This is a genomic window from Arthrobacter sp. SLBN-122 (assembly GCF_006715165.1).
Classification (GTDB): domain Bacteria; phylum Actinomycetota; class Actinomycetes; order Actinomycetales; family Micrococcaceae; genus Arthrobacter.
Genome location: NZ_VFMS01000001.1, coordinates 3,935,799 through 3,992,913 on the forward strand (window position 1 = coordinate 3,935,799; position 57,115 = coordinate 3,992,913).

A 57,115-nucleotide genomic window follows, 5' to 3' on the forward strand; every position below is an offset into this window, starting at 1 on the left:
GCGTCAAACAGCGACATCCCGGCGCCGGGAAGCGAGGCGCCGATGACGCCGAAAGTACGGGCATGACAATTCGTTGCGCCCCGGGTCGGCGCGTTTCAGGCGGCTTGTATGAGTTGAATCGCTGATGGTTTGGTGAGGTAACGATCCAGACGAGAGGCCACTTTCCATGTCAGTCACTTCAGATCTTGCTCCCCGCCGGCTTCGGGATATTTTGGGAACATTTGCCAGCGGCCTGACCGTCATCACCGGCTCCACCCCGGACGGTCCCGCCGGCTTTACCTGCCAGTCCTTCGCGTCCCTGTCACTGGAGCCGGCGCTGGTCACGTTCAGCCCTGCCCGGACGTCAACCACCTGGCCCGCGCTGCGAAGGGCAGGCTCCTTCACCGTGAACATCCTCCGGGCGGAACACCAGCACTTGGCGGGGCAGTTCGCCCGTTCAGGGACGGATAAGTTCGCCGGCGTCAGCCACGCGTCCTCGCCGCTGGGTAACCCCTTGCTGGACGACGCGCTCGCCTGGATCGACTGCGAGCTCCATGCAGAGTACGACGGCGGCGACCACACCATCGTGGTGGGGGCGGTACGGCACCTCGATGCCCGGAACGACGCCGAGCCGCTGGTGTTTTTCAAGGGCCGGTATGCCGGTCTCAGCCCGGCGGAACGCCTGCTCGAAGCGGCGGGCTGAAGCGGGAGAAGAGAAGCCGGTCATTTCCCGCGTAAGCGGGGATGACCGGCTTCAGCGTGTATCCAGGCGGAGGACTCAGTAGGAAATGAACGCCACGAGTTCGCCCACCCGGTCCTCGGGGTAGTTCCGGGCAATGTCGGCCTGGCTGATCACGCCAACCAGCTTGTGGCCGTCAATCACGGGAAGCCTGCGCACCTGGTGGTCCTGCATGGTGCGGATCGCTTCCTCAATCGAGTCGTCGGCTCCAATGGTGACCGGCTTGCCTTCGGCCAGGTCGCCCGCCTTGGCACTGCGCGGGTCGCCGCCTTCGGCCAGGCACTTCACCACGATGTCGCGGTCGGTCAGCATTCCCTTGAGGCGGTCGTCCTCGCCGCAAATGGGGAGGGAACCAACGTCAAGTTCCTTCATTTTGCGGGCGGCTGCTTCCAGGCTCTCCTTCTCACCCACGCACTCCACGCCGCCAGTCATGATTTCGCGCGCCTTTGCCATGTTCGTCTCCTTCATTCCTGCTGGTGTGCCGTATCTGCGGCCGGATCGGATGGCCCTTCGGGTGTCATTCCGGAGGCGGATGGCTCCGGAGAGCTGCCGATGAAAAAATGCTAAGCCTACTTATTATCAGTGTCCAGACTCCCAGACCGGCGTGCTGCGCTGTCTTTGCCGAATTCGCGGCACTCTTGCCTTGCGCCCATCAAGTAGTAAGCTTGCTGAGCATTACTAGTAAGCTTGCTGATTAAATGAGATTGGAGCAGGAGCTATGGGCGCAATTTTCGGGACGGCCCTGTCACTGATGCTGACCGTTGGGGGTGCGGCGGTGGCGGCCGACCGGGGCGCCGGAACCGCACAGCATTATCTTGCCGGCCACGTCCTCCTCGGCGTGGGTATCGGCCTGCTGATCGCCACCGTCCTGCGAACCGGCCTTCGGCTTCTCCTGGCGCGGCCCGCCTCGCCTGTGCGACCTGCTCCAGTGGCGCCCCCGGAAGCCGGGTACGCCCCTGTGACCGTCCTACCCGTCCGGACCGCTCCCGCTGCCCCGCTGCGGGGCCGGCATGCCGCTTAAGGTGATGCCAAGCAGCGAGCCAGTGGCGCTTGCGGTGCCCGGAGCGGTGAAGCCCGTACCGGAGGCCCGCCGCGGAGCCCGTGCGCTGATCGTCCTGTGCTGCGCCGTTGTTGCCGCCGCGCTGGTTGCCGGCGCGGCCGGGATTCGTTCCGGCGATGCCGACGAAAACGTCCTGCGGGGTTTCCAGATCCGGGTGTTAAGCATCAGCCAGGCCGCTGCCGAGAACAGGATGGACGGCGCGCTGGCCGCCCTGCAAGCCCTCGAGAAGGACCTGGGGGATGCGGCAGCGAATGGACGGCTCTCGGCTTCGCGCTATCGCAGCATCGAGAACGCACTGTCGGCCGTCCGGACTGATCTCGCCACACAGGTGGCGGCAGCCGCCCCGGCGGCACCCCCTGCCACGGCGCCGGACGCCGTCGCGCCCGCCCCTGCCCTCGCCGGCACCGGTCAGGAGCAGGCCGCTCCCGTGGAAGCGGCCGTCCCGGCCGTCGCGCCGGCGCCGGTCGGGCCCGCGCCCGAAGAGTCAGCGCCCGAAGCTCCGGGCCAGGAGCGGTCGGAGGCTGCGAAGGAAGCCAAGGGCAAGGGCAAAGGTCCGGGCAAGCCCTGACCTTTGCGACAGACGGCGTCCCGGTCAGGGCAGAATGGAGGGATGGTTTCTCCTGCCGTGCGGCCCGGTGACGGCGCCTTCGATCTTGGCGCCATTGGTGCCGGGCTTGCCTTCGAAGGATCCCTTTCCGTACTGCGGGACGCGCTGGATAGCGCTGGTTCACCCGGCGCCGCCGTGGTGCAGGCCCCGCCGGGGACGGGTAAAACCACGCTCGTGCCGCCGCTGCTGGCAAACCTTTACGGCAGGCGGGGCCGGGTGGTGGTCACCCAGCCGCGGCGGGTCGCCGCCCGCGCCGCCGCGCGCCGCCTCTCGGCACTCGACGGCAGCCGGCCGGCCGGGCGCGTGGGCTACACGGTTCGCGGCGAACGCCAGGCCGGCCCGGACACCCTGATCGAATTTGTCACCCCGGGTATCCTGCTGCGCCGCCTGCTGGCCGACCCGGCGCTGGATGGCACTTCCGCCGTCGTCCTGGACGAGGTGCACGAGCGCGGCCTGGAAACGGACCTCCTGCTCGGCATGCTCGCAGAGGTCCGTGCACTGCGCGGCGACCTCGCCGTCGTCGCCATGTCCGCAACCCTGGACGCACCCCGGTTCGCCGCCCTGCTGGGGGACGCCGACGGCGGCGCGGCAGCACCCGTCGTCGACTGCCCCTCCGTGAACCATCCACTGGTTGTGCAATGGCTCCCGGCACCCGCCCCGCGGCTGGACGCGAGGGGAGTGGCGCGCACCTTCCTGGACCACCTCGCCGCGGCAGCCGCGGACGCCCATGTCCATGCTGTTGCCGCCGACAGATTCGTGGACGCGCTCGTATTCCTTCCGGGTGCCAGGGAGGTTTCCCAGGTTGCAGCGGCACTGCGCAGCCGGCTGGGCAGCCAGGTGGACGTGCTGGAGCTTCACGGCCAGGTGGGCCCGGCGGAGCAGGACAGGGCAGTGTCGGGGCGAGGTCCCGGGGATCTTCCGCGGATCATCGTCTCCACGGATCTTGCCGAATCCTCCCTCACGGTGCCCGGCGTCCGGCTGGTCATCGATTCCGGCCTGGCCCGGGAACCGCGCCGGGACGCCGGCCGGGGCATGAGCGGACTGGTTACCGTCTCCTGTTCACGGGCATCCGCCGACCAGCGGGCAGGGCGTGCCGCCCGGCAGGGTCCGGGAACCGTGGTGCGCTGCTACTCCCAGCAGGCCTATGGAGCGGCTCCCGCCCACGTGACGCCGGAAATCAGCGTGGCAGACCTGACCGGCGCCGCCCTGGTCCTTGCCTGCTGGGGCACGCCCGGCGGAAACGGGATCGCCTTGCCGGACCCGCCGCCGCGCCAGGCCATGGACGACGCCGTGGAGGTGCTCCGGGAGCTGGGCGCCGTCTCCGATGAAGGCATGGTGACGGCTGCGGGCCGGGCCCTTGCCCGCATCCCCGCCGATCCACGGCTTGCCCGGGCCTTGCTCGACGGCGGCACCTCCATCGGCCCCCAATTTGCTGCCGGCGTGGTGGCCGCACTCTCCGGGGACCACCGCGCGCCCGGAGCGGACCTGCCCCGCCTGCTGGCCCAACTCCGTGCCGACACAGGCCCGGCGGGAAGGCGATGGGCGGAGGAATCCAGGCGGCTGGCCGCAGTGGCACGGCGGCAGCAGGACGGCACGGCAGTGGTTCCCGCCATTCCCGCCGCTGGAAGCGAAGCTGTTGGGGCCGTCGTCGCGCTCGCCTTTCCTGACCGCGTGGCCCGCCGGGTGCCCGGCAGCGACGGCGCTGGCCAATACCTGCTGACCTCCGGCACCAGGGCAGGCCTGCCGGCCGGCAGCACCCTGTCAGGCCACGAGTGGATCGCCGTTGCCGACGTGACCCGCGCCGAAGGCAGGGACGCGGCCGGTACTGGCGCAGTCATCCGCGCCGCCGCCCCCATTTCCCTTGGCATTGCTGAAACGGCGGCATCGCATCTGCTGGCCGACACCGTGGACGCGGAATTTACCGGAGGCAGGCTCAGCGCGCGCAGGACCAGGCGGCTGGGATCGATCGTGCTTTCCACAACACCGGTGCGGCCCACCGCGGAACAGGGCAGGAGGGCGGTGGCGGCCGCGCTGCAGTCCGGCGGGCTTGCAGCCCTGTCATGGTCGACGGCGGCGGCATCCTTCCGGCGCCGCCTCGCCTTCCTGCACCGGGAGTTGGGAGCGCCTTGGCCTGATGTGTCGGACGGGGCGCTGCTGGACCGGATCGAAGAGTGGCTGGGACCCGAACTGGGGGACCTTGCCGCCGGGAAACCGGTCACCTCGGTTGACCTGTCGGACCCTTTGCACCGGCTGCTGCCCTGGCCCGAGGCTGCGCGGCTGGACGAGCTTGCGCCGGAGAACCTTGAGGTCCCCAGCGGTTCCCGGGCCAGGATCGACTATCCGGAACCAGGAGACGACGCCGCAGCGCCCGTGGTGGCGGTGAAACTGCAGGAGTGCTTCGGGCTGGCTGAGTCCCCAAGACTGGTGGGCGGCCGTGTTCCGGTCCTGTTCCACCTGCTGTCCCCGGCGCGCCGACCCCTCGCCGTGACGGATGACCTGACCTCGTTCTGGTCCGGCCCGTACCTGCAGGTGCGCGCGGAGATGCGGGGCCGCTATCCCAAGCATCCGTGGCCGGAGGACCCGTGGTCGGCCCCCGCCACGGCACGCACCAAGCAGCGCAGGTAGGCGTACTTCCCGCGCCTGGACCCGGGCGTGAAAAGTCCGATACACAGCCGAAACCTCCTGTCGACGTGCTGAAACATCGCTGACCTAGGCTCAGTCCAAGGCGGACGACGCAGTCCGCAGCCACCTATGGAAGGACGCACGCCATGTTTCTCTTGAACAGCCTCAACCTCCTGCTGGACGGCCGCCGCAGCGACGCCGGTGCTTTCCGCAACAGCGACACGGGCTCATTTCCCGAAGGCAAGCTCACCTCGGCCGCCTGGGAAGGCTGGTGGCACGAGGACGCCGCTTAGCCCCGCAGCCGCTACTGCTGTTCGGGAATCCAGAACGGCGCTTCCACACCGGCGCCGGTCAGGTTGTCGCAACGGACCAGTTGGGTACCGATCCGCTCCAGCGGGCACGACAAAAAGCTCGGCCCGGGGGCCTCGTTCAGCGATCCCGCCGGACCCGGGGTGCCGAGTGCCACCAGGAAAAGCAGTGCAGCAACGCCGTCAAAGCGTCGGAGTGAATGAAGTGTGGCAGCCATGGTCCTGCCCCTCTGTTCGTTGATTGACTGACACTAAGACTCTCCACCGTCCTCCGGCCGCCCACATCCGGAACGGACCCTCAGAAAGGCGCCCTCGATTCCTCATTTTGTGACCGACCGCCCCTGTACCGTTGGCCTGCTGTGGTGGGAAGCTGTGATGGTGGCCAGTGACCAACACACTGGTGGGCCCGCCCTGGTGGGGCGCGATCAGGAACTTGCGGCGCTCACGGACATGGTGGACGCCGTTCGGACTGGTGCCGCCCGGACCACCATCATTTCCGGCGATGCGGGCGTCGGCAAGACCGCCCTGGTACAAGCTGCGTGCGCTGCCGCTCAGCCTGACGTCGTGATCCTCAGAGGCGCTGCCTTGCCCCTGGGTGCTTTGACGGTCCCCTACCTTGGCCTGCGCTCCGCACTGCGCTCCGCCCCCTCCTATGCGACCAGTCTCCCGCTGTCCCGCGCGATGGATGGGGGCAGGGCAGGGAACGTACCCTTGCTAGTTGACGATTGGCTGACCTCGGTCAGCGCCGCCGCGCCGGTCGTCCTGGTAATTGATGACCTGCATTGGGTGGACCAGGACACGCTGAACGTCCTGATGTACTTGGCCGCCGGACCGCCCGGCCGGCGCCTGGGAGTCATCTGCACGCTGCGCGCGGGTGAACTCGGGGAAAGCAACCCCCTGCAGACGTGGTTGGCCGATGTCCGGCGGCTGCCACAGGTCCGGACACTGACTCTGGGCCCATTGGACAGGCCCGCGACAGAGTCCCAGCTGGCAGGCATCGTGGGGGCACCGCCGCCACAGTCGCTCGTGACAGATGTGTATGCCCGGACCGCGGGGAATCCCTACTTCACTGCACTGCTGGTGGACGGGCTCCGAGCCGGTTCGACTGGTCTTCCCCCAGGCTTGCCGGGCGACCTCAAACAGGCAGTCCTTAGGTCCTGGCGCGGCCTGCCGCCTGATGTACGTGACTTGACCCGCCTTCTGGCTGTGGCCGGCCGGGCAGTGACAGAACACGAACTGGCCGCCGTGGCAACCACTGAACTGTTGCCGGACAGCAAGACGGTCGCGCTGCTACTGAAGGCCGCCTCCGACGCGGGCATCCTCGACCTTCTCCCGAACGGCAGCTATTGGTTCCACCACCCCTTGATTGCCGAGGTGCTGGAGCAAGACTTGTCCGCGGATGAACGGCAAACCCGGCACGCGTCCTTCGCTGCAATGTACGAACTGCAGGCCAGCGGGCACCCGGACCCCCAATTACCCGCCGTCATCGCGGATCATTACCATTTGGCAGCCAACAGCAGCGCCGCCTACCGCTGGGCTTTGGCAGCCGCAGACCCACTGACCGGTTCCGGCTCTGCCGCAGAGAGGCTCCGCATGCTGCAACGGGCGGCGACGCTTCGCCCGCGGATGCCCGGTGAGCACAGGCCCCAGCGGGAGCTTTGGGAGCGGATCCGGGCGGTCGCCTTCGCCTCAGGTGCTTTCGCGCCCGAACTTGAGGCGGTGGATGCGCTGCTGGCTGGAATGGACAGGTCGGCTGAACCACTGGCCGCTGCAGAGCTCTTGGTCCGTCGCGCTCACCTGCGCTACTCCACCGGGCAGGAGTTCTACGCCATGGGCGGCATTACCGAAGCGGTCAGGCTGTCGGGGGCCGCGCCGGAGAGCTGGCAGCATTCCTTCGCGTTGGCTGAGTTCTCTTATGCATGCCAGTGGAACAGCCTTCCTGGAGGACCGGCCGCAGCGGCCGGTGCGCTGGAGGCTGCACGCCGGAACGGACACCCCCGGGCCCTGTCCTACGCGCTGACCGCTTCCGCCATGGTGGCTGTCCGCACCGACCGGCCAGGCCGGGCGAAACACCTTGCCCGCCAAGCCGCCGCGGAAGCGCTTAAGGCACGCGATTTCTGGGGTTATGCGCATGCTGCCATCTGGCTGGCGAACGCCCAGGAGGCCTGGACAAGTACCCTCTACGGGGACCTCCTGCACGCAGGCAGGCTGGAGCTGGCTGCGCACGGCGGCCCACACACTTACGTTGCCAAGCTGGCGGCGGACGAAGCCGCCAGCTACCTGGCGGCAGGCAACTGGCGGAGTAGCCAAATGGCGTTGAGGGCCGCGATGAGCCTTGATCCCGGACCCATGGGGGACGTCAGCGGACGGCTTACCGCAGCACGGCTTGCCCTATTGCAGGGCCGCCCCGCTGAAGCAGCAGCCCACCTGGCGCGGGCGGAAGAAGTCAACACGGACAGCAGCGCATTCGTGAACCTCAACTTCGCCGCCGTCCGTGCGGAGGTGGAGTCCGCCGTCGGCCATTACAGGAAGTCCTACGAGTCGGCGCTTGCAGGTGCCACCCGTCCCGGCCCCGCCCCGACCATGTGTGAATGGCTGCTCCCGCTGGCCGCCCGGGCCCTGGCTGACCAAGCCCAGCAGGCCAGAGATGCCAGCCTGCCACCAGACGAATTCGTTGCTGAGGCCGTACAGCTCGAGGAGCGCTTTCCGGCCGGGCTCTTCGAGCCCGGCTCGCGCACCGAGCTGTACCAGCGCCAGACTGTGGCCTTCTCGCTGCTGTATGCCGCCGAACTGGGCAGGGTCCGGCAGGTATCGGACAACGGACTAACCTGGGTCCAGGCGGCCGATGCCTTCAACGCCGGAAACCTGCCCTGGGAGGAAGCCTACTGCTGCCGACGGGCTGTCGAATCGGTGCTGTTCCGCGGGCAGTCCGGGCGGCACCGGGCCGCAGCACTTTTGCGGCGCGGACTCCTGCTGGCGCGTGAACTTGAGGCCCGCCCCGAGCAGGAGGCGTTGGAGCACTTGGCGGTGCACGCACACATCGCCACTGACCCTGAACCTCCGGGTGGCAACAGCCAAGCACACTTGCCCGGGCTTACAGCGCGCGAACAGGTCATCCTTGAATGCGTTGTTGCGGGCAAGACCTACAGCGAAATCGCTGCGGCCCTGGTCATCAGCGAAAAGACCGTTAGCTCGCACATTTCCAACATGCTGAGGAAGACGGGTGCCGGCAACCGTGTGGACCTGGCCCGGTTGGCAAGGGTGAACGCGATCAACACCGGAAAGTGATGAACGCGGCAACCGGGGGCGCCAGGGACGCACCCACCTCATCGGCGGCCCGCTTCTTCCCCGCCACTGCAAACGAGTGGTCACCGCCTTCCACCCACTGCAGCACGGCATTGGACCCGATCCGGGCCACGACGTCCGCCAGGATGCCGGGCGTGGCAAAGGTGTCGCGGGTTCCCTGCAGGAACAACATCGGCGTGGTGATCCCGTACAGGTGCTCATCACGCAGTTTCTCCGGCTTTCCGGGGGCATGCAGGGGGTAGCCCAGATACACCAGGCCGGAGGCCTCCATCCCCTCGGCGACAGCCATGGAGGCCATCCTGCCGCCGAACGACTTGCCCGCCGCCCAGACCGGGCCGCTGTCACCGTTGGCGTCCGCCCGGGCGCGGGCAGTATCCATGGCGGCCCGCCAGGCGCCGATGGCGGCAGGCGGGCGGTCAGGGAACTTCCGCCCTGCCTCACGGTACGGGAAGTTGAAGCGGAGGGTGGCCAGGCCCAGGCCGTTCAGGGCGTCGGTGAATCCACGGAGAAACGGGTGGTCCATCCCTGCACCCGCACCGTGTGCCACCACCACAGTGGCGGTGGGATCTGCGGGGCGGGCATAGGCTGCAGAAAACGTGGTGTCACCAACGGTGATGGTGAGCTGTTGATCGGCTGCGGGCATGGATCCATCATGCCGGAGTGCTGCCCGATCCGCCGGAGCCATGCATGATGTTCCGGTTCCTGCCCGTGGCGGGGTGTACGTTGTCCCCATGGCGAGCGAACAGACCACCATCACGGTTCAAGGTCCCAACGGGCCCCGCGAGATGCGCATTTCCAGTCCCAGCCGGGTTCTCTGGCCGGAACTGGGCCTTACCAAGCTGGACCTGGTCAACTACATCTGCGACGTGGGGGAGGCGTTCATCGCCGCCAACGGGGACCGGCCCCTGGCGCTGCAGCGGTTCTCCGGCACCATCGACGGCGAGCAATTCTTCTCCAAGAACCCGCCCAAGGGCACGCCGGATTTCATCCGCTCCGTCAAAGTGGTGTACCCCAGCGCACGGTCACACCCGCAACTTGTCTTCGACGAGCCGGCGGCAGCCGTTTGGGCCGCGCAGATGAACACGGTGGTGTTCCACCCCTGGCCGTCCCGGGCGGAAAACACTGACAACCCGGACCAGTTGCGCATCGACCTTGACCCGCAGCCGGGAACCGACTTCGATGACGCCGTCCCCGCCGCGCTGGTGCTCAAGGACGTCCTGGCCGAGGCAGGCCTGACCTGCTTCATCAAGACCTCCGGAAACCGCGGACTCCATGTCTACGCACCCATCGAAGCAACCCGCGAGTTCCTCGACGTACGGCATGCCGTCATCGCCGCTGCAAGGGAAGTGGAGCGTCGCACCCCGGACAAGGTGACCACAGCCTGGTGGAAGGAAGAACGCGGCCGGCGGGTGTTCCTGGACTTCAACCAGGCCAACCGGGACCGCACCATCGCCGGCGCCTACAGCCCCCGCGCCCTGCCACACGCTCCCGTCTCCTGCCCCATCACCTGGGAGGAGCTGGAGAACGCTGATCCGAAGAACTTCACCATCCTTACGGTGCCCGAACGCTTGAAGACGGTGGGGGATCCCTGGGCGGATTTCAGTGCCCGCCCGGGCACCATCGACACCCTGCTGGAGTGGTGGGACCGCGACTGCAAAGCCGGCCTGGGGGAAATGCCCTTCCCGCCGGACTACCCCAAGATGCCAGGCGAGCCGCCCCGGGTCCAGCCCAGCCGCGCCCGCAAGCAGGACTGACCCCAACAGGACTGAGCCAAGCAGGACTCACCAAGGCGCTCCCAAAACGGGGCACTTTGGCGCGGACACGCCGGTCGCCGTCGTGATTCCCGACGGCGCCCGGACGCAAAGTGCCCCTTGACGGCCACCCGCGGCCTGGAAGCGGCGGGGCCCGGAGCTACTCGAAGCGGGACGGATCGCCCATGCCACGCCTGACAACCTCGGCCACCCCGCTGGAGAAATCGACCACGGTGGTGGGCTCGGCGCCGCAGTCCCCGGCGTCGATCACGGCGTCCACCTGGTGGTCCAGCCGCTCCTTGATCTCCCAGCCAACGGTCAGCGGCTCTTCCTCATCCGGCAGCAGCAGCGTGCTCGACAGCAGCGGCTCGCCCAGTTCGGCCAGCAGCGCCTGGACAACGCGATTGTCAGGAATCCGCACCCCGACAGTCTTCTTCTTTGGGTGGAGCAGGCGTTTGGGAACCTCCCTGGTGGCAGGCAGGATGAAGGTGTAGCTGCCTGGAGTCACGGACTTGATGCTGCGGAAGACATCATTGCCGATGCTCACGAACTGCCCCAGCTGCGCGAAATCCCGGCAGACAAGGGTGAAGTGGTGCTTGTCGTCCAGGTGCCGGATGCTCCTGATCCTGTCCAGGGCGTCCCGGTTGCCCATCTGCGCCCCCAGCGCATAGCAGGAATCCGTGGGGTAGGCGATCAGCCCACCATCCCGGATGATGTTCACCGCCTGCGAGATGGCACGCGGCTGGGGGTCCTGGGGATGAACGTCAAAGAATCTGGCCATGCCCCCGAGCCTACGTTCCCGCGCGCCCCGCCGCACCATATACCCCCCCGTCAGGCATCCTGGAATACGGGGTGAACAGGGGAGACTTCCCCTACCGGGTTGCCGCAGGATGGGGCAGGATGTTGTCTGCCCACGTTCCGGCCGGCGCAGTTCCGGCCCCTGTGAAGGAGAGCTCCCCATGCCAACAATCCTCAACCCCTACATCAGTTTCAGGGACAATGCCCGTGAGGCGATGAACTTCTACCAGTCAGTGTTCGGCGGCGAGCTGACACTCAGCACGTTTGGCGACTTCCAGGCCAGCGAGGATCCGGCGGAGGCGGAAAAGATCATGCACGGCATGCTGACCACCACCCAGGGCCTGGTGATCATGGGCGCTGACACCCCCAACAGCATGGAGTACCACCCGGGTTCCGCGATTTCCATCTCCGTCAGCGGCGACGACGAGGTGGAACTGCGCGGCTACTACCAGAAGCTCAGCGGTGACGGGGGAGCGGTGACTGTTCCCATGGAACAGTCACCGTGGGGTGACGTCTTTGGCATGTGCACGGACCGGTACGGAATCGCATGGCTGGTCAACGTCAACGCAGCCCAGCCCGCGCCGGCACCGTAAGCGGGGAGGGGCCTGAGGGCGGCCGGGAGGGCCTCCCGGCCGCACGACCGGATCTGCGCTTTGCCTTGAGGCCGGGCCCCAGGGCTGGGAGGATTAATGCGTGAGGCCCCTCATGGAGTTCCTGTCCGACAAATGGTGGATGGTGTTTCCACTGATGGCGCTGGCCGGCCGCTGGGCGGGCGGCTGGCGGCGCGGCGCCGGGCGCCGGTACCGGCGCAGGGCCGAACTGTACAACCTCCGGAACCAGGCACGTGAAGCCGAAAGGGCGTCCGTGGCCGAGGTGCAGTCGCTGATGGACACCCACGACGACACCAACCGGCGATGGCTTGAATATGAGCTCGACGTGGGCAAGCTCATCGATTTTCCAATGATGACGGACGTTCGGGAACCGCTCACGGTGGCCTTCCTGCGCGCCAAGCGGGAAGCCGACGGCCAGCGGCCCCCATCCGCCGAACACCTGACATCACTGTCCGGCCTTGACGCCTACCGGCAGGCAGTGAACAACTTCGCGGTGGCCCTGGACGTGGCCGAACGTGAAGCCAAGCGGGTCAGGGACAGCAAGTTCAGCGGACCCGAACGCGAACGGCTGGCCACAGCACGGAAACTGCTGATGATCGCGGAGAACCGTGCCGCAACCCCGGCCGAACGGCAGGCAGCCTACAAGCGGGCACGCCGCGAACTGGACGGGCTCATCGTCCTGCCGGACGTCACCGTGGCGGCCCTTGAGGAAAAGATCGCCCCGCAACTGCATGCCGGCTCCAGGCCGCCGCAGTTCCACCAGGGCTGAAGTTCTTTTAGGTGCAGCGTGGGGCGAACACTTTACCTGGATGTCGACGGCGTGGTCTGTCCATTCGGCCCGGACGGAACCACCGGCTGGGGGTCAACCTGGCAACACGCCGACGCTGGACTGCTGCCCGTAACGTTCGCCGCCGAACTCGTGGCCGGGCTCAACTCCCTTGCCCTGAGGCCCGGGCTGCGTTGTGTCTGGCTTACCAGCTGGGAGGAGCTGGCGCCCCAATACCTTTGCGCCGCCGTCGGACTTAACGGCAGCGGCTGGCCTTATCTTGCCGCGGACGGGGCAGCGGGCGGGACCGGCCGCTGGTGGAAGCTCCGGGCCATCCAGGAGGACGTCGAGGAAACCGGGCCCGACGCCGTCGCATGGGTGGACGACCAGCTGGGCTTCGAGGCTGAGGCGCAGTCATGGGCACGCTTCCTGGGCAGGCGCATCCTTACGGTGTCACCGCATCCCCGGCAGGGAATCGCGCCCGCGGAACTGGACCTGCTCCGCTCTTTCCTGTCCCGGTCCGTGTTTTGACCTCATGCCCGGGACGCGTACGATCGATAAGGTTTCCCGCCGGTTGTGCCACCGCCGCAAGTCATTCCACGCAAACAGCTGGTGAACTATGCTGTGCAAGGCAGCCTGGTAAGAGAAACTGCTGAACGTCGACTCTGCAGATTGGGCAACAGGTGGATATCACCTTCATGGTGGCGCTGGTCATCGCACTGGCACTATTTTTCGACTTCACGAACGGCTTCCACGACACCGCGAACGCCATGGCAACGCCCATCGCGACGGGTGCCATCAAACCGAAAACCGCGGTGGCCCTGGCAGCCGTCCTGAACCTGGTGGGTGCCTTCCTTTCCACGGAGGTGGCCAAGACGGTATCCGGCGGCATCATCCGTGAAGGGTCCGGCGGCGTCCAAATCACCCCGGACATCATCTTCGCCGGGCTGATGGGAGCCGTCCTGTGGAACATGGTCACGTGGCTGAAGGGGTTGCCATCCAGCTCGTCCCACGCGCTGTTCGGCGGATTGATCGGCGCCGCAATCGTCGGTGCGGGATTCAGCTCCGTTAATCTTGAGACGCTGCTGCAGAAGGTCATTCTGCCGGCCATCTTCGCGCCGGTGATTGCAGGCCTTGCCGCATACGTGTGCACACGCCTTGCCTACGCCCTCACCTCACGCCACGACCCGGAGACTGGCAGCAAGCTCACCCAGAAGCGCGGCGGTTTCCGCACCGGGCAGATCTTCACGTCCAGTCTGGTGGCACTGGCGCATGGAACCAATGACGCCCAGAAGACCATGGGCATCATCACGCTGGTCCTGATAGCCGCCGGAACCCAGACGCCCGGATCCGGTCCGCAGCTCTGGGTCATCACCGCCTGCGCCCTGGCCATCGCCATCGGTACCTACGCCGGCGGCTGGCGGATCATCCGCACCATGGGTTCCGGCCTGACCGAAGTCAAGCCGGCCCAGGGTTTCGCGGCCGAGTCCAGCACAGCCTCAGCCATCCTCGCCTCGTCCCACCTGGGCTTCGCCCTGTCCACCACGCAGGTGGCGTCGGGTTCCGTCATCGGTTCCGGGATGGGACGCCGCGGAACCACCGTCCGCTGGAACATGGTGGGCAAGATCGCCCTGGGCTGGCTCTTTACCCTTCCTGCCGCCGGGATCGTCGGTGCCCTGACCGCCCTGCTGGTCAAGACCGGCGTCGTGGGCGTCCTCATTGCCGCCATCGCCGGCACCGGCGCAGTGCTCTTCATGTTCTTCTACTCACGCAAGTCCTCCGTGAGCCACCAGAATGCCGTCGAGGTAGAGGAAGCCGGCCAGGCCGTCCGGTTCGCCAAGAAGAAGGCCATGGCCCGCGCCCGGGCCGAAGCCAAGGCAAAAGCCAAGGCCGACGCCAAAGCCAACAACCCCAAGGAGAATCGGCGATGAAGTGGTTGGAACTCCTGGCCGTTGCCGGCGCCACCCTGGTAGCTTCCGCAACAGTGGTAACCCTCTACTCGCTCGGCGTCCGGCTGACGGCCATCGCTGCTGACGCGGAACAGACCTCTCCCGGCCTGAAGCGCTCCTTCGCCTACGTCTGCTTCGGCTTGTGCGGCCTGGCTGTCATGGTGGGCCTGTACCTGATCATTCCGTACTTCTCCAAGTAGCGCTCCGGGCTGCCTGGCCGGGCAGGTGCGGGGCTGTTGGCTGGGATACACCCCTTGGCTGGGCCGGGGTGCTTGTCTAGGCTGGGGCCATGCCGCGCATCCAATACTTTGTGGCCGCGTCCCTGGACGGCTTCATCGCCACCTCCACCGACGACCTCGGCTGGCTCCTGCAGTTCGACGGATTCGAGGGCGGTGCCGAGAGTTACAACGGGTTCATGGCCGGTGTGGGCTGCATCGTCATGGGCGGGGAAACCTACGCCTGGCTCATGGAACATGAGCCCGGCAAGTGGCCCTACACCGGGACTCCCAGCTACGTCTTCACCCACCACGAATACCGCGCCCCGGACGGGGCGGACATCACGTTCGTCCGCGGCGACATCCAGGAATTCGTCACGGACTTCCGCCGGTCTGCCCGGGACCGGAACATCTGGGTGGTGGGCGGCGGCAACCTTGCGGCACAATTCGCGGACGCCGGGCTGCTGGACGACATCATCCTCTCCGTCATCCCGGTAGTGCTGGGCAGCGGGAAGCGGCTGCTTCCGATGAAAGGCCCGACGCCGCCGCTTGAGCTGGCGGCCTCCAGCACCCTGGGCATGGGGATCGTCGAGCTGCGCTACGTGATGCCCGGAAGGACAAGCCCGCAGCCCTGACGCCCGCTGCCTCAGCCGGCGTTGTCCCTGAGCATGTTGGTGATCCGTGCCGTTGACAGGCGCCGTCCCTGGCCGTCGGTCATGACAATCTCATGGGTGGCCAGCGTGCGCCCCAGATGGATCGCCGTGCAGGTGCCCGTGACCAGGCCCTTTGCGATGGACCGGTGATGGGTCGCGTTGACCTCAATGCCTACGGCGTGCCGGCCCGGGCCCGCATGCATTCCCGCAGCGAACGAGCCCAACGTCTCCGCCAGCACCACATGCGCCCCGCCATGCAGGATTCCTGCCACCTGCGTGTTCCCCTCCACGGGCATGGTGGCAACGGTGCGTTCCGGGCTCATCTCCAGGAAATGGATGCCCATCTTGACCACCAGGGCGCCGACGCCAAACCTTCCCAGCCAGCCGTGCATGTGGTCGGGAATTCCGGCGGCTGCGAGCTCTTCAGCGAAAGCACCCGGCGTGAAATTGTCTGTCATGGCAACTAGGCTGGCACCTGTGAGTGAAACAACCAAACCGGCCCCTTTCCCGACTTCGGCCATCGAAGAGGAGGCTGCCGCGCAGCTTTCGTCCTCCACGCCCCGGCCTGCCGCAAAGGCTGCCGCCCCCGCTGCCGGCGGGTCTGTTTCAGCCACGGAAGCACCCGTCATTCCCATCACCGGCCAGCCGCGGCTGCTGGTCCTCGACGGCCACTCCATGGCGTTCCGCGCCTTCTTCGCCCTGCCGGCGGACAAGTTCTCCACCTCCAACGGCCAGCACACCAACGCCATCCATGGCTTCACCTCCATGCTGATCAACCTCATCAAGGAGCAGCAGCCCACCCACGTCGCTGTTGCGTTCGATGTCTCGGACGAATCCACCCACCGGAAGACCGAGTACAGCGAGTACAAGGGCGGCCGGAACGAAACGCCCCGCGAGATGAGCGGCCAGATCGACCTCATTGCCCAGGTCATGGAGGCCTGGGGCATCAAGACCATCAAGATGCCCGGCTACGAGGCCGATGACATCCTGGCCACCCTTGCCGCCATGGGTGAGAAGGCCGGATTCGAGGTCCTGCTGGTCTCCGGCGACCGGGACGCCTTCCAGCTGATCACCGACAACGTCTTCGTGCTCTACCCCCGGAAGGGCGTCAGCGACATCCCCCGGATGGATGCTGCCGCCATTGAAGCGAAGTACTTCGTCAGCCCGTCCCGCTACTCCGACCTTGCCGCCCTGGTGGGGGAGACCGCGGACAACCTTCCGGGCGTGCCGGGCGTCGGGCCCAAGACCGCGGCCAAATGGATCAACCAGTACGGGGGGCTGGAAGGCGTCCTGGAACACCTTGACTCCATCGGCGGCAAGGTGGGCGACGCCCTGCGGGAGAATGTCGACGCCGTGAAGCGCAACCGCCGCCTGAACCAGCTCCACACGGACCTGGACCTGCCCGTCACGCTGGAGGACCTCTACCAGCCGCGCCCCGACCAGGCCGCGATCGAAGATCTCTTCGACCAGCTGGAATTCAAGGCCATCCGCGGCCGGTTGTTTGCCCTCTACGGCGACACTGACGCTCCCGCCGCCGAACGCGAAAGCATCGAAACCCCGGACTACACTACTCCGGCCACTGCCGCAGAACTTGCCGCTTTCCTGGCCGCCGGTGCGGGCCAACGGACCGCCCTCGCCGTGGACCTCGTGCCCGGCCGCATCGGTGAAGACGCGGCCGCGCTGGCCATCGTGCGGGGCGACGCCGCAGTCTACGTCGACCTCGCCGGCCAGGACGCGGAGACCGAGAATGTGCTGGCCGCCTGGCTGCGCGATCCCGAAGCGCCCAAGGCGATGCACGGCTTCAAAGCTGCACTCAAGTCACTCACGGCCCGTGGCCTGGAGCTGGAGGGCGTGGTGGATGACACCTCCATCTCCGGCTACCTCATCCAGCCGGACCGCCGCACCTACGAACTCGCAGAACTCGCCCAGCATCATCTCAATGTGGGAATCCCTGCCGCCACTGCCAAAGCCGGGCAGCTGGAACTGTCCTTCTACGGCGATGACACCGCTGCCGCCGACGCCCTGGTCCAGGCCGCCGCGGTGGTGCTGGCACTGAGCCGCTACTTCGAGGACGAGCTCAAGGAACGCCGGGCGGAGGAGCTGCTGTCCACCCTCGAACTGCCGGTCAGCCGCGTCCTTTCGGACATGGAGCTCGCCGGCATCGCCATCGACATGGACAAAATGGACGAACAACTTGCCGACCTTGCGCGGGTCATTGACCAGGCGCAGGAACAGGCGTTCGCGGCCATCGGCCACGAAGTCAACCTGGGCTCGCCCAAGCAGCTCCAGACCGTCCTGTTCGATGAACTGCAGCTTCCCAAGACCAAGAAGATCAAGTCCGGCTACACCACGGATGCCGCTTCGCTGAAGAATCTTTTGGAAAAGACCGGGCACGAGTTCCTGGTCCAGCTCATGGCGCACCGGGAGGCCGCCAAGCTGCGGCAGATGCTCGAATCCCTGAAGAAGTCCGTGGCGGAAGACGGCCGGATCCACACCACCTATGCACAGAACGTGGCGGCCACGGGCCGGATTTCGTCCAACAACCCCAACCTGCAGAACATCCCCATCCGCAGCGAGGAGGGCCGCCGGGTCCGCGGTATCTTCGTGGTCAGCGATGGCTACGAATGCCTGTTGTCCGCCGACTACTCCCAGATCGAGATGCGCATCATGGCGCACCTCTCCGGGGACGCCGGCCTGATCCAGGCGTACAAGGACGGCGAGGACCTGCACCGCTTCGTCGGCTCCAACATCTTCCACGTCCCCACGGACCAGGTCACCAGCGCCATGCGCTCAAAGGTGAAGGCCATGTCCTACGGCCTTGCCTACGGATTGACCTCCTTCGGCCTTTCCAAGCAGCTGGAAATCTCCGTTGACGAGGCCCGCACCCTCATGAAGGACTACTTCGACCGATTCGGCGCCGTCCGTGACTACCTGCGGGGCGTGGTGGACCAGGCCCGGGTGGACGGCTATACGGCCACCATCGAGGGACGCCGCCGTTACCTTCCGGACCTCACCAGCACCGACCGCCAGCTGCGCGAGAACGCAGAGCGCATCGCCCTCAACAGCCCCATCCAGGGCTCCGCAGCGGACATCATCAAGCGCGCCATGCTGGGTGTCCACGCCGAACTGCGGGCCCGGGGCCTGAAATCCCGGATGCTGCTCCAGGTCCACGACGAACTGGTCCTGGAAGTTGCCGCCGGGGAGCGGGCCGCCGTGGAGAAGCTCGTCACCGAACAGATGGCCGCAGCTGCCGACCTGAGGGTGCCCCTGGAAGTCCAGATCGGTGTCGGGCCCAGCTGGTACGACGCCGGGCACTAGGCTCGGCGGCGCCCTCTTTCGAAGAGAGGATGTTTATGCTGGTCAGCGGCCGGATTCATTGACTAGGCTCGGGTAAATGGGTGATCTGGGCGGAAACTATGAAATCCGGCGCTTTCCCGCTGTGTCCCAAGGCAGGGACGGCTATGCAGAAGCGGAGGCCTGGGCGCGTGCAGTTGCGTTCGGCTTCCATGATTCGACCCGCACTCCCGAGCATGTGGCGCATTCAATGGCCACCTATGAGGCAGATGGCAGGATCTTCACCGGCGCCTACCAGACGGGAACGCCGGCGCAGCACTCGCTCCCGGCCCAGGTTCCAGTGGCCACCTTCGGAACGTTCCGAAAGACCCTTAACATCGGTTTTGGCCGCATGCTTGAAGCCCAAATGGTAACCGCCGTTACTGTCAGGACCTCTCACCGCCGGCGAGGCCTGCTGCGCCGAATGATGACCGGGGACCTGCACGCAGCCAAGGATGACGGCATTGCGGTAGCCGCGCTCACCGCATCCGAGGGAAGCATCTACGGACGGTTCGGCTATGGCGTAGCCAGCCTGGAACGCACCGTCAAGGTGGACACGACGGCCCGGTTCAACCTGCGCCACCAGGCAACGGGGACCGTGGAGGTGGCGGATCCCAAAGTCCTGCTCGACGTTGCCCCCACAGTCTTCGCCCGGGTGCACCGCCACACCCCCGGATCCCTCGGCCGCCAGGAATGGTACCGGCAGCTGGCGTCGGGGTCGCTGGGCCGTGACGGTAAGGAAGACCCTGCCATCAAGGCAGCGCTCCACTACGGGCCGGACGGCAGGGTGGACGGGTATGTCTCCTACAAGTTCGCCGGCTGGGACGCCACGCCCGCCACCGTGGAGGTGGTGGACCTTCTGGCTGCCACGGATCACGCCTACCTTGAGCTCTGGCAGTATTTGGCTGCCATCGACCTTGTGGAACGCATTTCGTGGAATGAAGCGCCGGTGGATGATCCCTTGGCCTGGGCGCTGGTGGACCCACGCTGCATCGACGCCTCCGACAGCCGCGACATGCTGTGGCTCCGGATCCTCGACGTCCCGCAGGCCCTGTCGGCGCGGCACTACCCGGCCGACGGCCGGCTGGTCCTCGACGTGGAGGACCCGCTGGGCCTCACGGCAGGAACTTTCGCGTTGGAGGTCAAAGGCGGCCAGGCCGCCGTCGAACCTGTGGCCTCGAGGGAGAAGGCTGACCTGGTTCTGGACGTCTCGGCGCTGTCTTCGATCTACCTCGGCGGAATCAGCCCCGTAACGCTCAAGGCGGCAGGCAAGGTCTGCGAGGCAACTCCCGGCGCAGCGTTCAAGGCGCAGCAGATGTTCGCGGTGGAACGGGCAACACACTGCCTGACCCACTTCTGATGTCCCCACGCGTCCTGCACGCGCCGCTTTGACCCGAATTGCAGGCACCGACTAGAATAAACGGGCGTGTACCACGTGCACGCCCTTGCGGTCCCTTGAGGGCTGCATTGAAAGCAATCCACAAAATCAGGATGACCCGGAGGATCCGTCGGATTCACCGCGAATCGCGCCTGCGTTCCATAACGCGGGCGCGCCGGTTTGCCTGACCGACTAACTATCCACAACGGAGCCCCTACTACATGACCATCACCTCCACCGAGAAGCCCGGTACCCCCGTAGTCGCGATTAACGACATCGGTACCGCTGAGGACTTCCTCGCAGCTGTCGACGCCACCATCAAGTACTTCAACGACGGAGATCTCGTCGAAGGTACCGTCGTCAAGGTCGACCGCGACGAAGTCCTGCTCGACATCGGTTACAAGACCGAAGGTGTCATCCCCTCCCGCGAGCTTTCCATCAAGCACGACGTTGACCCCGGGGACGTTGTCTCCGTTGGCGATCAGGTCGAAGCCCTGGTGCTCACCAAGGAAGACAAAGAAGGCCGTCTGATCCTCTCCAAGAAGCGCGCGCAGTACGAGCGTGCCTGGGGCGACATCGAGAAGGTCAAGGAAGAAGACGGTGTCGTCACCGGTACCGTCATCGAGGTTGTCAAGGGTGGTCTTATCCTCGACATCGGCCTGCGCGGCTTCCTGCCCGCATCCCTCGTCGAGATGCGCCGTGTGCGCGACCTGGCTCCGTACATCGGCCAGCAGATCGAAGCCAAGATCATCGAGCTGGACAAGAACCGCAACAACGTGGTCCTGTCCCGCCGTGCATGGCTCGAGCAGACCCAGTCCGAGGTCCGCTCCACCTTCCTCAACAAGCTGGAAAAGGGCCAGGTCCGTCCCGGCGTTGTTTCCTCTATCGTCAACTTCGGTGCATTCGTGGACCTGGGCGGCGTAGACGGCCTGGTTCACGTTTCCGAGCTGTCCTGGAAGCACATCGACCACCCGTCCGAGGTTGTCGAAGTTGGCCAGGAAGTCACCGTCGAGGTCCTCGAGGTCGACCTGGACCGCGAGCGCGTCTCCCTGTCGCTCAAGGCTACGCAGGAAGATCCGTGGCAGACCTTCGCCCGCACCCACGCCCTGGGCCAGGTTGTTCCGGGTAAGGTCACCAAGCTGGTTCCGTTCGGTGCGTTCGTCCGCGTCGAAGACGGCATCGAAGGCCTGGTCCACATCTCCGAACTGGCTGTCCGCCACGTGGAGCTGGCCGAGCAGGTTGTCTCCGTTGGCGACGAACTGTTCGTCAAGGTCATCGACATCGACCTGGAACGCCGCCGCATCTCGCTGTCCCTCAAGCAGGCCAACGAGGGCGTCGACGCCGACAGCACCGAATTCGACCCGGCTCTGTACGGCATGGCCGCAGAGTACGACGAAGAGGGCAACTACAAGTACCCCGAGGGCTTCGACCCCGAGTCGAACGAATGGCTCGAGGGCTACGAGAACCAGCGCGCCGCTTGGGAGCAGCAGTACGCTGACGCCCAGACCCGTTGGGAAGCCCACAAGAAGCAGGTTGCCCAGCACGCTGCCGACGACGCTGCAGCTGCAACGTCCGGCGACAGCGACTCCGGCACCACCAGCTACTCCTCCGAGCCTGCTGCCACCGACACCGGTGCCGGCACCCTGGCTTCGGACGAGGCACTTGCTGCCCTGCGCGAGAAGCTGACCGGCAACTAATTGCCGCCGGTCCGGATTCCGGGCCAACCAACAGACCCCCTGCCAGCGGCAGGGGGTCTGTTGCGTTTAATGCGGTGCTCCGGATTTGTGTTGCAGCCGGCCTGTCCTCAAAGTTCGACGACGGCGTGGACGGTCCCGTCGTCGTCGAGCATGAGCTGGGCGCCGGCTGAGGCGAGAAGGCGCCGGGCGCCGGCATTGCCGGCCAAAGTGCGGGCGGTCACCCGGGATATGCCGGCCCTGCGGGCCTCTTCCAGCACCAGATGCAGGGCGGCACCTCCGATGCCGCGTGAACGGAAGCTCCGGCCGAGCCAAATACCCGTTTCGGCTGAGGGGATGCCCGCACTGGTGTCGCGCTTGAGGCGCACCGAGCCGGCAATCCAGCCGCCGCTGAAGACGGCCCAGGATTTTTCCGCGGCGGGTCCATCCAGCCCGCCGGCGGCAGCATGATGGTAGCTGTAGAACCAGGCGGTGCGCTCCAGGTTCCAGCCGGGGCCGCCCAGCGGGGGCGCCACCTCATCCGGGGAGGCGTCGCGTTTGGCCAGCTGGAGCAGCTGGTCCGCCACGCCTTCATCCACGTCCACCAGGGTCACGTCAGGTGCGGGGTTCATCCACCCATTCCGTTCCATCGGCAGTGAGCCTAGCGGAGCCCGCCGTCAGCTGCAGGATGCGGTCGCTTGCGGCGGCAATCGCGTCGGCATGGTCCGGCACGGCAATGCGCAGCACGGTGTACCGGTCGTGGTAACTGGTTTCCGCCATGACAGTGCCGGCGGCCCGCAGATCGTTCTCCAGCCGGCCCGCGGCCGCGTGCGGTACGGCGGCGGAACAGATCCGGAGCCTGCTGCGGCGCACCAGGGGTGCCAGCTCCAGTGCTGCGGAGACCGACTCGGAATAGGCCCGGACCAGGCCTCCGGCGCCGAGCAGGACGCCGCCGAAATAACGCACGACGACGGCACTGATGTCACTGAGGTCGCTCACCCCGGGCGCCGTTTCCCGCTTCAGCAGGGCTTCGAGCATGGGGATGCCGGCGGTCCCGCCGGGTTCACCGTCATCGCTGGAACGCTGGATGCTGCGGTCCGGCCCGATGACGAACGCCGAGCAGTGATGGCGGGCATCGTGGAACTCGCGGCGGAGGCCGGCCACCAGGTCCCGGGCCGCGTCCTCGGTGCCGGTCCTGCGCAGGACGGTGATGAACCGGGAGCGCTTGATGTCGAGTTCGTGCCGGAAGTCCCCGCCGGCCGCCAGTGTGGTGAACGAGGTTGCCCGGCTGTCTTGCTCTTGCATCCGCCCCAGTCTAGGCCCACCCCGATCCTGTCCCACCTTCACTGAACACGGCTGCCCGGGCTAGTAGGCTGGCGGCGTGCTGAAAATTGGACTGACGGGCGGGATCGCATCAGGGAAATCGGTGGTGGCAGCGCGGCTGCGGGAACGCGGTGCCGTGCTGGTGGACGCGGATGCCCTGGCACGGGAAGTGGTTGAGCCGGGAACCGAAGGGCTGCACCGGATTGTGGAGGAGTTTGGCGCGGACATGCTCGACGGCGGCGGGCGGCTTGACCGGGCACGGCTCGGCGCGGCGGTGTTCGGCAACCAGGAGCGGCTGGCTGCGCTGAACGCCATCGTCCACCCCCTGGTCCGTGCCCGCGCCGCAGCCATCACGGCAGCGGCGCCGGAGGACGGGATCGTGGTCCAGGACATCCCCCTGCTGGTGGAGACGGGGCAGGGGAGTGCCTTCCACCTGGTGCTGGTGGTGGACGCCCCGGAGGACGTGCGGCTGCAGCGCATGCAGGAGTTGCGCGGCATGACAGCGGAAGCGGCACGTTCACGGATGGCCGCGCAGGCCACGCGCGAGGCGCGGCTGGCCGCTGCCGACGTCGTCCTGGACAACTCAGGGACGGTGCAGCAGCTGCTTGACCAGGTGGACAGGCTTTGGGGCGGGCGGCTGGTGCCTTTTGCCCGCAACCTCGCGGCGGGGACCCGCGCCCCGCGGAAAGGGGGACCGGTGCTGGAGCCGTACCGGCCGGTATGGGCGCAGCAGGCCACGAGGATTGCGGCCCGGCTGGCGGCGTCCGCACCCGGACTCATCCTGGCCGTGGACCACATCGGCTCCACCTCCGTTCCCGGCCTGGCCGCCAAGGATGTGATCGACCTGCAGGTTGCGGTGCCGGACCTGGAGGCAGCGGCCAGGATCGCTCCGCTCCTGGCTGCTGCCGGTTTCCCGGCGGTGCGGGGGATCGAATCCGACACCCCGAAGCCCAGCGCTGCCGATCAGTCCGAATGGCTGAAGCGGTTCCACGCCAACGCCGACCCCTGCCGTCCCGTGAACGTGCATGTCCGGGCGGCCGGCTCGGCCGGATGGCGTTATGCCCTGATGTTCCGGGACTGGCTGCGGAACGATCCCTCCGCGCTCAGGCTTTACGCGGCACACAAGGCCGGGCTGGCAGCGCGCTTTGCCGGCGCGGACACCACCAGCGGATACGCAGAAGCCAAGGAACCCTGGTTCACGGGCGTGGCATGGCCGCGGATGTCCGCCTGGGCGGAGGCAACCGGGTGGGTGCCGCCGTCGTACGCCTCCTGAGGCAGGAACCCGGACGGGCGGCTGTTCGCCTGTAACGGACGGGCCCGCCCACTGTCGGTGCCCGGTTGTAGATTAGATCCATGAGCCTTGCGCAGGAGATTAACCGTGTTGTCGCGCCCTTTGAAGTCATCAGCGAATTCAAGCCCGCGGGCGACCAGCCGGCCGCCATCGCCGAGCTGACGGAGCGCATCAACAACGGTGAGAAGGACGTGGTCCTGCTCGGTGCCACGGGTACCGGCAAGAGTGCCACCACCGCCTGGCTCATCGAACAGGTGCAACGCCCCACGCTGGTGATGGTGCAGAACAAGACCCTCGCCGCCCAGCTGGCCAACGAGTTCCGCGAGCTGCTGCCCAACAACGCCGTGGAGTACTTCGTCTCCTACTACGACTACTACCAGCCCGAAGCGTACGTGGCCCAGACGGACACTTTCATCGAGAAGGATTCCTCCATCAACGAGGAAGTCGAACGGCTCCGCCACTCTGCCACCAACGCGCTGCTGACGCGCCGCGACGTGATCGTGGTGGCCACGGTTTCCTGCATCTACGGCCTGGGAACCCCCGAGGAATACATCGCGGGCATGGTGACCCTGCGAAAAGGCGCCGAGATGAACCGGGACCACCTCCTCCGCAAGTTCGTCGCCATGCAGTATGCCCGCAATGACATGGACTTCCACCGCGGCACCTTCCGGGTACGCGGCGACACCGTGGAAATCATTCCCATGTATGAGGAACTGGCTATCCGGATTGAGTTCTTCGGGGACGAAATCGAGAACATCCAGACCCTCCATCCGCTGACCGGCGAAGTCATCCGGGATGAAGAGGAGATGTACGTGTTCCCGGCCTCGCACTACGTCGCCGGGCCGGAACGGATGGCACGGGCCATCAAGCGGATTGAGGATGAACTGGCCGACCGGCTGAAGGTGCTGGAAAGCCAGAACAAGCTGGTGGAGGCCCAGCGGCTGCGCATGCGCACCACCTACGACCTCGAGATGATGCAGCAGATGGGTTTCTGCAACGGCATCGAGAACTACTCGTCCCACATTGATGGCCGCGGTCCGGGCACTGCGCCCCATTGCCTCCTGGACTACTTCCCGGACGACTTTTTGCTGGTGGTGGACGAGTCCCACGTGACCATTCCGCAGATCGGCGCCATGTACGAAGGCGACATGTCCCGCAAGCGGAACCTGGTGGACTTTGGTTTCCGCCTGCCGTCCGCCATGGACAACCGGCCCCTGAAGTGGGACGAGTTCCTGGAACGGGTAGGGCAGACCGTCTACCTTTCCGCCACTCCCGGCAAGTACGAGCTGGGCAAGGCAGACGGGTTCGTCCAGCAGATCATCCGCCCCACCGGCCTGGTTGATCCGGAGGTGGTGGTGAAGCCCACCAAGGGCCAGATCGACGATTTGCTCGGCGAAATCAAGACCCGCGTGGAGAAGGACGAGCGGGTCCTGGTGACCACGCTGACCAAACGCATGGCCGAGGACCTCACGGACTACCTGCTGGGCCACGGCGTCAAGGTTGAATACCTGCACTCGGACGTGGACACGCTGCGGCGGGTGGAGCTCCTGCGCGAACTGCGCATGGGTTCCTTCGACGTTCTGGTGGGCATCAACCTGCTCCGTGAGGGCCTCGATCTTCCCGAAGTATCCCTGGTCAGCATTTTGGACGCGGACAAGGAAGGCTTCCTGCGCTCGTCCACATCGCTCATCCAGACCATCGGACGTGCCGCCCGCAACGTGTCCGGCCAGGTTCACATGTATGCGGACCGCATCACCGACTCCATGGCCAACGCCATCGACGAGACCAACCGGCGGCGCGCCATCCAGGTGGCATACAACAAGGAACACGGCGTGGACCCGCAGCCGCTGCGAAAGAAGATCGCGGACATCACGGACCAGTTGGCCAAGGAAGACGCCGATACCCAGGAACTGCTGAAAAACAACCGCCTGGCCAAGGGTGCCAAACGCGCCAAGTCCGGTGCGAAGGGCGGCGCGCAGGTACGTGCCGATGGCCTCGCCGCTGCACCGGCCGAGGACCTGGTGGGCCTGATCGAGCAGCTGACGGAACAGATGCATGGCGCGGCGGCGGAACTGCAGTTCGAAGTGGCAGCCCGGATCCGCGACGAAGTCAGCGAACTGAAGAAAGAGCTGCGCCAGATGCAGGCCGCCGGCCACGCCTAGGGACGGCGCCCGTTCCACGCAGGCTCGCATCTCCACGCAGGCTCGGACCGCAGAACGGCGGGCACCCACCCGGGGTGCCCGCCGTCGTGCGTTTCCGTACTATGCTGCGGCCTTTACTTCCTGGCCGAGTCGATCATTCCCTTTGCTTCCTGCATCAGGCCCTTGGCTGCATCAGCGGGGGATTTGCGGTCAAACAGGACATCGGTGCTGTACCGCTGGATCAGCGCCTGCACCCCGGAGGAACCGGTGGGAGGCACCGGCGGACCGCTCTTCAGATCCGGCTTGATGTCCTTCAGGAACGCCGCTGCTGCTTTGTCCGCGGGTGTAAGCAGCGGGTCAATTGCGGTCTGGACTTCGGAGTTGGTGGGGAAGCCGCGCTCGGTCAGGATGGTCTTGGCCGCATCCAGGTTATTGAGCATGTAGTTGACCACTTCGGCGGCTTCCTTCGGGTGCTTGCTGCGCGAGGAAACCGACCAGAACATTGACGGCTTGTAGGACATGCCGTTCTCCTTGGCGCTGCCGCTGGAGCTGGGCGCGCGGAGGATCTTTACGTCCGTCTTCAATGCTGACTGGAGCGCGTTCACCTGGTTGGTCCACCACCAGGACATGGCCGTCTTGCCGGTGGCGAACAGGGTCTGTTCCACGGGGGCGCTGATGTCCTCGGTGGCAATGTTGGCCGGCGGAGCCGCATTTTGGTTGCGCAGGTTCAGCACGTTCTGGAAGAAGGACGTGGCGGTGTCTTCCTTGAAGCCCAGGCCTCCGTCCTCGGAGTACAGCGACTCGCCGTGCTGCATGGCCCAGGTGTTCAGGTCGGAGTCGGTCAAAGAGTAGGAACTGCCGTAATTTGTCTGGCCGGCCTTGCCCGCGGCCGCTGCGATCTGGGCGGCGGTCCTCGTGTAGTCGTCCCAGGTCCAGGTCTTGTCATCCGGGATGGGAACTCCGTAGTCCTGGAACATCTTGGTGTTGATCATCACCGCCTTGGCATTCTGGCCGGTGCTCAGGCCGTATTGTTTGCCGCTGACCTGACCGGATTTGAGGGCGTCCTGGTCGATTTTGGACGTATCGATGTTTCCCTGCTTGGACAGGTCCAGCAGTGCGCCCCGGCCACCGTACTCGGCAATGTAGGCCTGGTCCATCTGGATCACGTCGGGCGAATCGTTGGCCGCCGTGGTGGTGGCCAGTTTGTCCCAGTAACTGGTCCACACTCCTGGCTCAGCCTGGATCTTGATGTTGGGGTGCGACGCCTGGAATGCATCGATCACCTGTTGTGTCTGCTTGTTCCGCAGGTCGTTCCCCCACCAGGTGAAGCGGACGGTGACGTTTCCACCGCTGTCGGACGACGGCGACGGGGAGGATGAGCAGCCGCTGGCCAGCATGGCCAGCGCGGCGGCGGTGGCAAGGGCTTTGACCACCATGCCAGTGCGATGAGGAGTCTTCATTGACCAACCTTGACTTTCTGGGACGGACACCGGGAAAGCATGAGAAAGCGTTTTCTCACCCGGAAGAGATTATTTCAACCCCTTCTGAAGGCGTCAACGGTTTTGCGGAAAACGTTATCCAAGCGGTCCGGCCGGGCTGTCTGCCGGATCTCCGGGCGCGCGCCGCCACGTGGCTGGGGTACAGTTATAGGCACGTAGGGGAGTATCCCAAGCGCTACGATCGTCAACACGCAGGGCACAGTTGCCCCGCCGGGCGTAGCGGGCCGCCACATCAGCACCAAGTGCACAGGCTGGCCGGAGAGACTTACACCATTCTTGTGTACCCTGCGAAAGGCTGCCCTGTGCTTGATTTGCCCCTTTGGTTTGAGGTTGGCTCGTTTGTCGTCCTCGGCCTGATACTCCTGATCGATCTCCTCCTGGTGGTCCGGCGGCCGCACGAACCGTCCATGAAGGAAGCCGGCCTGTGGGTGGCCTTCTACGTCACCTTGGCCCTGGCCTTCGCCGGTGCCATGTTTGCTTTCACCGGTCCGGAGTTCGGCAGCCAGTTCGTGGCCGGCTGGGTCACGGAATACAGCCTCAGCATCGACAACCTGTTCGTCTTCATCATCATCATGGCCAGGTTCTCGGTCCCCCGGAAATACCAGCAGGAAGTGCTGATGGTGGGAATCATCATCGCCCTGATCCTGCGCGGCATCTTCATCATGCTCGGCGCCATCGTCATCGAACAGTTCAGCTGGGTCTTCTACATCTTCGGTGCGTTCCTGCTGTGGACGGCCTGGAAGCAGGCCCAGGACGAAGGCGAAGAGGAAGAGGACCGGGAGAACCCGCTGATCGCCAGGATCCGCAAGGTCATCCCCATGTCGGAGAAGTTCGACGCCGGCAAGCTGCGTACCACGGTCAACGGCAAGAAGGTCTTCACCCCGATGGTGATCGTCTTCATCACCATCGGCCTCACGGACCTGCTGTTCGCGGTGGACTCCATTCCCGCCATCTTCGGCCTGACCCAGAGCCCCTTCATTGTCTTCACGGCCAACCTGTTCGCCCTGATGGGCCTGCGGCAGCTGTACTTCCTGCTCGGGGGCCTGATGAACCGGCTGATCTACCTGAAGCACGCCCTGTCCTTCATCCTTGCGTTCATCGGCGTCAAGCTTGTCCTGCATGCCATGCACGTCAACGAACTGCCCTTTATCAACGGCGGGCAGCACATCGAATGGGCTCCTGAGATCCCCACCTTTGTCTCCCTGGCCGTGATCGTGGGCACCATCATCATCGCCGTGGTCGCCAGCCTGCTCAGCTCCAAGGCCCAGCTTGCCAAGATCGATCCCCGGCTTGAGGAAGACGCGCGCAAGAGCCACAGCGACGTCGAGTAGGCCCGCCCTCTCATTCAAGCCCCGGAAGATCCCGGCCGCCTGCGCGGCCGGGATCCCGCCTTTTAAACCCCTCCAGGAGGCAGCGGACCAAAACCCCTGTGGCACCCGCCGCCGCGGGACTAGGCTCTGAACATGGCCCGCACCCTTGTGATGGAGCAGGACGTGCGCCATGTGCAGCGGCGCACAGTCGTGCTTCTGAGCGTGGCCCAGGTTTTCAGTGGACTCGGGACTGGATCAACCGTGTCCATCGGCTCAATCCTGGCCGTGGAGCTTTCCGGTTCCAGCGCGTGGGCCGGTTCCGTGGCGACCGTCATGACCCTTGGGGCCTCGGCCGCGGCGCTGCCGCTGGCATCACTTGCCGAGCGGCGTGGACGCCGGGCCGGCCAGGTGGCCGGTCTCTCAGCGGCGTTGGCAGGCGCCGTGCTGATGGTGCTGGCCGTTGTCTCCGGCCTCTTCGTCCTGTTGCTCCTGGGATCCGCGGGCATCGGCGTGGGCACGGCCGCCAGCCTGCAGGCAAGGTTTGCCGCCGTCGACCTCGCCGCGGCCGAGCACCGCGGGCGGGCATTGTCCACCGTCGTCTGGGCGGTAACTGTGGGCGCGGTGGCCGGGCCCAACCTGATCCAGCCGGGTGCAGCCGTGGGAGCAGCGCTGGGCCTGCCGCCGGTCGCCGGCCCGTTCGTGATTTCGGGCGCCGGGCTCCTTATTGCCACGGTGATCCTGTTCACGGGCCTTCGCCCGGACCCGCTGCTGCTGGCCCGCCAACGTGCCGGGGCCAACGCTGCCGGGGTTGTCCCGCTGGCAGGGCCAGCCCCCGCAGGAGGAGTGCCGGCCGGGGTTCCTGCCGCCCCTGCCACTGCCGCGGGGCCCGCAGTGGCGCCTGTCCGGGGCTCGCTTGCCCGCGGGCTGCGCGCCATCAGGGGCTCGCGGACAGCCCTGCTGGCGGTGGCCGGCGTCGTGGCCGCGCACGCGATGATGGTCGGCGTGATGTCCATGACGCCGCTGCACCTCCAGCACCTGGTGGAAGGGTCGGGACCACATGCAGGGCATGTTGCGGAGGGGGACGTGCTGGTCATCATCGGCTTCACCATTTCGCTGCACATCGCCGGGATGTTTGCGCTCTCCCCGGTCATGGGCTGGCTGACCGACCGGGCAGGCAGGATGGAAACCATCGTGATCGGTTTCACCGTGCTGATCGCGGCCGTGGCTGTTGCCGGGTTCGGCCAGTCCTCCACCACGGCAGTGGCCGTGGGGCTGGTCCTGCTGGGCATGGGCTGGTCTGCGGCGACGATCTCGGGCTCCACGCTGCTGGCCGAAAGCGTGGGGCAGGACGCCCGGGTGGCGGTCCAGGGTGTCTCCGACATGCTGATGGGTGCCGCCGGTGCCGTGGGCGGCGCCGTGTCCGGTTTGGTCCTGGGCTTCGCGGGCTACCTTGGCCTGAACCTGTTGGGCGGAGCCATCGGGGCGGCAGTCCTGGCCGCCGCGGTCCTCACGCGCCTGTCACACCGGCAGTCAGCGGCCGCCTGACCGCACCATGCCCAGCAGGCGCGCGAAGATCCGTTCACCGTCGTCGGCGATTCCGTCGTGGTGGAAGTCGGCCGTCTCCCAGACCTGCAGCCCGCGCACCGCTGCTGCAGTCCGCAGGGAAAGGTCCCGGTCCACGTAGATGTCGTCTGAGTAAACCGCCGCTGCGACGGGAACAGTGTTCGCCGCCAATGCCCCAGGGTCATACAGCGGCGTCCAGTCCTGCTTGGCGGCCAGCAGCTCCGCCACGTCCCGCAGCGGCCGGAGGGCGGGGTCCTGCTCGAAGTACCACGGGTACACCATCTCGCCCGTAAGCAGCAGGGGATCGGCATCCGGCCGGAACCACGGGTTCTCGCCGAGCATCCGCCAGGCGGACCAATTGGTTGCCTCGCCCTGGCCGTAGATGGATTCGTGCATCAGCGCGTACAGCGGATTGGAGCGGCGGGAAACCACGCTCTGGAGCTGCTCCAGGAACGCATCGGAGAGCCGGGGTCCGGCGGCTGTGTCAATAAAGGCGTCCTCAAGCAGGTAGTGGAGGCCGTCCACGCGTGTGTTGCCGCCCAGGAACGCCCCGGCCATCTGGAACCGTTCCACGGTGAGGGGCCCGCCGTCGGGCAGGAATTCCGGTGTGGAGCGCAGGTGGTGGGCGATCCGCTCCACAACTTCCCTGTCCTCGGGATACCAGCGGAAGTACTCATCGTTGCGGGCAGCCACCCGCTGGTACGTGGCACGGTACACGTCATCCGCACTGCCGGTGAGCGGGGCAAGCCCGCCCGTGACCAGGGCTTCGCGCAGGCCCTCCGGCGCCAATGACAGGTAGGTGAGCGCGCAGAAGCCCCCGTAGCTCTGGCCGTAGATGGTCCAGGGCGGTGAGTCCAGCGCCCGGCGGATCAGTTCCGCGTCCGCCACGATCGAGTCGGCCCTGAAGTGCTGCAGGTAGGCGGCCTGCTCCACTGCGGTTCCGCGGGCGGGCAGGGTGGCCCGGTCCAGGGGTGTGGAGAGCCCGGTGCCGCGCTGGTCAAGCATCAGGATGCGGAAGTCCTGTGCTGCGGCCTTGCCCCATCCGCCCAGGGAACCCCATCTGTTGCCTCGGCCGCCCGGGCCGCCCTGCAGGAAGAGGAGCCACGGCAGCTGCGACGCGGCCTCTTCACTGTGCCCGGCTGAGACATACTCCCGGGCAAATACGGTGATGGTTTCCGCGGAGCCGTTCATTGAAGCGGAATGGTCCAGGGGCACCGTGAAGTAGTGCTCCACTGTGCGCATGCCACGGAACTCATGCCGGGCCCTGATCTCATGCCCGACCGCGGTGGCCTGGCCCTGCCGCGCGTCACCCACGGGAGGAAGCGGGAAGGGACGTGCGGGACGGTGCCCGGCCGAACTGGTCCAGCGCTTCGCCGGTCAGCCTGAAGGTGGACCAGCCATCCATGGGGCGGGCGCCAAGGCGGCGGTAGAAATTGATGGAAGGTTCATTCCAGTCCAGCACGCTCCATTCCACCCGTGCATAGCCGTTTTCGAGGGCGATGGCGGCAAGGTGCTGGAGCAGGGCCTTGCCGTGTCCTTCGCCGCGGGCTTCCGGACTGACGTACAGGTCTTCGAGGTAGATCCCGTGCACGCCTTCCCAGGTGGAGTAGTTCAGGAACCACAGCGCGAACCCCTGCACCTCGCCGGCCGCGTTTTCAGCCATGGCTGCGAAGACGCGGGGGTTCGCGCCGAAGAGCACCTGCTCCAGCCGTTCGGGGGTGTTCCGGACGGCGTCGGGTTCCTTCTCGTAATGGGCCAGTTCATGGATCATGCGGAGGATGGCGGGCACGTCATGCGGGGTTGCGGGGCGGATTACACTCATTGTTCGAGCTTACCGCCGGCGTCAGAGCCGGTTGACGTCCGTCACCCTGACCACCGCTGTTCCGGTGGCATCGGAGGCGGCAAGATCCACCTCCGCCGAGATACCCCAGTCATGGTTGGCCGCCGGGTCATCGAAAATCTGGCGGACCTTCCAGGTGCCGGGTTCCTCGGTGATGATAAGCAGGCCCGGCCCGCGGGCATCCGGCCCTGTCCCAATGTCATCGTGTTCGTCGAAGTAGTCGTCCAAAGCGTCTTCCCAGCGCTCTGCGCCCCAGCCGGAACCGCCGTCGAGCTCTCCCAGCGCGGCGGCGTCCTCGTCCGCGAAAAGTTCCACGCGCCGGAACATCTCGTTGCGCACCATCACCCGGAACGCACGGATATTGGAGGTGAGCGACGGCGGTGGTGGCGGCGGTGCGTCGTGCGGCGTCGGCGCCGCCCCGGAAGCCAGTTCCTCCCATTCGTCCAGGAGGCTGGAGTCCACCTGCCGCACCAGCTCACCCAGCCAGGCCGTCAGGTCCGCCAGGTCCTCGCGGAGCATGTCCTGCGGAACTGTCTGGCGCAGCGCCTTGAAGGCATCGGCCAGGTACCGCAGCACGATTCCTTCGGACCGGGCCAGGCCGTAGAACTGGACGAATTCGCCAAAGTTCATGGCCCGCTCGTACATGTCCCGGACCACCGACTTGGGTGCCAGCTCGAAGTCTCCCACCCACGGCGCGGCCTTCCGGTACACCTCAAACGCTTCGCCCAGAATCTCCGCGAGCGGCTGGGGGTAGGTGACCTCGTCCAGCATGGCCATCCGCTGGTCGTAGTCGATGCCGTCGGCCTTCATGGCCGCCACCGCCTCGCCGCGCGCCTTCTTCTGCTGGGCGGACAGGATCTGCCGGGGTTTCTCCAGGGTCGCCTCGATTATGGAGACCACGTCCAGGGCGTACGACGGCGACTCCGGGTCCAGGAGTTCCAGTGCGGCAAGTGCGAAGGGGGAGAGCGGCTGGTTCAGGGCGAAGTTGGGCTGCAGGTGGACTGTCAGCCGGACCGAACGGCCATCTGCGCCCTGTTCCTCCGGCGGGATTCGTTCGATGACCTCGGCGGCCAGCAGTTCCCGGTAGATGCCCAGGGCCTTCTTCATCAGCCGCAGCTGGGAGGACCGCGGCTCGTGGTTTTCGGTGAGCAGCCGCCGTGCCGCCGCGAACGGGTCGCCAGGCCGTTCCATCAGGTTCATCAGCATGGCGTGCGTCACCGTAAAGCTGGACGTCAACGGGTCCGGCACCGATTCCACCAGCCGCTTGAAGGTCGGCTCACCCCAGGAAACAAAACCCTCGGGCGGCTTCTTCTTCACCACCTGGCGCAGCTTCTTTTGGTCGTCGCCGAACTTGGCGGTGGCCTTGGCCATCGCCTTGACGTTCTCGATCACATGCTCTGGTGCCTGAACCACCACCGTTCCGGCGGTGTCGTAGCCCGCCCGCCCGGCCCGGCCCGCAATCTGGTGGAACTCGCGTGAGTTGAGCAGGCGGGTGCGGACGCCGTCGTACTTGCTCAACGCCGTGAGCAGCACGGTGCGGATGGGGACGTTGATGCCCACCCCCAGCGTGTCCGTGCCGCAGATAACCTTCAGCAGCCCTGCCTGTGCCAGCTGCTCCACCAGCCGGCGGTACTTGGGCAGCATTCCCGCGTGGTGCACGCCAATCCCGTGGCGCACCAGCCGGTTCAGCGTCTTGCCGAACCCGGCAGCGAAACGGAAGTTGGCAATGAGCTCCGCGATCCTGTCCTTTTCCTCCCGGGTGCAGACGTTGATGCTCATCAGGTTCTGGGCGCGGTCGATCGCTTCGAGCTGGCTGAAATGCACCACGTAGACGGGCACCTGCCGGGTGGACAACAACTCCTCCAGCGTCTCGTGGACGGGAGTCTGGTGGTAGTAGTAATGCAGCGGAATGGGCCGTTCGGCGGAGCTGACGGTGGTGGTGGCGCGTCCGGTCAGCTCCGTGAGCCCCGTTTCAAACCGGGTGACATCGCCCAGGGTGGCGGACATCAGCAGGAACTGCGCCTGTGGAAGCTCCAGCAGGGGGACCTGCCAGGCCCAGCCCCGCTGCGGGTCGGAGTAGAAGTGGAACTCGTCCATGATCACGGCGCCGAGTTCGGCTGCGGAACCTTCGCGCAGCGCAATGTTGGCCAGGATCTCGGCGGTGCAGCAGATGATGGGGGCATCCTGGTTCACCCCGGAGTCACCGGTGATCATGCCGACGTTCTCTGCCCCGAAGATCTCACAGAGCGCGAAGAATTTTTCGGACACCAGGGCTTTGATCGGCGCTGTGTAGTAGCTTCGCCGGCCCTGCGCCATGGCCTGGAAGTGCGCCGCAATGGCCACCAGGGATTTCCCGGACCCGGTGGGGGTGGCCAGAATGACGTTCGCCCCTGTTGCCAGCTCCATGATGGCCTCGTCCTGGGCCGGGTACAGCGACAGGCCGCGGCTTTCCGTCCACTCCACAAACCGGGTGTAAAGGGCGTCGGGGTCGACGGCGGCGGATTGGACGGGGGCGGACAGATCGCTCAGCTGGTCAACGAGTTTCATTGACTTCAACCTTAGTGCCACGTTGCGGGCGGATCAGGAGCCCGTTGCGGGTTAGGCTACGCCTTGCCCGTGTGTGCGTCAGAAGCTGGAGAATTTTATGAAATGGGACCCCGCAAAGTACGTCCAGTTCGGCGACTACCGGAACCGGCCGTTCTTCGACCTCACAGCCCGGATCCATGCCGACGCGCCCGCACAGGTGGTCGACCTTGGCTGCGGACCGGGGAACCTCACGGCCACCCTGGCTGAACGCTGGCCCGGCGCCCAGGTCCTGGGTGTGGATTCCTCTGCGGAAATGCTGGCAAAGGCGGCAGCACTGGCGGAGGAAGCCGGCTCCCTTGAGTTTGGGCAGGCGGACATTGCCGACTGGATGCCGGCTCCGGAGACGGACGTTGTGGTTACCAATGCAGCCCTGCAGTGGGTTCCGGGCCACCAGGACATGATGCGGAAATGGCTGGAAGTTCTGCGGCCGGGGGCCTGGTTTGCCATGCAGGTGCCCGGAAACTTCAATGCCCCCTCGCACTCGCTCATGCGGGAGCTTGCGGGGTCGGACCGGTGGGCGGCGAAGCTGGACGGGGTGCTGCGGGGCGGGGAGTCAGTGGGGGAACCGGGGGACTACCTGGGGATCCTGCTCGACGCCGGCTGTGCGGCGGACGCGTGGGAAACCACCTACCTGCAGGTCCTGCCGGGGCCGGACCCGGTGCTGGATTGGGTCCGGGGCACGGCACTGCGGCCGGTCATGGCGGCCCTCGATGATGAGGACGCCAGGCGTTTCGAAGCTGAATACGCGGCGGCCCTGCGGGATGCCTACCCGGGCGGTGTCCATGGCACCGTATTCCCTTTCCGCCGGATCTTCGCAGTGGGCCGCAAAGCGGGCTGACTCCGCGCCCGCCGGATGGTTTTCCACCCGGTCACAGGCTGTGACAGCAGCGGAAAGTGATCTGGCTTACAATGACGACTGTGGTTTAGGGGTCAAGCCGCTGGCCCCCTCTTCGGCCCAGGCATTTACAGGGGGTATTTTGCTGGTCGGACTCATGAGGCGGCAGCTTGCCGGTCAATACGCGTACGTTTGGGCCATCGTTTTCCTCCAGCTGGTCCAGGCGGCGGCAAACCTGCTGCTGCCCACCGTGAACGCAGCCATCATCGACGACGGGATCGTTGCGGGCAAACCGGAGGTGATCTCGCGCCTTGGCGTGCTGATGGCCGTCATTGCCATAGTGCAGGCGGCGTCCGCGATTGCCGCCGGCTACCTTGGTGCTGTTGTGGCCATGAGGACCGGGCACCGCCTGCGGGCCGAGGTTTTCACCCGGATCCAGTCACTGTCCTCCCAGGACGTGGCCCTGTTCGGAACGCAAAGCCTGACCACCCGCGCCACGAACGACGTCCAGCAGATCCAGGCTTTCGCTGTACTTGTCTTCACCATGCTCTTTGCCGGCCCTGCCATGGGCATCGGCGGCATCGTCCTTGCCGTGCAGCAGGATGTGGCGCTGTCCCTGGTGGTCATCGTCATTGTGCCCCTGCTCCTGCTGATCATGTACCTGATCGTCCGGCGCCTGATTCCGCTCTACCGTGAGGGCCAGGACCTGCTGGACCGGTCGGGTGGGATTCTCCGCGAGCAGATCATCGGTGCGGACGTCATCCGCGCCTTTGTCCGCCAGGGCCACGAGGTCCGGCGGTTCGCGGAGACCAACGCGGGATTGACCGCCAACAACCTGCAGTCAGCGCTCCTGGTAGCGGGGATGCTGCCCATGATCATGCTGGTGGTCAATACCAGCTCGGTTGCCGTCGTCTGGTTCGGCGGGCACCGCATCCAGGCTGGACTGATGAACCTTGGAGCGCTGACGGCGTTCATCGCCTACATCATGCAGATCCTGCTGGCGATCATGATGTCCATGTACGTCCTGATGACGGCGCCGCGTGCCGCTGTCTGTGCCGAACGTATCCAGGCGGTCCTGGAGACCGAGCCGTCAGTCCCCAACCCGGCCGGCCACAGCACCGCTCCGCCGGCGCAGCCCGGGGCCGGCCTGCCAAAGCAGCCGGCAACGCTGGCGTTCCAGGGTGTCGCCTTCTCCTATCCGGGAGCAGAAGCGCCCGTGCTGGCGGATATCACCTTCACCGCGGCTCCCGGCACCACCACCGCAATCGTTGGTGCTACCGGAAGCGGCAAGACCACGCTGCTGAACCTGATTCCACGTTTCCTCGAGGCGACCAAAGGCAGCATCACCCTGGCCGGACACGACATCCGGGACATGCCCGTGGACCAACTCCGCGCTGCCATGGCCATCGTGCCCCAGCACTCCCACCTGTTTACCGGAACCATCGCAGACAACCTGAGGATGGCGGCCCCTGACGCCGCGGACGAGGAACTCTGGGCCGTCCTGGAGGCGGCCCAGACCATGCGCTTCATGCGCGACCTCCCGCGTGGACTTGCAACCCCCGTCGGCCAGGGCGGCGCCAGCCTCTCTGGGGGGCAGCGGCAGCGGCTCTGCATCGCCAGGGCCCTGCTGCGCAAGGCACCCCTCTACCTCTTTGACGACAGCTTCTCCGCGCTGGACTACGACACCGACACGAGACTGCGCCAGGCCCTTGACCAGGCGCTTGCCCCCGCAACGGTCATCATTGTCGCCGAACGCCTTTCGGCTGTGGAGGACGCGGACCGCATCCTGGTGCTCGACGACGGCCGGCTGGTTGCGCAGGGAACGCACCAGGAGCTGCTGGAAACGTCCGCCACCTACCGGGAAATCGCCGAATCCCAGCTTGCGCTGGACGGCACGCGGTGACGGCAGTGGAAGAAGCCGCGGAAACTGCGCACAGGTTCTGGCCGACAGCCGCACGGCTCCTTGGCCTGCTGCGCCCCTTCCGGCTGCAGATGCTGGGGGCGGTGGCGGCAACCTGCGCCTTCGCAGGACTCAACGTTGCCGCCCCGAAGTACCTGGGCGACGCCACTGACGTGGTGGTGGACGGCATCTTCCAGGGAAGCCTTGACCAGCGGCTCGGAATCCTGCTGGCTGCCGTGGCCATCATGTACGTCTTTGCCTCCCTGTTTAACTGGATCCAGGGTGCGCTGACGGCGCGCGCAGTGCAGGGGCTCATGTACAGCCTTCGTGCAGCGGTTGAGGACAAGCTGCACCGCCTCCCTTCGACCTATTTCCGGCAACGCTCCCGCGGCGACGCCCTGAGCAGGGCCACCAATGACATCGACAACATCGCGCAGGCCCTGAACCAGGTCCTGACCCAGCTCATCGTGTCCGTCCTGATGCTGTGCGGTTCCCTGGCCATGATGCTGTGGATTTCACCGTTGCTGGCGGCCATTGCCATCGCCAGCGTTCCCGTCTCCACCTGGATCACCGTCCTGGTGGCCAGGCGGTCCCAGGAGCATTTCGCCAGGCAGTGGAAGGAAACGGGCGAGCTCAACGCGCACGTGGAGGAATTCATCAGCGGGCATGAAGTCATCAAGGCTTTTGGCCGGCAGGCCCAGGCGGCGGAGGTGTTCAGGCGCAGCAACGGCCGCCTGGCCCGGGCCGCCGCCAAAGCCCAATACTCAGCCGGCGTGGTCCAGCCGCTGATGGTCCTGATGTCCAACCTTAACTACATTGCTGTTGCCGTGGTGGGGGCGCTGCAGGTCCTCGCAGGTGCCATGACCATTGGCGGGGTACAGGCATTCATCCAGTTCAGCCGGTTGTTCACCCAGCCCGTAGGGCAAATCGGCGGGCTGCTGAACGTCATGCAGTCCTGCGCCGCTTCGGCGGCAAGGGTTTTCGTGCTCCTGGACGCCGGCGAAGATCCGCAGGAGCCCGAGGGCAAGGCATCCGGCGGTACTGCAGCGGGCGCCATAGCCTTCCACGACGTCACGTTCGGCTACCCGGGCTCCGTGCCGGCGGTCCGCAACCTCACCTTCACGGTGGAGCCCGGCCAGGCAGTGGCCATCGTGGGACACACCGGAGCGGGCAAGAGCACCGTGGTGAACCTGCTCATGCGGTTCCTGGAGCCTTCCTCCGGCCGGATCACCATGGGCGGAAGGGACATCGCGGACGTTCCCCGCGACCATCTGCGGGCCCGGTTCGGCGTCGTGCTTCAGGATTCCTGGCTCTTTGGGGGCACTATCCGGGAAAACATCGCTTACGGCCTTCCGGGTGCCGCGGATGCTGACATTGTTGCCGCAGCCGAGGCCACCTGCGCGGACCGTTTCATCAGGTCCCTGCCGCACGGCTACGGCACACTGCTGGAGAACGGTGGGGAGCCGCTCAGCCAGGGGCAGCGGCAGCTCGTCACCATCGCCAGGGCGCAGCTTGCCGGCCGCAGCGTGCTGGTCCTGGATGAAGCCACCAGCTCGGTGGATTCCAGGACGGAGCTGCTCATCAGGCAGGCGATGCAGCGGCTGCGCCAGGGACGGACCAGTTTCGTGATTGCCCACCGTTTGTCCACCATCCGGAACGCTGATCTAATTCTCGTCATGGACCACGGACGCATCGTCGAGCAGGGCACGCATGGAAGCCTCCTTGCCGCCAACAGCTACTACGCCAGGCTGTACAATGCCCAGTTCGCCGAACGCGACGGCCGCGCAGGGGTCCTGGAGGGCGGCCTGTGAGCGCCAGTGCCGGTTTCCCCGGATCCTGGCGGCCCAATTCCGCCAGCAGTGTGGCGCTGTTTGAGCAGCTGCGGCTCCAGGTCATCCACCTGGCGGACAGCGGGGCGCTGGCACCGGGCACCAGGCTGCCTGCCGTGCGGGTCCTCGCGGAGAAGCTCGACGTCGCCCCGCACACCGTGGCCAGGGCGTACAAGGAACTGGAGGCCGCCGGCATCGTCACCACCCGCGGCCGCAACGGGACGGTGGTCGCCGCACGGGATGAGCGCCTGGGAGGCCTGTCCGCCGCCGCTGCCGCCTACGCCGCCGTCGCCAAATCCCAAGGGGCCAGTTTCGCCGAGGCAGTGAAGATCCTGGCCGCCGCCTACGATGTTCCCTGACGGCGGAACCGTAAGTGTTCGAAAAAGTTTTCGATTAGCATAATGGGGTGCCTAAAGCCGTAGCTGAAGAAACCCCTGCCCCCTCCGCTTCCCTCGTTGTCCCCTCCGCTGCCGCACCGCAGCGCCCGGACCTCTCCCGCCTCGTGGTGAAGGGCGCGCGGGAGCACAACCTGCGCAACGTGGACCTTGACCTGCCGCGTGATGCCATGATCGTCTTCACCGGCCTCTCCGGATCGGGCAAGTCCTCGCTCGCGTTCGACACGATCTTCGCCGAGGGCCAGCGCCGCTACGTCGAATCGCTGTCCGCCTACGCACGGCAGTTCCTAGGCCAGGTGGACAAGCCCGACGTCGACTTCATTGAAGGCCTCTCCCCGGCGGTCTCCATCGACCAGAAATCCACCAGCAAGAACCCCCGGTCCACCGTTGGCACCATTACCGAGATCTACGACTACATGCGCCTGCTGTGGGCCCGTGTCGGCAGGCCGCACTGCCCCGTCTGCGGCGAACCCGTGTCCAAGCAGACACCCCAGCAGATTGTTGACCAGCTCCTTGAACTCGACGAGGGCACCCGTTTCCAGGTCCTGGCGCCGGTGGTGCGCGGACGCAAGGGCGAGTTCGTGGACCTCTTCAAGGAACTCAGTGCAAAGGGATACTCCCGGGCGCGGGTGGACGGCAACCTTGTCCAGTTGAGCGATCCGCCCAAGCTGGGCAAGCAGTTCAAGCACACCATCGAAGTGGTGGTTGACCGCCTGGTGGTCAAGGAAGGAATCAGCCAGCGGCTCACCGATTCCATCGAGACCGCCCTGGGACTGGCCGAGGGCCGGGTGCTGGCGGAGTTCGTCGACCTTGAGGCCGACGACCCGGGTAGGATCCGGGCGTTCTCGGAGAACCTCGCCTGCCCCAACGAGCACCCGCTCGCCATCGACGAAATCGAGCCCCGCTCCTTCTCGTTCAACAACCCCTTCGGCGCCTGCGCAGCGTGCAGCGGCATCGGCACCCGCCTTGAGGTGGACGAGGAACTTATCGTTCCCAACCCGGAACTGTCCCTGTCGGAGGGCGCCATCGCCCCCTGGTCAATGGGTACCGCCACCACCGAGTACTGGAACCGGCTCCTGGAAGGCCTGGCAAAGGAAATCGGCTTCTCCATGACCACGCCATGGGAGAAGCTGGGCAAGGACGTGCGCCAGACCATCCTGCATGGCAAGGACCACAAGGTAGTGGTGCAGTACCGCAACCGCTTTGGCCGCGAACGTAAATACAGCACCGGTTTTGAAGGTGCCATCCAGTATGTCCACCGCAAGCATGGCGAGACCGATTCCGACTGGGCCCGCGACCGCTACGAGGAATACATGCGGCAGGTTCCGTGCCCCGCCTGCAACGGTGCACGGCTCAACCCGGCATCCCTGTCGGTGCTGATCAACGGCAAGTCCATCGCCGAGGTTGCGGCCCTGCCCATGCGGGACTGCGCAGAGTTCCTGAACAACCTGGTCCTGACCGGGCGTGAAGCACAGATCGCCCACCAGGTCCTCAAGGAGATCCAGGCCCGCCTGACCTTCCTGCTGGACGTGGGCCTTGAATACCTCAACCTCGAGCGCCCCTCCGCCACCCTCTCCGGCGGCGAAGCCCAGCGCATCCGGCTTGCCACCCAGATCGGTTCCGGCCTGGTGGGCGTCCTCTACGTCCTCGACGAACCCTCCATTGGCCTGCACCAGCGCGACAACCGCCGGCTCATCGAGACCCTCACCCGGCTCCGCGACATGGGCAACACCCTCATCGTGGTCGAGCACGACGAGGACACCATCCACGTGGCCGACTGGATCGTGGACATCGGGCCCGGTGCCGGCGAGCACGGCGGGCAGGTGGTCCACTCGGGGACTTATAAGGAACTGCTGGACAACAGGGAATCGCTGACCGGCGACTACCTGTCCGGCCGCAGGGCCATCGAGGTGCCCAAGAAGCGCCGCAAGTACGACAGGAAGCGCGAGATCAAAGTGGTTGGCGCGCGGGAGAACAACCTCGTGAACGTCGACGCCGCCTTCCCGCTGGGGCTCTTCACCGCAGTGACCGGCGTGAGCGGTTCGGGCAAGTCAACGCTCGTCAACGAAATCCTGTACAAGGTGCTGGCGAACAAGCTTAACGGCGCCAAGCAGGTGGCCGGGCGGCACAAGACGGTCCAGGGCCTGGAGCACCTGGACAAGGTGGTTCACGTGGACCAAAGCCCCATCGGCCGTACCCCCCGCTCCAACCCGGCCACCTATACGGGTGTCTTCGACAACATCCGCAAGCTTTTCGCCGAGACCACAGAGGCGAAGGTCCGCGGCTACCTGCCCGGCCGCTTTTCGTTCAACGTCAAGGGCGGCCGCTGCGAGGCATGCTCAGGTGACGGCACGCTGAAGATCGAAATGAACTTCCTGCCTGACGTTTATGTTCCCTGCGAGGTGTGCCACGGTGCCCGCTACAACCGGGAGACGCTGGAGGTGCACTACAAGGGCAAGACCATCGCCGACGTCCTCAACATGCCCATCGAAGAGGGCGCCGAGTTCTTCGCGGCGTTCTCACCCATCGCACGGCACCTGAACACCCTGGTCGACGTGGGACTGGGCTATGTCCGCCTGGGACAGCCTGCAACCACCCTTTCCGGCGGTGAAGCCCAGCGAGTCAAGCTCGCGGCGGAACTTCAGAAGCGGTCCAACGGCCGCAGCATCTATGTCCTGGACGAGCCCACCACGGGCCTGCACTTCGAGGACATCCGCAAGCTGCTCATGGTCCTGCAGGGACTGGTGGACAAGGGCAACACGGTGATCACCATCGAGCACAACCTCGATGTCATCAAGAGTGCCGACTGGCTGGTGGACCTCGGACCCGACGGCGGTTCGGGCGGCGGCCAGATTGTCGCCACCGGAACGCCGGAGCAGGTGGCAAAGTCCAGCACCAGCCATACGGGGAAGTTCCTCGCCGAAATACTCAGCTGAGCGGGGGAAATTCCGGCGAAGTATTCCTCCCGGGGAATGCGAGTTTCAGGCACTCCTGCTGTCGTGAGAAACTAACCCGGTGACTTCAACAACAGTGCCCGTGATCTTTGACCTGGACGGCACTCTTGTCGACCCTGCAGGTGGAATAACCGAGGGGATTGCCTCAGCCCTCCGCGCCGCGGGACTCCCGGTTCCCGGCCAGGACCTGCTTGATGCGATGATCGGCCCCAAGCTGAGCGATTCCCTGCTCAACGTGGCAAAGGTCCCGGCGGACCGCCTGGAAGAGGTGGTCCGCCGGTACCGCGAACACTATCTGTCCACAGGGATAGCCCAAAGCCGGCTGTACCCGGGCATCCGCGACATCCTTGAATCCTTCGCCGCAGCGGGACAGCCCGTGGCAGTAGCCACCCAAAAGCCCCAGCGGCTGGCGCATAAGGTGCTGGCACACCATGGCATCGACGGCCTTTTCCACGGCATCCACGGTTCCGCCGATGATGAAGCAGCAGTGGAAGGCGTCCCGCTGGGCAAGACCCAGATCATCGCCGCCGCCCTGCGCGACCTGGACACGCAGCACGCCATCATGGTGGGGGACCGCGCCCAGGACGTGTCCGGAGCGATCGCCAACGGACTGGACTGCATTGGTGTTGCCTGGGGGTTCGCCCCGGACGGTGAACTGGAGGAAGCCGGCTCCGTGGCCGTGGTCAGCACCCACGGGGAATTGGTCGCCGTCATCGAGCGCCTGCAGGCTGTCCACGCTGCGGCAATGAGCGGGGTGAGCCACGATGGAAATGTTTGATGCCGTCCGCTGGACCACGCGCAACCTGATTGCCGGCACCTGCCGGCCCACCGTCGTCGGCCTGGAAAACGTCCCCGCGGACGGCCCCTTCATCGTCGCTCCCAACCACCTGTCCTTCTTCGACAGCGTGATCGTGCAGGCACTGATGCCCAGGCCGGTCGCCTTCTTTGCCAAAGCCGAATACTTCACCACCGGCGGCGTCAAGGGCAAGGTCATGAAGGCGTTCTTCGAATCCGTGGGCTCCATCCCGGTGGAGCGCGGCGAACAGGCCGCCAGTGTCCAGGCGCTCAAGACGCTCCTGGACATCCTTGAGGCCGGCCGCGGCATCGGAATCTACCCGGAGGGTACCCGTTCCCGTGACGGGATCCTCTACCGGGGACGCACCGGGGTCGGCTGGCTGGCGCTCACCACCGGGGCGCCCGTGATTCCCGTGGGCCTGATCGGCACCGAGAAGCTCCAGCGCGCCGGCGAAAAGGGGGTCAGGCCGCAGCACTTCACCATGAAAGTGGGGGAGCCGCTGTACTTCGACAAGACGGGCCCTGACCACTCCCTTCCTGCCCGCCGGGAAGTCACGGACCGGATCATGGATGCGATTGCCGAACTCAGCGGCCAGCAGCGCTCCACGAGCTACAACCAAAGCAAGACTGCGGAATAGCCGCCTGGCAAGGAGACCCGGCGCGACTCAGTAGACTTGATAGGTGGCAAATCCAGCAAGTTACCGGCCCAAAACCGGTGAAATCCCCACCAACCCGGGCGTATACCGGTTCCGTGATCCGCACGGCCGGGTGATCTATGTCGGCAAAGCGAAAAGCCTCCGGTCCCGGCTTAACTCCTACTTCGCCAACCCGGCCGGACTGCTGCCCAAGACCTACGCCATGGTCCACGCGGCCAGCAGCGTCGAGTGGACCGTGGTTGGCAGCGAGCTGGAATCGCTGCAGCTCGAATACACCTGGATCAAGGAATTCAAGCCGCGCTTTAATGTGGTGTTCCGGGATGACAAAACCTATCCCTACCTCGCCGTGAACATGAGCGAGAAGTACCCCCGGGTACAGGTCATGCGGGGAGACAAGCGCAAAGGGACCCGCTACTTCGGGCCGTACACCGCCGGGGCCATCCGCGAAACCATGGACACCCTGCTCCGCGTCTTCCCCGTCCGCAGTTGCAGCGCCGGCGTCTTCAAGCGCGCGCAGGCCAGCGGACGCCCCTGCCTGCTGGGATACATCGACAAGTGCTCCGCGCCGTGCGTGGGGCGGATCTCGCCGGAAGACCACCGGGCGCTGGCGGAGGACTTCTGCGCCTTTATGGGCGGAGAGGCGAAGCGGTTCATCAACAAGCTGGAGAAGCAGATGGCCGACGCCGTGGCGAAGCTCGACTACGAGCATGCTGCCCGGTTGCGGGACGACATCACCGCCCTGCGCAAGGTCTTCGAGCGGAACGCAGTGGTGCTGGCCGAGGACACCGACGCCGACGTTTTCGCCCTGCATGAAGACGAACTGGAGGCCGCAGTCCAGGTGTTCCATGTCCGCGGCGGCAGGATCCGCGGCCAGCGTGGCTGGGTGGTGGAAAAGGTGGAGGACTTCACCACTCCGGACCTCGTGGAGCACCTGCTGCAGCAGGTCTACGGCGAGGACGGCGACACCCACGGCCGGCTGCCCCGCGAAGTCCTGGTGCCGGTGGCGCCCAGCAACGCGGAGGACCTTGCCAAATGGCTGGGCGGCATCCGCGGTGCCAAGGTGGACATCCGGGTGCCGCAGCGCGGAGACAAGGCGGCGTTGATGTCCACCGTCCGGGAGAACGCCGAGCATGCGCTGAAACTCCATAAGACGCGGCGCGCCGGCGATATCACCGTCAGGTCCCAGGCCCTCCAGGAACTCCAGGAAGCGCTGCACCTGCCCGTGCCCATGCTCCGGATCGAATGCTTCGACGTCTCCCATGTCCAGGGCACCAACGTGGTGGCATCCATGGTGGTGGTGGAGGACGGGCTGCCCAAGAAGTCCGATTACCGCAAGTTCTCCATCACCGGTCCCGCCGCGGCCGATGACACGGCGGCCATGCATGACGTCCTGACGCGGCGCTTCCGTTATTACCTGCAGGACAAGTCTGCCCAGGTGGACGAATCCGTCCTGGCCTCCGACGGGCAGGACAGTGCCCGGGAAGCGGCAGTGGACAACCCTGCCGTGCTGGACACCACCACGCCTGCCCCCAAGGCAAAATTCGCCTACCCGCCCAACCTGGTGGTGGTGGACGGCGGGCAGCCGCAGGTGAACGCCGCGGCCCGTGCACTGCGGGACCTGGGCATCGACGACGTCTATGTCGTGGGCCTGGCTAAACGCCTGGAGGAAGTGTGGCTCCCGGACAGCGACTTCCCCGTCATCCTGCCCCGGACGTCCCAGGGGCTGTACCTGCTGCAGCGGATCCGCGACGAGGCGCACCGCTTCGCCATCACGTTCCACCGGCAAAAGCGGGGCAAGGCCATGACGGTGTCGGCACTCGACGCCGTTCCGGGCCTCGGTGCGTCCAAGCGCAAAGCCCTGCTGGCCCATTTTGGATCGGTCAAGGGCGTCAAGGCCGCCACCGTGGAAGAGCTCGCGCAGGCCAAGGGGATTGGTCCGGCACTGGCCACCGCCATCGTGAACCACTTCGCGTCCGACGGACCCGGGGCCGTTGCCGTGCCGGCGATCAACATGACCACCGGCGAAATCATCGAGACTTAGCGCCTGCCCCCGAAACTTAGCTAGGGTAAAGGACGGGCAGCGCCATCGCGGCTGCCGGCGGACAACGAAGAAACGGGGCAGGCTTCATGGCAGACACGACGGCGGGATCCGGAGCGGATCAGGACGGGCTGGAGCCCGTCAAACCGCTCGAAGCGGAGCTGCTGGTGGTCACCGGAATGTCCGGCGCCGGGCGGAGCACCGCCGCGGACGCCCTGGAAGACCACGGCTGGTATGTCGTGGAGAACCTCCCGCCCCAGATGCTGGGCACCCTGGCGGAGCTCGTCTCACACGCCCCGCAGTCGATTCCCCGGCTCGCAGTAGTGATCGATGTCCGCAGCAAGGGCCTCTTCGCGGACATCCGCGCGGCCCTGGGGGCTCTGGCCGCGAGCGGGGTCACCTTCCGCGTCCTGTTCCTTGACGCCAGCGACAACGTCCTGGTCCGGAGGTTCGAACAGGGGCGCCGGCCCCATCCGCTGCAGGGTGGTGGACGCATCCTGGACGGCATCGCTGCTGAACGCGAGCTGCTGCAGGAACTGCGCGACAGCTCCGACGTCGTCCTGGACACCTCCAACTACAACGTCCACGGCCTGGCCACCGCCATCACCGAACTGTTCAGCGAAACCGGTCCCGTGGCCCTGCGGCTGAACGTCATGAGCTTTGGCTTCAAATACGGCCTGCCGGTGGACGCGAACTACGTGGCCGACGTCAGGTTCATACCCAACCCGCACTGGGTGCCGCAGCTGCGTCCGCAGACCGGCCTGGACAAGGACGTCAGCGACTACGTGCTGGAGGCCGAGGGCGTCAAGAACTTCGTGGACCGCTACGTCCTGGCCCTGGAACCCGTCCTTGAGGGCTACCGCCGCGAGAACAAGCACTACGCCACCATTGCCGTCGGTTGTACCGGCGGCAAGCACCGCTCCGTGGCGGTCGCAGTGGAGCTTTCCAAGAAACTTGCGCAGTACCCGCGGGTCACGGTGACCACCGCGCACCGGGATCTGGGCCGCGAATAATGGCCCTGTTCACCGGAGCCCTGCCCCTGGTGCCGCCCGCCGCCGGCAAGGGCTCGGGCCAGCAGGACAAGGGCCCCAACGTGGTGGCTTTGGGCGGCGGCCACGGCCTGGCGGCCTCACTGTCCGCGCTGCGCCTGCTCACCTCCGAACTCACCGCGGTGGTCACGGTGGCGGACGACGGCGGCTCCTCCGGGCGTCTGCGCGAGGAGTACGGCGTCCTTCCGCCGGGAGACCTCCGCATGGCCCTGTCCGCGCTCTGCGACGACACCGACTGGGGCCGCACCTGGCGCGACGTCATGCAGCACCGGTTCCGCGCCGGGAAGGGGCCCGGCGGTTCGCTCGACGAGCACGCCATGGGGAACCTGCTGATCGTCACCCTGTGGGAGCTGCTGGGCGATACCGTTGCCGGGCTCAAATGGGCAGGCGCCCTGCTCGGCGCCCGCGGCCAGGTCCTGCCGATGTCCACCGTCCCGCTCACCATTGAAGGCGATGTGCGCGTGACCGCCCCGGACGGCGGAACGGCACTGCAGACCATCCACGGCCAGGCCCGGTGCGCGGTGGCCGGTTCGCTCGAGGAAGTCCGGCTCCTGCCCAAAGCGGCGCCGGCCTGCACGGACGCCCTGACCGCCATTGAGCTGGCGGACTGGGTGGTCCTGGGCCCGGGGTCCTGGTACACCTCAGTCCTGCCGCACCTGCTCCTGCCGGAGATGCGCCAGGCCCTCTGCAGCACGCCCGCCAAGCGCTGCCTGACCATGAACCTCGCCACGGACACCAAGGAAACCACGGGCATGACCGCGGCGGACCACCTCCACGTCCTTCGGCGCTACGCCCCCGAGTTCAGCGTGGACGTGGTCCTGGCGGACCCTTCGTCCGTACCGGACCGGCAGGAGTTCGAGAAGGCAGCCGGCATGATCGGGGCAGAGGTGGTCTTGGGTAAAGTAGGGGCGTCGGGACGCCGCCCTGTCCACGAGCCGCTGCGGCTGGCGACGGCGTACCAGGACATTTTTGGGAACAGTTAGGAAGGTGCCATGGCACTGACAGCATCAGTCAAGGAAGAACTGTCCCGTCTGGACATCAAGAAGTCATCAGTACGCAAGGCCGAAGTCTCCGCCATGCTCCGGTTCGCCGGGGGACTGCACATCATCTCCGGCCGGATCGTCATCGAGGCGGAAGTCGACCTCGCCTCGACGGCCCGCAGGCTCCGGGCCGCGATCGCCGAAGTCTACGGGCACCAGAGCGAGATCATCGTGGTGTCGGCCGGCGGACTCCGGCGCGCCAGCCGCTACGTGGTCCGCGTGGTACGCGACGGCGAGGCGCTTGCCCGCCAGACCGGTCTCCTGGACGGCCGGGGACGCCCCGTGCGCGGCCTGCCGTCCGCCGTCGTCAATGGCTCCGCGGCAGATGCCGAAGCCGTCTGGCGCGGAGCGTTCCTGGCCCACGGCTCACTCACGGAGCCGGGCCGGTCATCCTCGCTTGAGGTCACCTGCCCGGGGCCGGAATCCGCGCTGGCTCTGGTGGGCGCGGCCCGCCGGCTGGACATCCAGGCCAAGGCCCGGGAAGTCAGGGGAGTGGACCGCGTGGTCATCCGTGACGGCGACACCATTGCCGCCCTCCTCACCCGCATGGGAGCGCACGACGCGCTGATGGTGTGGGAGGAACGCCGCATGCGCAAGGAGGTCAGGGCCACCGCCAACCGGCTCGCCAACTTCGACGACGCCAACCTGCGCCGTTCCGCGCAGGCAGCCGTGGCCGCAGGGGCAAGGGTGGACCGGGCGCTGGAGATCCTGGGCGACGACGTTCCGGACCACCTCAAGTACGCGGGCGAACTGCGGGTGGCGCACAAACAGGCAAGCCTGGACGAGCTGGGCCGCCTTGCCGATCCCGTCATGACCAAGGATGCAATTGCCGGCAGGATCCGCCGCCTGCTGGCCATGGCGGACAAGCGCGCCCTTGACCTGGGCATTCCCGGAACGGACGCCAATGTGACGCCCGAAATGCTGGACGAGTAACCGCGCCATAGAATCAAAAATAATTCCGGGCACCAGCTGTCCGGATGCACAATCCGAGAGTTACCAACCGGGCCTGCGGGTCCACGATATTGGAGGATTTTGTGACCGAGTACGTTTTGCCGGAACTCAGCTACGACTACGCCGCCCTCGAACCGCACATCTCAGCGCGGATCATGGAACTGCACCACAGCAAGCACCACGCCACCTATGTGGCGGGCGCCAACAACGCGCTGGCCCAGCTGGCCGAGGCGCGCGAAAAGGGCGACTTCGCCAACATCAACCGGCTTTCCAAGGACCTCGCGTTCCACACCGGCGGCCACATCAACCACTCCGTGTTCTGGAAGAACCTTTCCCCGGACGGCGGCGACAAGCCCGAAGGTGAGCTCGCTGCCGCCATCGATGACGCCTTCGGCTCCTTCGATGCCTTCCGTGCACAGTTCTCCGCCGCTGCCCTGGGCCTCCAGGGATCGGGCTGGGGGTTCCTGGCCTACGAACCCATCGGCGGAAACCTCGTCATCGAGCAGCTGTACGACCAGCAGGGCAACACCGCCCTGGGCACCACCCCGCTGCTGATGCTGGACATGTGGGAGCACGCCTTCTACCTGGACTACGTCAACGTGAAGGCCGACTACGTCAAGGCATTCTGGAACATCGTCAACTGGGCAGATGTCGCCCAGCGCTTCGAGGCAGCACGCACCAACGCCACGGGACTCATCACCCTCCCGTAGTGGCCGGCGCCATACATGGCTGTAACAAACTTCACATTCGGACTTAAACAGGCCGCGATGTGGACCGTCCGCCCCCGCACTTGCGGGGGCGGACCCAATTAAACGTAAGATAGGTCACGGAAGGCGGTTAGCCTTCAGCAATGAGGCTGGTCGCCCTCCGTGTAAATCATCTCTGCCCAATGGCGTGCGGGATCTGTTAGTTGGCTTGATAGCCCGCTCAACTAGTTGTGCTTCTGAAAGCACCAAGGAGACTGAAAAAGTGACGACCCGTATTGGTATCAACGGCTTTGGCCGTATTGGCCGCAACTACTTCCGCGCAGCACTCGCTCAGGGCGCGGACCTCGAGATCGTTGCAGTCAACGACCTCACCAGCCCCGAAGCCCTGGCCCACCTCTTCAAGTACGACTCCGTCGGCGGCCGCCTGAAGGAAACCATCGAGGTCAAGGACGGCAACATCGTCGTCAACGGCAACGTTGTGAAGGTCCTCGCCGAGCGGGATCCCGCCAACCTCCCGTGGGGCGAGCTGGGCGTGGACATCGTCATCGAATCCACCGGTTTCTTCACCAAGGCAGCGGACGCGCAGAAGCACATCCAGGCCGGCGCCAAGAAGGTCCTGATCTCCGCTCCGGCCTCGGACGAGGACATCACCATCGTGATGGGTGTCAACCACAACCTCTATGACAACGCCAAGCACAACATCATTTCCAACGCATCCTGCACCACCAACTGCCTTGGCCCGCTGGCCAAGGTTGTCAACGACGAATTCGGCATCGAGCGCGGCCTGATGACCACCGTTCACGCCTACACCGCAGACCAGAACCTGCAGGACGGCCCGCACAAGGACCTGCGCCGCGCCCGCGCTGCCGCCATCAACATGGTCCCCACCTCCACCGGCGCCGCCAAGGCCATTGGCCTGGTCCTGCCGGAGCTCAAGGGCAAGCTGGATGGTTACGCCATCCGCGTCCCCGTGCCCACCGGCTCGGCCACCGACCTCACCGTTACGGTCTCCCGCGAAACCACCGTGGAGGAAGTCAACGCAGCCCTCAAGCGTGCGGCTGAATCCGAGGAACTGCAGGGCTTCCTGACCTACACGGACGAGCCCATCGTGTCCTCGGACATTGTCGGTGACCCCGCGTCCTCCATCTTCGACTCAGGCCTGACCAAGGTCATCGGCAACCAGGTCAAGGTTGTTTCCTGGTATGACAACGAATGGGGCTACTCCAACCGCCTCGTAGACCTCACGGAGCTTGTGGCATCCAAGCTGGGCTAGGGTTAGACACATGACATCTCACACCCTCAACGAACTGATCGCTGAAGGTGTCCGCGGGCGGTACATTCTGGTTCGAAGTGACCTGAATGTGCCGCTCGACGGCTCTACAGTCACTGATGATGGCCGTATCAAGGCCTCCCTGCCAGTGCTGCAAAAGCTCACGGACGCCGGTGCCCGCGTGCTGGTTACAGCCCACCTTGGACGCCCCAAGGGCGCCCCGGAAAACAAGTACTCCCTCCGTCCCGCAGTGGACCGCCTCGCCGAACTGGCGGGCTTCAAGGTCACCCTGGCTGCCGACACCGTCGGCGATGCCGCCAAGGCGGCCGCTACATCGCTGCAGGACGGCGAAGCCCTTGTCCTCGAGAACGTCCGCTTCGACGCCCGCGAGACCAGCAAGGACGACGCTGAGCGCGGAGCCTTCGCGGACGAACTCGTGGCATTGACCGGCAGCAACGGCGCCTACGTGGACGACGCCTTCGGTGCGGTCCACCGAAAGCACGCCAGTGTCTACGACGTCGCCACCCGGCTCCCGTCGTACCAGGGCGACCTGGTGCACACCGAAGTGGAAGTCCTCCGGAAGCTGACCACTGACACCCAACGTCCCTACGTGGTGGTGCTCGGCGGTTCCAAGGTCTCGGACAAGCTTGCGGTGATCGATAACCTGATCGGCAAAGCTGACACCATCCTGGTGGGCGGCGGCATGCTCTTCACGTTCCTGGCGGCAGCAGGCCACAAGGTTGGCTCGAGCCTCCTTGAGGAAGACCAGATCCCTGTCGTCAAGGACTACCTGAAGCGCGCAGCTGACGCCGGAACCGAATTCGTGGTTCCCACGGACGTCGTGGTGGCAGAGAAGTTCGCTGCCGACGCCAAGCACGAAACCGTGGCGGCCGACGCCATTGAAGGCAGCAGCTTCGGCCCCCAGGGCATCGGCCTGGACATTGGGCCCGATACCGCGGCTGCCTTTTCCGAACGGATCAAGGGCGCGCGGACGGTTTTCTGGAACGGACCCATGGGCGTCTTCGAGTTCGAGGCGTTCTCGGCAGGTACCCGTGCCATCGCGCAGGCCCTGACCGAAACTGAAGGATTCACCGTGGTGGGCGGCGGTGATTCTGCTGCCGCAGTGCGGACGCTGGGATTCAGTGATGACCAGTTCGGCCATATTTCCACCGGTGGCGGCGCCAGCCTTGAGTACCTTGAAGGCAAGGAACTGCCGGGCCTTAGTGTCCTGGACCGATAGCAGCAGGCCGGTAAAACCCCGCTGCTGACCAGCAGCAACCGGACTTCACAGTCCTCCGGCCGGCAGGTTGCCCGCGGCAGCCTGCCGGCCGCACCCATATCAAGAACTTTTTGGAGATTACGTGACTACGTCAACGAACGGCGCTTTTGACCGCAAGCCCTTCATCGCGGGCAACTGGAAAATGAACATGGACCACGTGCAGGGCATCACCCTCCTGCAGAAGCTGGCCTGGACCCTCTCCGACGCCAAGCACGACTACAGCCGCGTCGAGGTGGCCGTCTTCCCGCCGTTCACGGACCTCCGCGGTGTCCAGACCCTGGTCCAGGGCGACGACCTGCAGGTCGCCTACGGTGGCCAGGACCTGTCGCAGTTCGATTCGGGGGCCTACACCGGTGACATCTCGGGACAGTTCCTGAACAAGCTTGGCTGCAAGTACGTCCTGGTGGGCCACAGCGAACGCCGGACCATCCACAACGAATCCGACGAGGTCCTCAACGCCAAGGTCAAAGCTGCCTTCAAGCACAACCTGGTTCCGGTGCTCTGCGTCGGCGAAGGCCTGGAGATCCGCCAGGCCGGAACGCACGTGGACCACACGCTGCAGCAGCTCCGCGCCGGCGTTGCCGGGCTCACCAACGAACAGGCCGCTGAACTGGTGGTTGCTTACGAACCCGTTTGGGCCATCGGCACCGGCGAAGTGGCTGGCCCGGAGGACGCCCAGGAAATGTGCGCCGCCATCCGCGCTGAGCTGGAGTCGTTGTTTGGAGCGGAAACGGCCGCTAAGACCCGCCTGCTTTACGGCGGCTCGGTGAAGGCGAACAACGCGGCCGCGATCCTTCAGGAACGCGACGTGGACGGCCTGCTGGTGGGTGGCGCAAGCCTGGACCCGGCCGAGTTTGCTAATATTGTCAGGTTCGAGAGCCACCTGGTCACGGACTAGTCCGTAACCAGCCAAAACTCCCGTAATCCCAACTTCTGAAAGGCCGTCGTGGACGTTCTTCATGTCATTCTGCAGATCCTCCTGGGGATCACCAGCCTCCTGCTGACGCTGCTGATCCTCCTGCACAAGGGACGCGGCGGCGGGTTGTCCGATATGTTCGGCGGCGGCATGAGCTCGGGCCTCAGCTCTTCAGGCGTGGCGGAACGGAACCTCAACCGCTTCACCGTCATCCTCGGCGTCACCTGGGGCGTGGTGATCATTGCCCTCGGCCTGATCATGCGGTTCAGCGGGACCGGGGATTCCTGACCCCTGCTGGACAAGGTCCTTTAGGCCCTGCCGGTCCTTAGGCCGGCGAATTAGACTGTGGCTGTCGGAAAACCCGGCAGCCACAGTCTTGTTTAAGCTGCAGGTCCGCCGGCGCTCCCTTCGAGGCAGGAGTCGTTATGGTCCACCCATCGTCAGGGTTCCGGGGCACCCGTGCCGGCGTTACGGCAGGGTCCGGTTCGAGCCTGCAGTCCACCGACTCGTCGTCGTCGCGTCCGCTTCCGCGGATCCGCGTGTCCTACTGGTGCGCCAAGGGGCATGAGACGCAGCCCGTGTTCCTGAAGATGCCGGAGGACCAGATTCCCACGATGTGGGACTGCAGGCGCTGCGGCGCTCCTGCTTCCCGGGACGGCCGTGCCGCGGCAGGTGACGACCCCTTCGACGACGGCTACAAAAGCCACCTGGAATACGTTAAAGAACGGCGCTCCGGCCAGGACGCCGAAGCTGTCCTGGCCGGAGCGCTGGAAAAGTTACGCGCCCGCGGCGTCCTTCCGGACCAACTGCTGCGGGACCCGTGAGGCCGCGTTCTCGTCGATCAGCCACAGGGTACGGGAGGTTCCCCGGGGACCGGAGGCCGGTACCTGGACAGGGTTGGCTCCGGCCAGGGCCAGTCCCACCGCTCCGGCCTTGTCCTCCCCGGCAACAACCATCCATACCTCCGCCGCCGTATTAATGGCGGGCAGGGTAAGGGAGATCCGCAGCGGCGGCGGCTTGGGGGAGTTCCTGACGCCCACCACCGTGCGGTCCTTTTCCCGGATGCCGGCCTGTTCGGGGAACAGTGATGCAATGTGTGCGTCGGGCCCTACGCCGAGCAGCACCACGTCCAGGCGGGGGAGTGCGGAGGGTTCCTCCGGCCGGTCGTCGGACATGTCAGCCGCGTGCTCGGCTGCAGCAGCTTCCCGCAGCCGGCGTGCGTAGTCCTCGGCTGCTTCTTCCGGAGTGTCGAACTCGTCTGCCGCACCAGGGGAATGCACCCGCTCCGGGTCCACGGGGATGTGCGACAGCAATGCGTCGAACGCCTGCCCGGTATTCCGCTCAGGATCGGCGGAGTCAACGAAACGTTCGTCACCCCACCAGAAGTTGACCTTGGACCAATCCACGGCCGGCGCTGCCGGTGAATCCGCAACAGCTTTCAGCGTGCCAATCCCCACGGTTCCCCCGGTGAGCACCACGGTGGCTTCGCCGTACTTGTCCTGGACATCAACGAGCTTGGTGATCAGGCGTGCCGCGATGGCGGCCATGAGGACGGACGAATCCGGATGGATGCTTACTCGTGGGTCAACGCTCACTGGGTCGGACGCTCCTTAGATTGGTACGTGGCAGTCCAATAGTAATCACTTCCCCAAAGACTTCGTCCGGGTCGAGGCGGCGGAGCTCTTCGGCGAGGCAGTCGCGGAGACTGCGCCGCGGCAGCGAAATGCGCTGGGCGGGCTGGCCTGGTTGGGTCAGTTCCGCCACGGAGAGTCCGGGGCGGAAGAGCTGGACGTCGCCCCCGGGGCGGGTGAGCCGGACGCGGCGGATGCCGGTTCCGGCTGGGTCCGCGACGATGGTGACGGGTGCATCCAGGGTCAGGGTGAGCCACGCCGCGAGGAGGATGGTGGACGGTGAGTCCGAGGCGCCCTCGACCGCGACGGCCGTGACCGGGGAGGAGTCCACCCCATCCAGGGCCGCTGCGAGCTGGATCCGCCAGTTGGTCAGCCGGGTCCAGGCGAGGTCGGTGTCGCCGGCTTTGTAGGTGCGGTGGATCCGTTCCAGCGCGGCCTGCGGGTCCGGTTCGTTCGCGGAATCGGTGATCCGTCGGTGCGCGATGGCGCCGATGGAGGTCTCGCAGGCGTTTTCCGGGGCGCCGTGCGGCCACCAGGCCACGATCGGAGCGTCCGGGAGCAGCAGCGCGGCCACCAGGGATTCGGACTCGTGGGCCAGCTGGCCGTAGCCGCGCAGGACGATGACTTCCGAGGCGCCGGCGTCCCCGCCGACCCGGATCTGGGCGTCGAGCCGGTCCTCGTTATCCTTCCCGGCGTCGGCCAGGACGATGATCCGGCAGGGGTGTTCCCGGCTGGCGTCGTTCGCTGCCTCGATTGCTTCTTCCTCGAGCCCGGACTTGGTCACGACCACCAGGGTCAGGACCCGGCCCAGGGCAATGACGCCGCCCTGCTCGCGCAGGGCCATGAGTTTCTTGGACACCTTCGAGGTGGTGGTGTCGGGCAGGTTAACGATCATGGCCTTCTCCAGGTTCGTCCGTCACGGGCCAGCAGCTCGTCAGCGGAGGCAGGGCCCCAGGAGCCGGGGGCGTAGGGCTCGGGCTGTTCTGACAGGGAGGCCCAGTATTCCTCGAACGGGTCGAGGATCTTCCAGGACAGCTCCACTTCCTCATGCCGCGGGAACAGCGGCGGCTCGCCCAGGAGCACGTCAAGGATCAGCCGCTCGTAGGCCTCGGGGGAGGACTCGGTGAAGGAGTGGCCGTAGCCGAAGTCCATGGTCACGTCCCGCACTTCCATCTGGGTGCCGGGGACCTTGGAACCGAACCGGATGGTCACGCCCTCGTCGGGCTGGACCCGGATCACTACCGCGTTCTGTCCGAAATCGTCCTCGCCGTGGTCACGGAACAGCAGGTTGGGGGCGCGTTTGAAGACGACGGCGATTTCCGTCACCCGCCGCCCCAGCCGCTTGCCCGCCCGGAGGTAGAACGGGACTCCCGACCAGCGGCGGGTGTGGATGTCCACGCGGACCGCGGCGTAGGTCTCGGTAGTGGAATCGGCGGGAATGCCTTCTTCCTCCAGGTAGCCCTGGACCTGCTCACCGCCCTGCCAGCCGCCGGTGAATTGTCCGCGCGCAGAGTGCGTGGACAGGTCCTCCGGAAGCTTGACCGCTGCGAGGACCTTTTCCTTCTCCGC

General features: G+C 66.0%; 51 protein-coding genes and 2 pseudogenes (1 of these 53 running past the window's edge). 39 read left to right on the forward strand and 14 right to left on the reverse strand.

What is annotated here, in order from left to right; translation table 11 throughout:
* The first annotated feature begins 166 nt into the window (after nucleotides 1-166).
* Complete coding sequence (locus tag FBY36_RS18080) at nucleotides 167-682, forward strand: flavin reductase family protein (RefSeq protein ID WP_142121646.1); 516 nt, start codon at nucleotides 167-169, stop codon at nucleotides 680-682.
* Nucleotides 683-757: 75 nt separating this feature from the next.
* Here FBY36_RS18080 and FBY36_RS18085 read toward each other — a convergent pair whose 3' ends face one another.
* Nucleotides 758-1,171 carry a CBS domain-containing protein gene (locus FBY36_RS18085; RefSeq protein ID WP_142121647.1) on the reverse strand — a complete coding sequence of 138 codons (414 nt, stop codon included), beginning with the start codon at nucleotides 1,169-1,171 and terminating at the stop codon, nucleotides 758-760.
* A gap of 265 nt (nucleotides 1,172-1,436) precedes the next feature.
* Between FBY36_RS18085 and FBY36_RS18090 the strand changes: the two genes are divergently transcribed.
* The 4 genes from FBY36_RS18090 to FBY36_RS20740 all read left to right on the forward strand — a co-directional run bounded on the left by FBY36_RS18090 (nucleotide 1,437) and on the right by FBY36_RS20740 (nucleotide 5,300).
* Entirely contained in the window at nucleotides 1,437-1,739 is a 303-nt protein-coding gene (locus tag FBY36_RS18090; protein ID WP_142121648.1) for a hypothetical protein, read from the forward strand.
* Nucleotides 1,740-1,743: 4 nt separating this feature from the next.
* Nucleotides 1,744-2,346, forward strand: coding sequence for a hypothetical protein (locus tag FBY36_RS18095; RefSeq protein ID WP_200830527.1), 603 nt, complete (start codon nucleotides 1,744-1,746; stop codon nucleotides 2,344-2,346).
* Nucleotides 2,347-2,388: 42 nt separating this feature from the next.
* Entirely contained in the window at nucleotides 2,389-5,010 is a 2,622-nt protein-coding gene (gene hrpB / locus FBY36_RS18100) for an ATP-dependent helicase HrpB (protein WP_142121649.1), read from the forward strand.
* A gap of 143 nt (nucleotides 5,011-5,153) precedes the next feature.
* Nucleotides 5,154-5,300: a hypothetical protein gene (locus FBY36_RS20740; RefSeq protein WP_200830528.1), complete on the forward strand. Its 147-nt coding sequence runs from the start codon at nucleotides 5,154-5,156 to the stop codon at nucleotides 5,298-5,300.
* Between the two features lie 11 nt (nucleotides 5,301-5,311).
* Here the strand turns inward: FBY36_RS20740 and FBY36_RS18105 are convergent, their stop codons facing one another.
* Complete coding sequence (locus FBY36_RS18105; protein ID WP_142121651.1) at nucleotides 5,312-5,533, reverse strand: hypothetical protein; 222 nt, start codon at nucleotides 5,531-5,533, stop codon at nucleotides 5,312-5,314.
* A 157-nt stretch (nucleotides 5,534-5,690) separates the two neighbouring features.
* Between FBY36_RS18105 and FBY36_RS21175 the strand changes: the two are divergent.
* The 3 genes and pseudogenes from FBY36_RS21175 to FBY36_RS21185 form a co-directional block, all read left to right on the forward strand.
* Nucleotides 5,691-6,152, forward strand: a pseudogene (locus tag FBY36_RS21175) (ATP-binding protein); the annotation flags it as partial.
* A 237-nt stretch (nucleotides 6,153-6,389) separates the two neighbouring features.
* Nucleotides 6,390-6,593: pseudogene (locus FBY36_RS21180) on the forward strand (hypothetical protein); the annotation flags it as partial.
* A gap of 1,305 nt (nucleotides 6,594-7,898) precedes the next feature.
* Nucleotides 7,899-8,603 (forward strand): helix-turn-helix transcriptional regulator, encoded by a 705-nt coding sequence (locus tag FBY36_RS21185; protein WP_442858265.1) that lies wholly within the window; start codon nucleotides 7,899-7,901, stop codon nucleotides 8,601-8,603.
* On the opposite strand, the gene FBY36_RS18115 is transcribed toward FBY36_RS21185, so the two are convergent.
* Complete coding sequence (locus FBY36_RS18115; RefSeq protein ID WP_142121655.1) at nucleotides 8,587-9,264, reverse strand: alpha/beta hydrolase family protein; 678 nt, start codon at nucleotides 9,262-9,264, stop codon at nucleotides 8,587-8,589. The genes FBY36_RS21185 and FBY36_RS18115 overlap by 17 nt on opposite strands.
* An 88-nt stretch (nucleotides 9,265-9,352) precedes the next feature.
* Here FBY36_RS18115 and ligD point away from each other — a divergent pair, with 88 nt between their 5' ends.
* A complete protein-coding gene (ligD, locus tag FBY36_RS18120) occupies nucleotides 9,353-10,375 on the forward strand; it encodes a non-homologous end-joining DNA ligase (RefSeq protein WP_200830529.1) in 1,023 nt (340 codons plus the stop codon).
* A 157-nt stretch (nucleotides 10,376-10,532) separates the two neighbouring features.
* Here ligD and FBY36_RS18125 read toward each other — a convergent pair whose 3' ends face one another.
* The gene (locus tag FBY36_RS18125) at nucleotides 10,533-11,153 is read right to left on the reverse strand and encodes an L-threonylcarbamoyladenylate synthase (RefSeq protein ID WP_142121657.1); all 621 of its coding nucleotides are present in this window, start codon (nucleotides 11,151-11,153) and stop codon (nucleotides 10,533-10,535) included.
* Between the two features lie 178 nt (nucleotides 11,154-11,331).
* Here FBY36_RS18125 and FBY36_RS18130 point away from each other — a divergent pair, with 178 nt between their 5' ends.
* From FBY36_RS18130 to FBY36_RS18155, 6 genes are all read left to right on the forward strand, one after another.
* Nucleotides 11,332-11,763, forward strand: a complete 432-nt coding sequence (locus FBY36_RS18130; protein WP_142121659.1) for a VOC family protein — start codon at nucleotides 11,332-11,334, stop codon at nucleotides 11,761-11,763.
* 100 nt (nucleotides 11,764-11,863) lie between these two features.
* Nucleotides 11,864-12,550 (forward strand): hypothetical protein, encoded by a 687-nt coding sequence (locus FBY36_RS18135; protein WP_142121660.1) that lies wholly within the window; start codon nucleotides 11,864-11,866, stop codon nucleotides 12,548-12,550.
* Between the two features lie 18 nt (nucleotides 12,551-12,568).
* Nucleotides 12,569-13,078, forward strand: coding sequence for an HAD domain-containing protein (locus FBY36_RS18140; RefSeq protein ID WP_200830530.1), 510 nt, complete (start codon nucleotides 12,569-12,571; stop codon nucleotides 13,076-13,078).
* A gap of 152 nt (nucleotides 13,079-13,230) precedes the next feature.
* Nucleotides 13,231-14,478 (forward strand): inorganic phosphate transporter, encoded by a 1,248-nt coding sequence (locus tag FBY36_RS18145; protein WP_142121662.1) that lies wholly within the window; start codon nucleotides 13,231-13,233, stop codon nucleotides 14,476-14,478.
* Nucleotides 14,475-14,696: a hypothetical protein gene (locus FBY36_RS18150; protein ID WP_142121664.1), complete on the forward strand. Its 222-nt coding sequence runs from the start codon at nucleotides 14,475-14,477 to the stop codon at nucleotides 14,694-14,696. The genes FBY36_RS18145 and FBY36_RS18150 overlap by 4 nt, the downstream gene beginning before the upstream one ends.
* Before the next feature lie 89 nt (nucleotides 14,697-14,785).
* Nucleotides 14,786-15,346, forward strand: a complete 561-nt coding sequence (locus FBY36_RS18155; protein ID WP_142121666.1) for a dihydrofolate reductase family protein — start codon at nucleotides 14,786-14,788, stop codon at nucleotides 15,344-15,346.
* Nucleotides 15,347-15,357: 11 nt separating this feature from the next.
* Here FBY36_RS18155 and FBY36_RS18160 read toward each other — a convergent pair whose 3' ends face one another.
* Nucleotides 15,358-15,822 carry a hotdog fold thioesterase gene (locus FBY36_RS18160; protein ID WP_142031171.1) on the reverse strand — a complete coding sequence of 155 codons (465 nt, stop codon included), beginning with the start codon at nucleotides 15,820-15,822 and terminating at the stop codon, nucleotides 15,358-15,360.
* Nucleotides 15,823-16,039: 217 nt separating this feature from the next.
* Between FBY36_RS18160 and polA the strand changes: the two genes are divergently transcribed.
* From polA to rpsA, 3 genes are all read left to right on the forward strand, one after another.
* Nucleotides 16,040-18,682 (forward strand): DNA polymerase I, encoded by a 2,643-nt coding sequence (polA, locus tag FBY36_RS18165; RefSeq protein WP_235008965.1) that lies wholly within the window; start codon nucleotides 16,040-16,042, stop codon nucleotides 18,680-18,682.
* 76 nt (nucleotides 18,683-18,758) lie between these two features.
* A complete protein-coding gene (locus tag FBY36_RS18170; protein WP_142121670.1) occupies nucleotides 18,759-20,057 on the forward strand; it encodes a GNAT family N-acetyltransferase in 1,299 nt (432 codons plus the stop codon).
* A 239-nt stretch (nucleotides 20,058-20,296) separates the two neighbouring features.
* The gene (gene rpsA / locus FBY36_RS18175; protein ID WP_142031173.1) at nucleotides 20,297-21,772 is read left to right on the forward strand and encodes a 30S ribosomal protein S1; all 1,476 of its coding nucleotides are present in this window, start codon (nucleotides 20,297-20,299) and stop codon (nucleotides 21,770-21,772) included.
* A gap of 107 nt (nucleotides 21,773-21,879) precedes the next feature.
* On the opposite strand, the gene FBY36_RS18180 is transcribed toward rpsA, so the two are convergent.
* Both FBY36_RS18180 and FBY36_RS18185 read right to left on the reverse strand, forming a co-directional pair.
* On the reverse strand, nucleotides 21,880-22,380 hold the full coding sequence (locus FBY36_RS18180) for a GNAT family N-acetyltransferase (protein ID WP_142121672.1): 501 nt from the start codon (nucleotides 22,378-22,380) through the stop codon (nucleotides 21,880-21,882).
* Entirely contained in the window at nucleotides 22,364-23,053 is a 690-nt protein-coding gene (locus FBY36_RS18185) for an IMPACT family protein (RefSeq protein WP_142121674.1), read from the reverse strand. Before FBY36_RS18185 ends, FBY36_RS18180 begins: the two co-directional genes overlap by 17 nt.
* Nucleotides 23,054-23,129: 76 nt before the next feature.
* Here FBY36_RS18185 and coaE point away from each other — a divergent pair, with 76 nt between their 5' ends.
* Entirely contained in the window at nucleotides 23,130-24,344 is a 1,215-nt protein-coding gene (gene coaE, locus FBY36_RS18190; protein WP_142121676.1) for a dephospho-CoA kinase, read from the forward strand.
* An 80-nt stretch (nucleotides 24,345-24,424) separates the two neighbouring features.
* Nucleotides 24,425-26,524, forward strand: a complete 2,100-nt coding sequence (uvrB, locus tag FBY36_RS18195) for an excinuclease ABC subunit UvrB (RefSeq protein WP_142121678.1) — start codon at nucleotides 24,425-24,427, stop codon at nucleotides 26,522-26,524.
* A gap of 113 nt (nucleotides 26,525-26,637) precedes the next feature.
* On the opposite strand, the gene FBY36_RS18200 is transcribed toward uvrB, so the two are convergent.
* On the reverse strand, nucleotides 26,638-27,963 hold the full coding sequence (locus FBY36_RS18200; protein WP_235008891.1) for an ABC transporter substrate-binding protein: 1,326 nt from the start codon (nucleotides 27,961-27,963) through the stop codon (nucleotides 26,638-26,640).
* A gap of 341 nt (nucleotides 27,964-28,304) precedes the next feature.
* Here FBY36_RS18200 and FBY36_RS18205 point away from each other — a divergent pair, with 341 nt between their 5' ends.
* Entirely contained in the window at nucleotides 28,305-29,333 is a 1,029-nt protein-coding gene (locus FBY36_RS18205; RefSeq protein ID WP_142121680.1) for a TerC family protein, read from the forward strand.
* 132 nt (nucleotides 29,334-29,465) lie between these two features.
* Nucleotides 29,466-30,857 carry an MFS transporter gene (locus tag FBY36_RS18210; RefSeq protein WP_142121682.1) on the forward strand — a complete coding sequence of 464 codons (1,392 nt, stop codon included), beginning with the start codon at nucleotides 29,466-29,468 and terminating at the stop codon, nucleotides 30,855-30,857.
* Here FBY36_RS18210 and FBY36_RS18215 read toward each other — a convergent pair.
* The 3 genes from FBY36_RS18215 to FBY36_RS18225 form a co-directional block, all read right to left on the reverse strand.
* A complete protein-coding gene (locus FBY36_RS18215; protein WP_142122710.1) occupies nucleotides 30,843-32,117 on the reverse strand; it encodes an alpha/beta fold hydrolase in 1,275 nt (424 codons plus the stop codon). The two genes, FBY36_RS18210 and FBY36_RS18215, sit on opposite strands and share 15 nt — an antisense overlap.
* A gap of 64 nt (nucleotides 32,118-32,181) precedes the next feature.
* Nucleotides 32,182-32,697: a GNAT family N-acetyltransferase gene (locus FBY36_RS18220; RefSeq protein WP_142121684.1), complete on the reverse strand. Its 516-nt coding sequence runs from the start codon at nucleotides 32,695-32,697 to the stop codon at nucleotides 32,182-32,184.
* Nucleotides 32,698-32,718: 21 nt separating this feature from the next.
* Nucleotides 32,719-35,262, reverse strand: a complete 2,544-nt coding sequence (locus FBY36_RS18225) for a DEAD/DEAH box helicase (protein ID WP_142121686.1) — start codon at nucleotides 35,260-35,262, stop codon at nucleotides 32,719-32,721.
* Between the two features lie 97 nt (nucleotides 35,263-35,359).
* Here FBY36_RS18225 and FBY36_RS18230 point away from each other — a divergent pair, with 97 nt between their 5' ends.
* The 17 genes from FBY36_RS18230 to FBY36_RS18310 all read left to right on the forward strand — a co-directional run bounded on the left by FBY36_RS18230 (nucleotide 35,360) and on the right by FBY36_RS18310 (nucleotide 54,739).
* Complete coding sequence (locus tag FBY36_RS18230) at nucleotides 35,360-36,139, forward strand: trans-aconitate 2-methyltransferase (RefSeq protein WP_142121688.1); 780 nt, start codon at nucleotides 35,360-35,362, stop codon at nucleotides 36,137-36,139.
* Between the two features lie 154 nt (nucleotides 36,140-36,293).
* Nucleotides 36,294-38,039: an ABC transporter ATP-binding protein gene (locus FBY36_RS18235; protein WP_160141908.1), complete on the forward strand. Its 1,746-nt coding sequence runs from the start codon at nucleotides 36,294-36,296 to the stop codon at nucleotides 38,037-38,039.
* The gene (locus FBY36_RS18240) at nucleotides 38,036-39,847 is read left to right on the forward strand and encodes an ABC transporter ATP-binding protein (protein WP_142121692.1); all 1,812 of its coding nucleotides are present in this window, start codon (nucleotides 38,036-38,038) and stop codon (nucleotides 39,845-39,847) included. The genes FBY36_RS18235 and FBY36_RS18240 overlap by 4 nt, the downstream gene beginning before the upstream one ends.
* The gene (locus tag FBY36_RS18245) at nucleotides 39,844-40,224 is read left to right on the forward strand and encodes a GntR family transcriptional regulator (protein ID WP_142121694.1); all 381 of its coding nucleotides are present in this window, start codon (nucleotides 39,844-39,846) and stop codon (nucleotides 40,222-40,224) included. Before FBY36_RS18240 ends, FBY36_RS18245 begins: the two co-directional genes overlap by 4 nt.
* A 47-nt stretch (nucleotides 40,225-40,271) precedes the next feature.
* A complete protein-coding gene (gene uvrA, locus FBY36_RS18250) occupies nucleotides 40,272-43,196 on the forward strand; it encodes an excinuclease ABC subunit UvrA (RefSeq protein WP_142121696.1) in 2,925 nt (974 codons plus the stop codon).
* 79 nt (nucleotides 43,197-43,275) lie between these two features.
* Nucleotides 43,276-43,992 carry an HAD hydrolase-like protein gene (locus FBY36_RS18255; RefSeq protein ID WP_142121698.1) on the forward strand — a complete coding sequence of 239 codons (717 nt, stop codon included), beginning with the start codon at nucleotides 43,276-43,278 and terminating at the stop codon, nucleotides 43,990-43,992.
* A complete protein-coding gene (locus tag FBY36_RS18260) occupies nucleotides 43,979-44,647 on the forward strand; it encodes a lysophospholipid acyltransferase family protein (RefSeq protein WP_142121700.1) in 669 nt (222 codons plus the stop codon). Before FBY36_RS18255 ends, FBY36_RS18260 begins: the two co-directional genes overlap by 14 nt.
* A gap of 43 nt (nucleotides 44,648-44,690) precedes the next feature.
* Nucleotides 44,691-46,706 carry an excinuclease ABC subunit UvrC gene (gene uvrC, locus FBY36_RS18265; RefSeq protein WP_142121702.1) on the forward strand — a complete coding sequence of 672 codons (2,016 nt, stop codon included), beginning with the start codon at nucleotides 44,691-44,693 and terminating at the stop codon, nucleotides 46,704-46,706.
* 86 nt (nucleotides 46,707-46,792) lie between these two features.
* Entirely contained in the window at nucleotides 46,793-47,716 is a 924-nt protein-coding gene (rapZ, locus tag FBY36_RS18270) for an RNase adapter RapZ (RefSeq protein ID WP_142031191.1), read from the forward strand.
* Nucleotides 47,716-48,735, forward strand: a complete 1,020-nt coding sequence (locus FBY36_RS18275) for a gluconeogenesis factor YvcK family protein (RefSeq protein ID WP_142121704.1) — start codon at nucleotides 47,716-47,718, stop codon at nucleotides 48,733-48,735. Before rapZ ends, FBY36_RS18275 begins: the two co-directional genes overlap by 1 nt.
* Nucleotides 48,736-48,744: 9 nt before the next feature.
* A complete protein-coding gene (gene whiA, locus FBY36_RS18280; RefSeq protein ID WP_015937022.1) occupies nucleotides 48,745-49,725 on the forward strand; it encodes a DNA-binding protein WhiA in 981 nt (326 codons plus the stop codon).
* A gap of 101 nt (nucleotides 49,726-49,826) precedes the next feature.
* Entirely contained in the window at nucleotides 49,827-50,453 is a 627-nt protein-coding gene (locus tag FBY36_RS18285) for a superoxide dismutase (RefSeq protein ID WP_056333700.1), read from the forward strand.
* 259 nt (nucleotides 50,454-50,712) lie between these two features.
* Nucleotides 50,713-51,723 carry a type I glyceraldehyde-3-phosphate dehydrogenase gene (gene gap / locus FBY36_RS18290; protein WP_142031193.1) on the forward strand — a complete coding sequence of 337 codons (1,011 nt, stop codon included), beginning with the start codon at nucleotides 50,713-50,715 and terminating at the stop codon, nucleotides 51,721-51,723.
* Nucleotides 51,724-51,733: 10 nt separating this feature from the next.
* On the forward strand, nucleotides 51,734-52,960 hold the full coding sequence (locus FBY36_RS18295; RefSeq protein WP_142121706.1) for a phosphoglycerate kinase: 1,227 nt from the start codon (nucleotides 51,734-51,736) through the stop codon (nucleotides 52,958-52,960).
* Nucleotides 52,961-53,081: 121 nt separating this feature from the next.
* Nucleotides 53,082-53,897: a triose-phosphate isomerase gene (gene tpiA, locus FBY36_RS18300; protein WP_142121708.1), complete on the forward strand. Its 816-nt coding sequence runs from the start codon at nucleotides 53,082-53,084 to the stop codon at nucleotides 53,895-53,897.
* Between the two features lie 48 nt (nucleotides 53,898-53,945).
* Entirely contained in the window at nucleotides 53,946-54,203 is a 258-nt protein-coding gene (gene secG, locus FBY36_RS18305) for a preprotein translocase subunit SecG (RefSeq protein WP_142121710.1), read from the forward strand.
* 137 nt (nucleotides 54,204-54,340) lie between these two features.
* On the forward strand, nucleotides 54,341-54,739 hold the full coding sequence (locus FBY36_RS18310; protein ID WP_142121712.1) for an RNA polymerase-binding protein RbpA: 399 nt from the start codon (nucleotides 54,341-54,343) through the stop codon (nucleotides 54,737-54,739).
* Here FBY36_RS18310 and pgl read toward each other — a convergent pair.
* The 3 genes in view from pgl to zwf are tightly spaced (each overlapping or abutting the next) and all read right to left on the reverse strand, a layout consistent with a single transcriptional unit that may run on beyond the window.
* Entirely contained in the window at nucleotides 54,692-55,510 is an 819-nt protein-coding gene (gene pgl, locus FBY36_RS18315) for a 6-phosphogluconolactonase (RefSeq protein ID WP_142121714.1), read from the reverse strand. The genes FBY36_RS18310 and pgl overlap by 48 nt on opposite strands.
* Nucleotides 55,500-56,441 (reverse strand): glucose-6-phosphate dehydrogenase assembly protein OpcA, encoded by a 942-nt coding sequence (locus FBY36_RS18320; RefSeq protein WP_142121716.1) that lies wholly within the window; start codon nucleotides 56,439-56,441, stop codon nucleotides 55,500-55,502. Before FBY36_RS18320 ends, pgl begins: the two co-directional genes overlap by 11 nt.
* A protein-coding gene (zwf, locus tag FBY36_RS18325) for a glucose-6-phosphate dehydrogenase (protein ID WP_142121718.1) crosses the window boundary here: on the reverse strand, nucleotides 56,438-57,115 show its end. It continues 882 nt past the right edge of the window; only the last 678 of its 1,560 coding nucleotides appear in the window; the start codon falls outside the window, past its right edge; it ends in the stop codon at nucleotides 56,438-56,440. Before zwf ends, FBY36_RS18320 begins: the two co-directional genes overlap by 4 nt.

Excerpts from the sequence above, each read along its gene's own strand:
- FBY36_RS18275 (WP_142121704.1), top strand. The coding sequence starts at position 47,716 with ATGGCCCTGTTCACCGGAGCCCTGCCCCTGGTGCCGCCCGCCGCCGGC.
- FBY36_RS18115 (WP_142121655.1), bottom strand. The coding sequence starts at position 9,264 with ATGCCCGCAGCCGATCAACAGCTCACCATCACCGTTGGTGACACCACG.
- hrpB (WP_142121649.1), top strand. The coding sequence starts at position 2,389 with ATGGTTTCTCCTGCCGTGCGGCCCGGTGACGGCGCCTTCGATCTTGGC.
- FBY36_RS18320 (WP_142121716.1), bottom strand. The coding sequence starts at position 56,441 with ATGATCGTTAACCTGCCCGACACCACCACCTCGAAGGTGTCCAAGAAA.
- FBY36_RS18085 (WP_142121647.1), bottom strand. The coding sequence starts at position 1,171 with ATGGCAAAGGCGCGCGAAATCATGACTGGCGGCGTGGAGTGCGTGGGT.
- FBY36_RS18155 (WP_142121666.1), top strand. The coding sequence starts at position 14,786 with ATGCCGCGCATCCAATACTTTGTGGCCGCGTCCCTGGACGGCTTCATC.
- FBY36_RS18230 (WP_142121688.1), top strand. The coding sequence starts at position 35,360 with ATGAAATGGGACCCCGCAAAGTACGTCCAGTTCGGCGACTACCGGAAC.
- FBY36_RS18310 (WP_142121712.1), top strand. The coding sequence starts at position 54,341 with ATGGTCCACCCATCGTCAGGGTTCCGGGGCACCCGTGCCGGCGTTACG.
- rpsA (WP_142031173.1), top strand. The coding sequence starts at position 20,297 with ATGACCATCACCTCCACCGAGAAGCCCGGTACCCCCGTAGTCGCGATT.
- FBY36_RS18215 (WP_142122710.1), bottom strand. The coding sequence starts at position 32,117 with ATGCGCACAGTGGAGCACTACTTCACGGTGCCCCTGGACCATTCCGCT.
- FBY36_RS18185 (WP_142121674.1), bottom strand. The coding sequence starts at position 23,053 with ATGCAAGAGCAAGACAGCCGGGCAACCTCGTTCACCACACTGGCGGCC.
- FBY36_RS18150 (WP_142121664.1), top strand. The coding sequence starts at position 14,475 with ATGAAGTGGTTGGAACTCCTGGCCGTTGCCGGCGCCACCCTGGTAGCT.
- FBY36_RS18170 (WP_142121670.1), top strand. The coding sequence starts at position 18,759 with ATGGGTGATCTGGGCGGAAACTATGAAATCCGGCGCTTTCCCGCTGTG.
- FBY36_RS18200 (WP_235008891.1), bottom strand. The coding sequence starts at position 27,963 with ATGAAGACTCCTCATCGCACTGGCATGGTGGTCAAAGCCCTTGCCACC.
- FBY36_RS18125 (WP_142121657.1), bottom strand. The coding sequence starts at position 11,153 with ATGGCCAGATTCTTTGACGTTCATCCCCAGGACCCCCAGCCGCGTGCC.
- FBY36_RS21185 (WP_442858265.1), top strand. The coding sequence starts at position 7,899 with ATGTGTGAATGGCTGCTCCCGCTGGCCGCCCGGGCCCTGGCTGACCAA.
- rapZ (WP_142031191.1), top strand. The coding sequence starts at position 46,793 with ATGGCAGACACGACGGCGGGATCCGGAGCGGATCAGGACGGGCTGGAG.
- FBY36_RS18260 (WP_142121700.1), top strand. The coding sequence starts at position 43,979 with ATGGAAATGTTTGATGCCGTCCGCTGGACCACGCGCAACCTGATTGCC.
- FBY36_RS18080 (WP_142121646.1), top strand. The coding sequence starts at position 167 with ATGTCAGTCACTTCAGATCTTGCTCCCCGCCGGCTTCGGGATATTTTG.
- FBY36_RS18095 (WP_200830527.1), top strand. The coding sequence starts at position 1,744 with ATGCCAAGCAGCGAGCCAGTGGCGCTTGCGGTGCCCGGAGCGGTGAAG.
- FBY36_RS18180 (WP_142121672.1), bottom strand. The coding sequence starts at position 22,380 with ATGAACCCCGCACCTGACGTGACCCTGGTGGACGTGGATGAAGGCGTG.
- FBY36_RS18105 (WP_142121651.1), bottom strand. The coding sequence starts at position 5,533 with ATGGCTGCCACACTTCATTCACTCCGACGCTTTGACGGCGTTGCTGCA.
- FBY36_RS18210 (WP_142121682.1), top strand. The coding sequence starts at position 29,466 with ATGGCCCGCACCCTTGTGATGGAGCAGGACGTGCGCCATGTGCAGCGG.
- FBY36_RS18090 (WP_142121648.1), top strand. The coding sequence starts at position 1,437 with ATGGGCGCAATTTTCGGGACGGCCCTGTCACTGATGCTGACCGTTGGG.
- FBY36_RS18295 (WP_142121706.1), top strand. The coding sequence starts at position 51,734 with ATGACATCTCACACCCTCAACGAACTGATCGCTGAAGGTGTCCGCGGG.
- FBY36_RS18130 (WP_142121659.1), top strand. The coding sequence starts at position 11,332 with ATGCCAACAATCCTCAACCCCTACATCAGTTTCAGGGACAATGCCCGT.
- polA (WP_235008965.1), top strand. The coding sequence starts at position 16,040 with ATGGCGTTCCGCGCCTTCTTCGCCCTGCCGGCGGACAAGTTCTCCACC.
- uvrB (WP_142121678.1), top strand. The coding sequence starts at position 24,425 with ATGAGCCTTGCGCAGGAGATTAACCGTGTTGTCGCGCCCTTTGAAGTC.
- FBY36_RS18235 (WP_160141908.1), top strand. The coding sequence starts at position 36,294 with ATGAGGCGGCAGCTTGCCGGTCAATACGCGTACGTTTGGGCCATCGTT.
- ligD (WP_200830529.1), top strand. The coding sequence starts at position 9,353 with ATGGCGAGCGAACAGACCACCATCACGGTTCAAGGTCCCAACGGGCCC.
- whiA (WP_015937022.1), top strand. The coding sequence starts at position 48,745 with ATGGCACTGACAGCATCAGTCAAGGAAGAACTGTCCCGTCTGGACATC.
- FBY36_RS18220 (WP_142121684.1), bottom strand. The coding sequence starts at position 32,697 with ATGAGTGTAATCCGCCCCGCAACCCCGCATGACGTGCCCGCCATCCTC.
- FBY36_RS18160 (WP_142031171.1), bottom strand. The coding sequence starts at position 15,822 with ATGACAGACAATTTCACGCCGGGTGCTTTCGCTGAAGAGCTCGCAGCC.
- FBY36_RS20740 (WP_200830528.1), top strand. The coding sequence starts at position 5,154 with ATGTTTCTCTTGAACAGCCTCAACCTCCTGCTGGACGGCCGCCGCAGC.
- FBY36_RS18225 (WP_142121686.1), bottom strand. The coding sequence starts at position 35,262 with ATGAAACTCGTTGACCAGCTGAGCGATCTGTCCGCCCCCGTCCAATCC.